Source organism: Shewanella subflava (assembly GCF_025971955.1).
Classification (GTDB): domain Bacteria; phylum Pseudomonadota; class Gammaproteobacteria; order Enterobacterales; family Shewanellaceae; genus Shewanella; species Shewanella subflava.
The window spans coordinates 57,672-115,342 of sequence record NZ_JAPDMX010000001.1 but is presented as its reverse complement, the minus strand read 5'-3'; the positions used below and the strand labels follow the sequence as shown (position 1 = coordinate 115,342).

Below are 57,671 nucleotides of genomic sequence, written 5' to 3'. Positions count from 1 at the left end.
CCGCAGATAACTTTTTCATCGCAGCACAAAACCCTAAAACAGGACTGATTACCCTGCCTTTTTTTGCCGATGAAAAAGATGCCCATCCGAGCGAGTTATACCCAGATGAAGAAATTTCTGAAATTTTAAATCGTGGTATTACCGGTTATGTGCTCAGGCAGGGGTTACCGTTGTTATGCAATGAAGATGAATTTTGCAAGCTGATTGAGCAGGGTAAAATTCAAGGATTAGGTTCTCCATGCCACCAATGGCTAGGTGTGCCAATTAAAAACGCAGAGGTGGTAAACGGTGTTTTAGTTGTCCAAAGTTATAATACTGAAATTAACTATGGCGAGCTTGAACTGGAATTAATGGGCTTTATTAGTCAACATATTTCAGGCGTAATGGAGCGATTACTGCATAATGAACAACTTGAATTAGCTATTGAAGAACGCACCAAAGAATTAAGCCAAGCATACAACAGCCTAAAGTCAGAAGTAAAAGAACGCGTAAAAGCCGAAAACCTACAAAAGTCTTTATTTCAAATCGCAGATCTTTCCTCCTCTAAACTTGCTCAAAAAGATTTCTATACCCGTATTCATGAAATTATTAGCCAGTTACTGCCTGCACAAAACTGTTTTATCTCGTTAATTGATAACAACATGTTGTCCTTCCCTTTTTATGTGTCACAACTGGACAATGACTACCCCTCGTCACGACCAGTGCAAGACGGGTTAACTGAATATATTTTACAGCATAGACAACCTAGATTGCTCAGCAAGCAAGACATCAAAAAGCTGGTTGAGAATGGTGATATTTATGCGATGTCTCCTGAACTAAACCGCACCGAGCATATGCATCAATGGATAGGCGTGCCGTTAATCATTCATGACCACGTAGTTGGCGCGCTGACCATTTACAGCCTAGACGCCAAACAAAACTATCAAACTAAAGACCTTGAACTGCTGACATTTGTGTCGCAACACATTGCCAATGCAATTGAACGTAAAAATGCGGTTGAATCATTAAAGCGCAGTCATGAACTACTAGAAGAAAAAGTGTCGACGCGAACTCAGGCTCTGGCTCTAGTCAATCGCAACTTACAAACAGAAATTAATCAGCGCCGAAAAATTGAAGCGCAGCTTGTACATGATGCACAACATGATGGATTAACGGGACTGCCAAACCGTAATTTCCTAATGGACAGATTATCCCAAGCATTAAAGCATGTCAGGCGACATGGACTCGATCAATTTGCTCTGCTATTCATCGATTTGGATCGCTTTAAAGTAATTAACGATACCTTAGGCCACCTTGAAGGCGATCGTTTTTTGATTGAAACCGCTAAACGTCTGAAAAGCTGCATTCGTGAGAACGATACTTTGGCAAGAATGGGGGGAGATGAATTTGTCATTTTACTTGATTCCATTCGCGGCACTCAGGATGCCACAGAAGTCTGCGAGCGTATTTTGCATCAAGTTAGTCAAGCTTATTCGTTATCCAATAAAGACTTTCTCTCGGGTGCCAGCATTGGCATCGCCTTTAGTCGCAACGATAAATTAGAGACCAGTGAATCTATTTTGCGTGATGCAGACAGAGCCATGTACCAAGCAAAAGCAAATGGTAAGGGCTGTTATGTTATTTTCGACAGAGAATTAAGCTTCCAGTCTGAACAAAGAAATGATTTAAATGAGCAACTCACCCTAGCACTCAATCAACATCTTATTCAAATTAGCTATCGTCCTATTTATGATTTAACACAAGAAACCATTATCGCAATAGAGCCACAAGCACAGTGGCAGCATGAAAAACATGGTTTTTGGGATCATAATAAATTGCTACAACTGACATCAAACGCACAACTCTCTTTAATTTTTGATGACTATATTTTTCAACAATTAAACAAAGATTATCCGGCATTAAAACGGCAATATGGTGCTATGACGCAACTTTATATGTCGATATCAAGCCAGCATGTGAACCATAAATATGCCTTGCGTGGTCTTAAAAACACCTTAAAAAGTAGCAAAATAGATTTGTCGAAACTGACGGTTTTTTTCAACGAAAAATCATTAGTGAAAGACACCGAAAATCACCTTAATGCCTTTGAAATTCTCAAGCAATTAGGCACCAATATCGGCCTCGACCATTTCGGAACGGGTTATAGCTCATTAAGCAGCTTAAGTTTTTTACCCATCAGTACCTTAATGCTTGACCAAGAAATCAGTAAACATTTGCTTAATGATAATCAATTGAAATTGGTCAAAGCTTACCAATTATCAGCAGATGCATTAGAGATAAACATGGTTGCCACGGGTATTGATACCTTACAACAAAAACTCCAATTTATTGAGCTGGGTTATAAGGTTGGCAAAGGAAGAACATTGGAAAAAAAAACCGTAAACAGCACTAATATAATGAATTCCTGTGCTTAACAATGATTATTGCCATCTAGAAACTACAGCACAAAATCGCCCTTGATCATTTATCCCTTGATACGGCTTACTTGCCTTTTAGGTAACACTTTGTTTTTATGTGACATCAAAACAAATATTACTCCCCCATTGCCACATCAAAACCTATTGACTACTTTTTAAACATGTCCCTAAGATTGGCAATATTACTTTTACCAGTGGCCATTCTTTGTTGCTCAGTTTGTTGTGGTTTACGGTTTTCCCAAATTAAATCATCTTGAGGCAATTCCATCAAAAATCGACTTGGTTCACAGCGCATAGTTTCACCAAATTGACGTCGCTCGCGACAAATCACAAACCACAATTCACGTTGCGCACGGGTGATTCCCACGTATGCGAGTCGTCGCTCCTCATCAACATTATCTTCATCGATACTGGATTGATGGGGCAAAATACGTTCTTCAACGCCAACCATAAATACGAATGGAAACTCGAGTCCTTTGGAGGCATGTAAGGTCATTAACTGCACCTGATCGCCGCCCTCGTCTTCACTATTGCGCTCCATCATGTCACGTAAGGTTAATCGAGTTACCACTTCTGGTAACGTCATCGGCTCATCAAGCTCGTCACCTTCAAGCATTTCTGTGACCCAGCGATACAACTCTGAAATGTTTTTCATACGCATTTCGGCGGCTTTAGCGCTGGTACTGGTTTCGTATAGGTAGTCTTCGTAATTGATACTGCGGATCAGTTTTTTAATCGCATCAACCGACTCCCCACGCTTAGCAATTTCGCCCGTATCAACGATAAACTGCCCAAATTGGTATAGCGATTTAACGGCGGCAGGCGCCAACTCATGATTAAGCCCCGCATCAAAAATAGCTTCAAACATGGAAATGTGTTTTTGATTAGCAAAGTTGCCCAATCGCTCTAACGTTGCCGGGCCTATCCCGCGTTTAGGTAAATTAACCACTCTTAAAAAGGCATTATCATCATCAGGATTTACCACTAAACGCAGATAAGCCATGATGTCTTTAATTTCAGCGCGGGCAAAAAATGAGGTGCCACCACTGAGTTTATAGGGAATACGGTTTGTCATGAGTGCGCGTTCAAGTAAACGTGACTGATGATTTCCCCGATACAAAATAGCGTATTGTCCGAATTGAGTTCGCCCAACAAATTTATGGCGAATGATCTCTGCCACCACACGCTCAGCCTCTTGTTCTTCATTGGCGGCAATTAATACCCTTAATGGCTCACCATAGGCCAATTCACTGAACAGGGCTTTTTCATATACGTGAGGATTATTCGCAATCAGGATATTAGCTGCGCGTAAGATCCTTTGGCTGGAGCGATAATTCTGCTCCAACTTAATCAATTTCAGCTCAGGAAAATCACTACCCAGTAATACTAAATTTTGCGGCTTGGCACCGCGCCATGAGTAAATAGATTGGTCGTCATCACCTACCACGGTAAATCTTGCTCGCTCACCAACCAACAATTTAACCAACTCATATTGACTGGTGTTAGTATCTTGATATTCGTCCACCAGCAAATATTGAATCCGCGTCTGCCAGCGGGTACGCACTTCCTCATTCATGCGTAATAGCAAAGTAGGGATCAAAATTAAATCATCAAAGTCGAGGGCGTTATAGGCTTTCATATGTTGAGCATAACGTTGATACAACATAGCAAATAGCTGGCCCTGCTCATCTTTAGCCATTTTGCGTGCTTGCTGAGGGATAACTAAGCCGCCTTTCCAATTTGAAATAGCTGACGCTAATGCTTTAATTAAATCTTTATCTTCATCTAATTCGTTCTGGGTTAATTCTTTTAATAACGCAAACGTATCTTGATCATCAAATAATGAAAAACCCGCCTTAAGTCCTAAGACTTTATGCTCACGTTTAATAATTTCTAAGCCCAACGTGTGGAAGGTAGAGATCCATAATCCACGAGCTTCTTTTCTACCCATAGATTGCGCCACACGCTCTTTCATTTCACGCGCAGCTTTGTTGGTGAAGGTGACGGCGGCAATGTTGCGGGCGTTATAACCACATTTTTCAACTAGGTAAGCAATTTTATTAATGATCACTCGCGTTTTTCCACTACCCGCACCTGCTAATACCAAACAAGGGCCGGAGACATAATGCACGGCATCATTTTGTCCTGGATTGAGTTTCATTTTAATTGCATTCCCACTATTCAACACGAAGGCGGATCATAGCAGATGGCAACTTGGTAGAGTTAACAATTTTGTCGTCATATTTTGCCCCTGGGGTATCGCTGAGCTACAATGGCAGCAATATTGGTGTAGGAAGACAAATGATGATTAATCCAAAGAAAATTGAAGAAGTCGCCAAACAGCTAAGCGAAAATTTACCAAGCGGTGTCAAGCAATTTGCTGCCGAGTTTGAAGAACGCAGTAAACAAGTTTTGCAAAGTCAGCTAATGAAGTTAGATGTCGTCTCACGCGAAGAATTTGAAGTACAGCAACACGTATTATTAAAAACTCGAGAAAAACTTGAAGCACTTCAAGCTCAAGTAAACGAATTAGAAAAGCGCTTAGCTGATTAGCAATAACCGACACAAATAAAGCCTCATTTGAGGCTTTATTTTAATGCACTGTAGCAATATATTTTTGCTGAAGTTGCTGATAAACCCCATTATTGCGGATATTTTTTAACCCTTGGTTAAAGCTGTTTTTCAATTTTTCATCGTGAAAACTAGCAAAATAATCTGATGCTGGAAAAATCATGTGGTAATGTAAATTTTCGCTAACATCCACGTCTCTGGCAATCAAGGTGTTTAAATATTGAAATACGTTTTTATCCGCAATCACAACATCGACTCTTTGCAGATATAACATTTTATTTTGTTTTTGTTGTGGTGACACCTCTAAATAAGACAAATTCTTTTTGGTCATTTGATGAAACGCATCACCCAACACATTATTAGCATTTAAAAAAGCGACCACACTCAATCCAACTAAGTCATCGATATTTTTTATTCTTAGATCATCTTTTGCCAAACTAATGGCGACATTTTGATAACTGATATAATTATCTGAAAAAAAGCCACTGACACCCGAGTACTGATTAACAGTAATGATGGCATCGACTTTGTGTTGTTCAAAATGCAACATTTGTCGATTACGTGACGAAAATTGAAAATTAACTTCAATGCCCTGATCAGCAAAAGCGGAACGAATGATATCTAACTCAAGACCTGAGCGGTCTTCTGGTAAAATGTAGGGAGGACGAGAATCAGCGGAGGCGATGTTAATGACTTTTTTATACTCTGGTAAAACAGCAATCTCAGCCTGAACTCGCGGAAAAAAACCTAAAGATAGCAGCATGGCAAGCAAGCACACGACCAATAGCTGAGAATTGTACCAAGACCTTCGCATATACGATTATTTACCTTAATAGCTTTAGCTAACGTCATCATTTTATTAGGACTGAATCTTTCAATCACAGCCTAACGTGTCACCATTTAGGTATCTCGATTACTGCATACCTTACTCAACTGTCGATTTTAAGCATAGCGGTTACTAACACATCAAGCAACAAACGGTTAACATTAAAGAATCCACCTTCTGAAGAAAGTGGCTTTGATATCACTCCCTAAAAGGGCGCTTACCTACCGTGCGTGACAAGACGCCATAAATATATCCCTATAGGCTCAACTAAATCATCCCTGATTTAGAAGCTTGTACCGCACCATTAGCACAGCTCACGCATTACTTGAGTAAATCAGCTATTGAATATACTTCAGGCAGAGCCTAATTGATGATAACCACCTACAGAAGTAGGTGGTTTAGGGCCGAAAATAAAACAGGCACCATACAGGTGCCTGTTTCAAAAAGCGATGTAAGGTAATACACTAACGCATAACATCTTCCAATGCTTTAAGGCACAAGGCGACATTCTCTCTTCTTGCACCAAAGCCCATCAGACCAATACGCCATGCTTTACCCGCTAACGCACCTAAACCAGCACCAATTTCTAGATTGTATTGCTCTAATAACTGCTTACGCACCAAAGCATCATCAATACCTTCTGGAATATACACCGCATTAAGTTGCGGCAAACGGTACGCCTCATCGACAACAAACGTTAGCCCAAGCTGAGTTAAGCCATCACGTAACAACACATGCATATTATGATGACGCGCCCAGGCATTTTCTAAACCTTCATTGGCTAACACTCTCAATGATTCGTGCAATGCATAAAGCGCATTCACGGGAGCGGTATGGTGGTAACTGCGCTTACCACCAGCGGCATTACCCCAATACCCCATCACTAAGGTTTGGTCTAAAAACCAGCTTTGTACGGGTGTTTGACGCCCCTTTAATTTGGCGACGGCTTTATCTGAAAACGACACAGGTGACAAACCTGGTACGCAAGACAAACACTTTTGACTACCAGAATAAATGGCATCAATTCCCCACTCATCCACACGCAATTCAACACCACCTAAAGACGTCACAGCATCCACAATGGTCAGGCAATTATGTAATTGCGCCAAAGTACATAAGGTTTGCGCATCGGATAAAGCGCCTGTAGAGGTCTCAGCGTGCACAAACGCTAAAAATTTTGCATCAGGATGTGCAACTAAAGCTTGTTCTACATCCTGCGGACAAACAGGTTGACCCCATTCGTTATCGACCACAACAGCAACGCCACCGACACGCTCAACATTTTGGCGCATACGCTCGCCAAAAACCCCATTGCGGCAAACAATGACCTTTTCGCCCGGCTCAACCAGATTAACAAAGCAGGTTTCCATACCGGCACTGCCTGGTGCTGAAACGGCTAATGTCATCTCGTTTTTCGTTTGAAACGCATATTGAATGAGTTGCTTTAACTCATCCATCATATTGACAAAAAGCGGATCTAAATGACCAATGGTAGGCTTAGCTTGGGCCGCTAACACTTCTGGGTATACATCAGACGGCCCTGGGCCCATCAAAATACGACGTGGAGGGTTAAAAGCGGAAATTTGTGGTACGGGCAACATCAATGTCTCCTTAACTAAATATCACTATCTTTAAAATAGCGTGAGTCGAAAATTTACCCTACATAAAAAACAACAAGTTACCTACGAGTATGCTCTCGCTTTGGTAATAACATGAACCGAAGTCACTTCAAGAGAAATGAGTCAGCTAACTTAGCACACTGGCAGTCTAATTTACGCCAGTATGCGAAAATTTATTTATCCACTACCCGCAATAGCAAGCTCGCAGCAGACCCAAAAGATGAGAGAATCACCGCATCACCTAAAGCTTAGGATTTATTCGCATTTAAAAATAATTTATACGCCGGACTGTGGGTTTCTTCTTGGTAGACAAAACCTAAATCCGTTAAAAAACGCGCAAACGGAATGTCATCACTTGCAGGCACTTCAAATCCAGCCAATACACGCCCAAAAGCGGCGCCATGGTTACGATAATGAAATAAGCTAATATTCCACTGACTTTGTAATGTGGTTAAAAACTTCAACAATGCTCCGGGGTGCTCAGGAAACTCAAAGCTAAATAACCGCTCTTCTAACGCTTCAAGTGGATGACCGCCAACCATATAACGTACATGTAATTTTGCGGTTTCATCCTGCGATAAATCCTGCACTTCAAAACCTTCCGATTCGAGCTTGGCGATAATGCCCTTCAGCTCAGTTTGACCACCAGTTAAGCGAATACCGGCAAACACCACCGCCATATCTCGGCTGCTGAAGCGATAGTTAAACTCTGTCATCACCCGTTTTTCAAGTAACTCGCAAAAACGTAAAAAGCTGCCAGGCTGTTCGGGTACCTTCACAGCCAATACCGCTTCTTTCTGCTCACCTAATTCACAGCGCTCAGACACATAACGCAAGCTATGAAAGTTAACGTTAGCCCCACTTAAAATAGCTGCCACTTTTAACGGTTTGTCGGTATCGGCTTCATGCTCAAGCATGTACTTTTTAAGCCCCGCTATTGATAATGCCCCTGCAGGCTCAGCAATGGCACGGGTATCTTCAAAAATATCTTTTACTGCAGCGCAAATTTCATCTGATGTGACGGTAATGACATGATCGACATATTCTCTGGCAAGACGAAACGGCTCATTACCAATACGCTTGACGGCCACGCCATCGGCAAATAGCCCTACCTGACTTAATGTGACAGGTTCGTCAGCTTCTAATGCCGCCTTTAAACACGCCGCATCTTCAGGCTCAACACCAATGATTTTTACCTGCGGCATCACTGCTTTGTAATACGCCGCGATCCCCGCAATCAATCCGCCGCCGCCTACAGGCACAAATACCACTTCTAGCCCGCGTTGCTGCTGGAGCATTTCTTGGCCAATCGTGCCCTGTCCTGCAATCACAGCTTCATCATCAAAGGGAGCAATATACACTCTGCCTTCTTGTTCAGATAAGGCTTTGGCATAATCATTGGCTTGATCAAATGCTTGCCCGTGCAGTACCACAGTGCCTCCAAGTCGTTTTACTGCATCGATTTTAATATCCGGTGTGGTGCTTGGCATGACAATCACCGCATTGATGCCCCGACTTGCCGCTGACATGGCCACACCTTGGGCATGATTCCCTGCCGAGGCGCATACCACCCCTGCTTCGCATTGCTTAGGCGTTAACTCCGCAATGCGATTATAAGCGCCACGCAGCTTAAATGAGTGCACAGGTTGCATGTCTTCTCGCTTTAAAAACACATCGCAACCTAAGCGAGCTGACAGTTTTTTCATGCCAGATAATGGGGTGACCTTGGCAATGTCATAAACTGACGACAGCAAAATCTTCTGTAAATAATAATGGGCTAAATCTAACTGTGTTTGAGATGCCAAGGCCAACATATTACCCCTCCAACTTACTGCGATCGCGCACCGCGCCTTTATCAGCACTGGTGGCTAATAATGCATAGGCTTTCAGCGCCAGTGACACATAACGCTCACGGGCGAGTGGTTTCCACGCGAGTACCCCTTTAGCTTCCATCGCTTGGCGACGTGTCGCTAATACTTCATGACTGACATTCAGTTTGATACTGCGACTTGGAATATCGATAGCAATTTGATCGCCATTTTCAATTAACGCGATAGTGCCACCGGATGCGGCCTCTGGCGAAATATGCCCAATAGATAAACCAGATGTGCCGCCCGAGAAACGTCCATCGGTGATTAACGCACATTTGGTGCCTAAACCACGTGATTTAAGGTAAGTAGTGGGATACAACATTTCTTGCATACCAGGGCCACCTTTAGGACCTTCGTAGCGAATCACCACTACATCGCCAGCAACCACTTCCCCGCCTAAAATACCGCTTACGGCATCGTCTTGGCTTTCATAAATACGCGCGCTGCCTACAAACACTAAGTTTGACTCATCCACGCCCGCCGTTTTTACAATACAGCCATTTTCAGCCACATTGCCCGACAATACCGCTAGGCCGCCTTCTTGGCTGAAGGCAAATTCACGGCTACGAATACAGCCATTTTCACGATCATCGTCCACCGAGTCCCAGCGACAATCTTGACTAAAGGCTTTTTGGGTTGGAATACCTGCAGGACCTGCACTAAAGAAGCGTCTCACCTGTGCATCGTCGGTCTGTTTGATGTCATATTTAGCTAATACTGACTTTAGGTCACCGCCATTATCAGCAGCCACATGGGGTACATCATTATGAAGCAAACCAGCACGGTCTAACTCACCTAAAATACCCATGACGCCACCGGCGCGATGCACATCTTCCATATGGTATTTAGGGGTAGATGGCGCGACTTTGCAAAGATGCGGCACTAGGCGTGACATTCGATCAATGTCATTCATGGTAAAATCAATTTCAGCTTCTTGCGCCGCGGCCAATAAATGCAATACGGTGTTTGATGATCCACCCATGGCGATATCGAGTGCGGTGGCGTTTTCAAACGCTTTAAATGAAGCAATGTTACGTGGTAGTGCATTTTCGTCATCATGCTTGTAATAACGCTCTGCCAGTTTCATCACCCGGCGACCCGCTTCTAAAAATAGCTCACGACGATCGGCATGGGTTGCCAACATTGAGCCATTACCCGGCAATGATAAGCCTAAGGCTTCGGTTAAGCAGTTCATTGAGTTTGCGGTGAACATACCAGAACACGAACCACACGTTGGACAAGCGCTGCGCTCAATTTGTTTACTGTCTTCATCGCTCACGTTGGTGTCAGCTCCAGCCACCATTGCGTCAACTAAATCAAGCTTGATGATTTTATCTGACAGCTTAGTTTTACCCGCTTCCATTGGGCCGCCGGAGACAAATACCACGGGAATATTTAAACGTAATGCCGCCATTAACATGCCGGGGGTAATTTTATCGCAATTGGAAATACACACTAAGGCATCGGCACAATGGGCATTAACCATGTATTCCACACTGTCAGCAATCAACTCGCGCGATGGCAAACTATAAAGCATACCGCCATGCCCCATGGCAATGCCGTCATCGACCGCAATGGTATTAAATTCTTTAGCGATACCGCCGACTTCTTCAATGGCACTTGCAACCAGCGCGCCCATGTCTTTTAAGTGCACATGACCTGGTACAAATTGGGTAAATGAGTTAGCAATCGCGATAATCGGTTTACCAAAATCGGTTTCTTTAACGCCTGTTGCACGCCACAGAGCGCGGGCTCCCGCCATGTTACGGCCTTCGGTACTGGTTGCTGAACGTAATTTTGGCATTGCTTAATTCCTTGTTTAATTCATTGCGGCTTAGGATATCTTTCAACTTGTTAACTGATGCTAACTAAAACCTAAGCGTTGACTGTTTTATCTAATTGCGCGGCAGGTAATACTTTACACTGAGTCACATCAATCAGCTTATCTAATTGGTTACTTAATAATTCAATAGCGCGTTCGGCTTCAACCCACAAATTAATTGCCAAACTGTTATCACCTTGGGTATTCATGTGCATTTGCGTCACTTTAAAGCCGCGATGACGGGTTACGCGTAACACGCGCTCTAATACCTCAGGACATTGTTTAACGGTGATTTCAAGGTTATGCATCATCATGTTTGTTTCTCCATTTGGTCCATCATGTCACTGTTACTTGCCCCTGGTGGCACCAAAGGCCAAACGTTAAAGGCATCATTAATGGCCACATGTAACATAAATGGGCCAGGGGAATTGATCATTTCATCCAATGCTTGTTCCACTTCTTCTGCTCGCGTAATGGTGCGGCCAGGTATATCAAAAGCAGACGCCATTAACACAAAGTTAGGGTTATCGGATAAATCGGTTTCACTGTAGCGCTCTTCAAAAAACAATTGTTGCCACTGCTTCACCATGCCGAGCTTTTGATTATCTATCAGTAAAATTTTCACCGGTAATTTACGGCGCTTGATGGTCGTCAGTTCTTGCACATTCATCATAAAGGACCCATCACCCGAAACGGTGACCACGGTCGCATTGGGTCTAGCAACTTGCGCCCCAATTGCCGCAGGAAGGCCAAATCCCATAGTGCCTAAACCCGCACTCGACAAATGATCTTCTGGTCGTCTAAACCACATATGTTGGGCAACCCACATTTGATGCTGACCCACATCACAACTGACTACGCTATCTTCGGGTAACTTATTGGCTAGGCGGCGCAACATAGAAGGGGCAAAAATCAATTCACCTGGGTGGTTATAATCCCATTGATATTGACGTGCCATATCAGTGATGTCTTGTAACCAAGGCTGAATATGCACCGCATCGACTACCGCCGCAGATAACGCAGGCAATACATGACGAAGCTCCGCTGCGATGGCGACATCAGGTTGACGCAACTTGCCAAGCTCGGCAGCATCGATATCAAGGTGCAACACCTTCGCATTACTGGCAAAACTGGCTAAGCGTCCGGTAACTCGGTCATCAAATCTGGCACCCACCACCATTAATAAATCACATTCCTGTACCGCTAAGTTAGCCGCCTTGCCACCATGCATCCCTAACATACCAAGGTAACCTGGCGTGTCATGGGCGATGCTGCCAAGGCCTTTTAAGGTTGCAACTGATGGTATTTTTGTTTGGTGAATAAACTGACGTAAATGCGCAACAGCCCCCGCCATCCCGACACCCCCACCGACATATAGCATAGGTTTTTTGGCTGCTTTTATAAGCTCAGCGGCGGCAGCAAGATCGCCTGGCTGCGCTTGCAGTTCATCCTCAACAGATTGCAGTGGGGTTTTGTATTCAAGCTCAGCAATTTGGATATCTTTGGGGATATCCACTAACACTGGCCCCGGTCTGCCAGAGGCGGCAATTTCAAAAGCGCGATATAACGTAGGAATAAGCTCATTGATATCGGTCACCATAAAGCTGTGCTTAGTACAGGACAGAGACATTCCCAGCACATCAATTTCCTGAAAAGCATCCGTACCAATCACACTGGTCGACACCTGACCGGTAATCGCCACTAAAGGCACAGAGTCGAGCAGCGCATCGGCAAGCGAAGTGATTAAATTTGTCGCGCCGGGGCCTGATGTGGCAAAACAAACGCCCGTTTTACCACTGGCTCTTGCATAGCCGACTGCTGCAAAGGCTGCACCTTGCTCATGGCGACTTAGCAAATGCTCAACTGGACTGCCGTAAAGAGCATCATAGATCGGCATAATCGCGCCACCTGGGTAGCCAAATACAGTGGTAACACCATGTGCTGCGATAACTTTTATGACGGCATCTGCGCCTCTTATTTTTTGCCCTACTTCCATATTGTGCTCTCTACTTTTATTTACGCGGCTAGATCTCAGTGGTTACAGCGAAGTGACAAATGCTTTAAAACAAAAAACCCCCGGTCCTTTCGGAGCGGGGGTTTTTGGAATTTGTAACCGTTAGGTCAGTCTTTGTTCCAAATGCAGCCCCCGCTGTGACTTAATAATCACTACGGTAATAATTGCAATAATGAGTAGGGCTGCTTGGTTAAACATAAAAAGAACTGAATTCCTAATTTATTAACGTTGAACTTCAACTGTATTTTAAGTGATATCATAGAAACTTCACCAAACACAAGCAAAAATCAGTTTTGTAAAAAAAATTCAGCTTCCCTGCCGAGACAATGCAAACAACAAACTAAAAATATTTAGTTTGGGAGAGTTCTCTCCCATGATGCCTGTCCGACAACTCATGGTTAACTTAACAACCTAAACTGAACAGGTACTTCATCAGTACTTCTTTACAAAACAAGCCCAACAATTGAAGTGGCTACCTTGGTAGCCACTTCAAGGTTTTAGCTGACTTCAACAATGCTTTTCATATCCGTCATGTAACCACGCAATTCAGCACCGACAAATTCAACATCGGTATTGCGGATCGCATCATTCACTTCAATTAAACGCAAGTTATCAACGCCAGTGGATGCTGATTTTAAACCGCCACCTAAAAACTCTGGCGACATGGCGTTTACGTAATCACGCAATAATGGCACTGCTGCATGGTTAAATAAGTAACAACCATATTCAGCGGTATCTGAAATAACAACGTTCATTTCATACAAACGCTTACGGGCAATAGTATTGGCAATTAGCGGTGTTTCATGCAATGACTCATAGTAAGCTGATTCTTCAACGATGCCAGAGGCAACCATGGTATCAAATGCCAACTCAACGCCCGCTTTGATCATCGCCACTAAGAAGATGCCTTTATCAAAGTAGGTTTGCTCATCGATGTGTTCACTAGAAACTGGCGCATTTTCAAATGCCGTTTCGTTAGTTTCTGCACGCCAGCGGAGTAAATTAGCATCATCATTTGCCCAATCAGCCATCATAGTGCGAGAAAACTCACCGCTAATAATATCGTCCATATGCTTGGCAAATAATGGCGCTAAGATCTCTTTCAATTCTTCAGCCATATCAAAGGCTTTGATTTTAGCTGGGTTTGATAAACGGTCCATCATGTTGGTAATACCGCCATGCTTGAGCGCTTCGGTAACCGTTTCCCACCCCTGTTGGATTAACTTGGCGGCATACCCAGGCTCTACACCGTCAGCGACCATTTTTTCGTATCCTAAAATGGCACCGGTTTGTAACATGCCACATAGAATCGTTTGCTCGCCCATTAAGTCAGACTTCACTTCAGCAATAAACGATGACAACAATACGCCAGCTCTGTCACCACCCGTGGCACTTGCATAGGCTTTAGCAATATCTAAACCGTCGCCATTTGGATCATTTTCTGGGTGAACAGCAATCAAAGTGGGTACACCAAAGCCACGTTTGTATTCTTCACGCACTTCAGTACCAGGACACTTTGGTGCCACCATGATAACCGTGATGTCTGGACGCACTTGCATGCCTTCTTCAACGATATTAAAGCCATGTGAGTATGAAAGCGTTGAACCTTGCTTCATTAACGGCATAACCGTATTAACAACGTTAGTGTGTTGCTTATCGGGCGTTAGGTTTAATACCAAATCGGCAGCAGGAATAAGCTCTTCAAAGGTACCAACGGTAAAACCATTATCAGTGGCTTTTTTCCAAGACGCGCGTTTTTCAGCAATGGCTTCAGGACGTAATGCAAAAGAAATGTTAAGGCCTGAATCGCGCATGTTTAAGCCTTGATTAAGCCCTTGGGCGCCACAGCCTAAAATCACAATGTTCCAATCTTTAATATAATTGCAGCCGTCTAAGAATTCGCTGCGGTCCATAAAGCGACACTGTGCTAATTGAGATAATTGTTGACGTAAATTCAGAGAGTTAAAATAGTTAGCCATCTGACACCACCTATAAAATTCATTAATTTGAGACGCAACATTCTGACAAGTAAACTTATCGGAAGTTGTGATTGAGTTCACTATAGCGCAAGCATTTGATTGCTTAAAATGATATATTTGGCATTTGTAATTGCAATTAATGAAATGATATAGTTTGCCATATCAAACAACTGCAACACTGTGTCTGGGGCATTATGGATATTCGATCACTTAAGTTGTACCTGCATTTATGCGACAGTTTGCACTATGCCAAAACGGCCGAGCAAACCCATGTTAGTCCATCAACACTCAGCCGAGCCATGCAAAGATTAGAAGAAGAAGTGGGCTGTAAATTACTGGAGCGAGACAACCGCAGCGTCAGCCTAACCCATGCCGGAATTGAGTTTAAACGTTTTGCCGAACAAACCCTATCTGAGTGGGCGCAGCTAAGGCAGCGAATCGATCCACAACAAAATGTGTTACGTGGCCGCCTGAATATTTTCTGCTCTGTGACTGCGGCCTATAGCCATTTACCCGTTTTACTCGAACGCTTTAGGCGTGAACATCCCCATGTGGAAATCAATTTAACCACGGGTGATCCCGCCAATGCGATTAATGAAGTGCAGCAAAATAAAGCCGATATTGCCATATTGGCCATGCCTGACAGCTTAGCGCCAAGTATACACTTCAGTAAAATTGACTATGTGCCGTTATCGATTATTGCACCGACTATGCCATGTCAGGTGCAACAAATGGTGTCTCAACCCGATATTGAATGGGAGCAACTGCCGTTTATTGTACCAGACCATGGTCCGGGTCGACGTCGTATTGATAATTGGTTTAAACAGATGGGATTTAAACCCAATATCTATGCACAAGTCGCCGGACAAGAGGCGATTGCCTCTATGGTGGCATTAGGTTGCGGGGTTGGCATCAGCCCTGATGTGGTCATTCAAAATAGTCCCGTTCGAGCACGCATTCAGATGATCGCTTCACCCGTTGAGATACCAGGGTTTGAATTAGGCTGTTGCTGCAAAGATAAACGCACTGATGATCCTATCATCAATGCATTTTTACAGGTCATTTAAAGCGACTCGATTTTAGTGACCAATAGTTGGTCGACTTTGTAGGAATCAATGTCGACCACTTCAAATTTATAGCCGGCATAATTCACAAAATCGGTACGCTTGGGGATTTTCCTTAGCATATACATCATAAACCCGGCGATGGTTTCATAATTCTGGCTTTGGGGAAATGCCTCAATATTAAATGCCCGCATCACATCCGTAATTGGGGTTACACCGTCCACTAACCATGAGCTGTCATCTCGACTGACAATTTGCTCTTCACTTTCATGCAATGACCAAGCACCCATCACTGCACTTTGTAAATCATTGGTGGTCACAATACCCACCACTAACGCATATTCGTTCATCACTACGGCAAAATCTGCGCGGCTATTTTTAAAATACTCCATCGCTTCAGACAAGGTTAGCGTATCTGGAATAATCAAACAGTTGTGCACTAATGTGGCGTCTTTCAAATTGATACTTTGGCCATTAATCACCCTTAACAAAATCTCTTTGGCGTCGACATAGCCCAAAATAGAGTCCAGCTGGCCATTACATACTAAAAACTTGTTATGGGGTTCTTCTGCAATTTTGCGCTTGATGGCTTCTTCAGAATCTTGCTGTAAAAAATAAATCAGACTTTCACGTGCCGTCATTGCCGAGGTAACCGGAACGGATTGCATTTCAAATACATTTTCCATCATTTGTTGCTCGCCTTTATCTAAGACCCCCGCCTCGGTACCGGCATTCATAATGGCATAAATATCATCATGGGTGATTTGATCGTTGCGAGTCATTGAAATGCGTAACAATTTAAATAAATTATTGGCCAAACCATTAAATAACCATACAAACGGTTTTAATAACTTAATGCACAGCACCATGGCCGACACAAAATTGACCGCGACCTTTTCAGGCATCACCATCGCAATACGTTTTGGCATTAAATCGGCAAATAAAATAAAAAAAGACGTCACACAAATAAATGACAACACAAAACTACTTTGACTCACCCAAGCTGGTTCAATCCAGGGGGATAACAAGGTTTCAAAATAAGGCCTAAAAGCACCCTCGCCGACAATACCGCCCATAATGGCCACAGCATTTAAGCCTATTTGCACTACGGTAAAAAAGCTGCCTGGGTGCGCTTGCAGTTTAAGCACTTTTATTGCCCTAAAATCGCCCTCATCAGCCAGTGCTTGCAGGCGAATTTTACGTGCGGCGGCCAAGGCTATTTCTGACATTGAAAAAAAACAGCTAATCGCAATTAGCGCCATCATGATTAAAAAATTGTCTACAAAACCCATTACTACCTCCGCCAATTTATTTCAGGCTGCGTTATAGCTATTCAAAGCATTTACCGACCATTTAATCGCTTCAATATTTGGGCGTGATGAAATCATTCAAAAACGCTGCACATTTTAATCCAAATGCAGAGGCGATCGAAATCGGCGTATGGTACTTGAAGAATTATCAACAAAATAGTCTACACTTAGTGAATATTGATGTGCTGTTGAATTCTCCCCATTAATCCATGGAAATAGGATTAATCACCGCAAAGGATTTGTTTATGGCAATTGCCTGTGTCAAAACTCGCGCCAGCTGTGGCGTTGATGCCCCTATCGTCACTGTTGAAGTGCATTTAAGTAATGGCCTTCCAGCGTTTAATTTAGTCGGGCTTCCCGAAACCTCTGTTAAAGAAGCCAAAGAGCGCGTTCGCAGTGCGTTGATTAACGCAGGGTTTGAGGTCCCCCAACGCAGAATTACCGTCAATTTGGCACCTGCTGATTTACCCAAGCAAGGCGGTCGTTATGACCTGCCTATCGCAATCGGTATTTTAGCCGCATCAGGACAAATTCCCGCTACACATTTGGCGCAATATGAGTTTATTGGTGAACTAGCCTTATCCGGACAAGTAAGACCATGCAGCGGCATTTTACCCGCAATTATTGCGGCGAAAAATCAAAGCCATCATTTATTTATGCCACTGGATAATCGTTATGAAGCTGAACTAGTAGGATATGAACACTGCTTTTTTGTCGCCCATTTACAACATTTAGCCGCGTTTATGCATGGGCAATCACAACTGCCTAAACTGGATAATCTGCCACAATGGATTGAAGATGCGCCCACAGATGAAAGTTATCTTTGTATGAGTGAAGTGATTGGACAGCATCAAGCGAAACACGCATTAGAAATTGCGGCCGCAGGTGGTCATAATATGCTGATGTTAGGCCCACCTGGAACAGGAAAGTCCATGTTAGCCAATCGCATCATCCCGCTAATGCCAAAACTCACCTATGAAGAAGCGATTGAGGTTGCGGCTATTCATTCCGTTGCAGCCTTACCGATTAAACCTGCCAATTTTCTTAATCGTCCCTTTCGTGCACCGCATCATACCTGTTCATCCATCTCATTAGTGGGGGGTGGCGCTCATCCCAAGCCCGGTGAAATATCACTCGCCCATCGTGGTATCTTATTTCTTGATGAAATTGCCGAGTTTCCGCGTAAGGTACTAGATTGTTTACGCGAACCAATGGAAAGTGGTGAAGTGGTGATATCGCGTGCGGCAGCCAAAATGACATTCTCCAGCCGGTTTCAATTAATTGCGGCGATGAATCCTAGTCCCTGTGGCGATACAGAACACGCTCGAGCCACCCCCGATCAAATTCAACGATATTTATCACGATTATCCGGCCCATTTTTAGACAGATTCGACTTAACCATTGATGTGCCCAAATTACCCGCAGGCTCATTGACTCAACCCCAAACACATTCTGAAACCAGTGCCAGCATTGCTGCACGAGTAAAGCAAGCCAGACACACACAACTGAGCCGATGTGGGATCCTCAATTGTGAATTAAGCCCCAAATTACTCAATCAACATAGCGGGATTAGTCAGCAAGACTTAGCCTTTTTAGAGCAAAGCGTGGTTAAATTAGGGTTATCAGTACGCAGCTTCCATCGTATTCAGAGGGTTGCCAGAACTATTGCCGATTTGCAGGGGTGTCCAAATACTGAAAGAAGTCATATCGCTCAAGCATTAGGGTACCGAGCAATGGACCGATTATTAGCCAGTTTAAGCAGACAATAGCAAAATAAAATCGCTACTGATTGAGCTAAACCTATACAACGAGTAACATAGGCCTCCATTTGCAGGAGGGATAAATGTCGTTGTTTTCACAATTTAAAGGCTCGTTAGCATTTTTATGCTACCTATTGAATACACTATTTTGGGCTATCCCCATTTTGGTTTTTGGGCTAATAAAGCTTATCCCACTGAAAATAATAGACAAAATATGCAGTTACATTACAGATAACTGCGCCTCAGCTTGGATTTATGGCAACACGCTTACCGAAAAGCTACTTCATCCCGTGACATTTGAAATCACAGGCGACACCGATTTTGATCGTAAACAATGGTATATGGTGATTGCCAATCATCAATCATGGGTAGATATATTGGTATTGCAACGTACATTGAATGGCAAAATTCCCTTTTTGAAGTTTTTCCTAAAACAAGAATTGTTATATGTACCCGTACTAGGGTTAGTTTGGTGGGCGCTTGATTTTCCCTTTATGCGTCGTTTTAGTAATGCCCAGTTAAAAAAGAACCCAAAACTGAAGGGCAAAGATATAGAAATCACCCGTAAAGCATGTGAAAAATTCAAAACAAAGCCAGTAAGTGTGATGAATTTTGTGGAAGGAACCCGCTTTAGTAAAAGTAAACATGACAAGCAAAGCTCGCCTTTTCAACACTTATTAAAACCTAAAGCAGGCGGTATGGCCTTCGCATTATCAGCCATGGGGGAACACATTAATAAACTGGTCAACGTCACTATTTATTACCCTGACAAAGTACCTTCATTTTGGGAATATCTCTGTGGGCAAACTACCCACATTAAAGTAGACATAAAAATCAGTAACATTCCGCAAAGCATGCGCGGTGATTATATTAATGACCGCCAGTTTAAGATTGATTTTCAAGAGCAATTAAATCAATTTTGGTTTAATAAAGATCAACAGTTACAACAATATTATCCCAGTAATACGGCTAAGGAAGACCTCAGCACGATTAGCTGTAAGCCTGAATAAGAGGTATAAGTTTCAATGTTATCGTTTTTACCCGGCCCAATGTTATATTTTATTAGCCTGACATTGCTGATCATCAACACAGCACTTTGGGGCTCATTAATTATTATTGGTGGCATTATTAAGTTATTACTACCCATTAGCACGATTCGCTTAGGACTATCTAAACTAATGAATCGATTTATGTGGTGTTGGGCGGTGTGTAATGGCGGTATTCTTGCGATCATCTCAAATATTGAATGGGATGTGGAAGGGCTAGATAAACTGGATAAAAATGGTTGGTATTTACTGATAAGCAACCATTTAAGTGGTTTTGATATTGCGGCACAAACCTATTTACTGCGTAACCATATTCCAATGTTGAAGTTTTTTCTGAAACAAGAACTCATATATGTGCCAATTATGGGATTGGGCTGTTGGGCTTTGGATATGCCTTTTATGCACCGCACCAGCGCTGCAAAATTGCGTAAAAACCCTAAACTCAAAGGTAAAGATTTAGCCACTACACGTAAAGCTTGTGAGCGTTTCAAACATTTACCGACCTCGATCATTAACTATGTTGAAGGTAGTCGATTTACTCAAGAAAAACATTTGCGCCAACAATCTCCATACAAGCATTTATTGCGCGCAAAAGCTGGTGGCATTGCTTTCACACTGTCAGCAATGGGCGAACAATTTACCAATTTATTAAATATCACTTTGGTTTATCCTGACTCAAAACCCGATGAGGATATTTTATTCGGTGTCATGAATGGCCGAGTGAAAAAAGTCATCATGAAAGTGGACGTTATGCCCGTACCAGAGGTGGATGCCGATGTGTATTTCTCTCAAGCGGAATACCGCGCAGAATTTCAGCGTTGGCTAAACGATTTATGGCTTGAGAAAGACGAACAAATCGAAGCGATTATTCAGCAGTACAACAATAGTCATCGGCAAAATAAGCAATAATAACGTCCGATTATCTATTCATGAGAGTTGACTATGCTGGCGTGGTAGGGGTTGTATCTAAAAATAAAAATCAATGATGCGTGATTAATAATTGAATTCTAACCTTTACAGGGTAGTATTGTTTTTTAGCACTCTTACTATAATGATAAAAATACAATAATAAAAAGGTGTCATTTGATTTCACGCTTATTTACATTTATCTGCACAGGCTTATTCTTTGCAACATTATTGTATGCAATGCCAAGTACTGCTCAATACCAAGGTAAATATGGCAATATTTCTGAGATCAAATTTGAACACTTTAACAGTGAACAAGGCTTAAACCAGAACAGTATCACAAATCTGTTTATGGATAGCGCGGGTATGTTATGGATTGGCACCCAGGATGGCTTGCACAGCTATAACGGTGTCGACTTCCAAATGTACTTAAAACGCTCTGGCGACCCCGAAAGCATTTCAGATAACTTCATCACCGATATTATTCAGTCCCCTGATGGTGCACTTTGGATAGGTACATTAAATAGTGGTTTAAACCGTCTTGATCTTAAAACGGGTAAGTTTTCGCGCTACAGTAACGACCACGGTTTAACCGATAATCAAGTCTCTCATCTTGCCGTGATCGGCGAAACCTTATGGATAGGCACACGTTCAGGTCTGTTCATGATGTCACTTAAAACCTTCAAAATTAATCGTGTCGGTTTAGGTAATAGTCTAGAACCTAAAATTACCAGTTTGGCGAATGTTGATGATAAATTTGTCATTGTCGGTACGGATAAAGTCGGTACATATGCAATTGATACCAACACAATAAATCGCTTAGATATTCCTAGCAATGCACAAGTCAATCGCATACAAGCCAGTTCCATTTTTGCTGTGTGGCTAGCGATTGATGATAAAATTTGGCGTTATAACCTCGATACTCACCAAAAAGAACTGATCTGGCAACGACCGATTACATCAGGCAAACAAAAATTCATTAAAGATTTTGTCGTCGTTAATGCCAATGAAATATGGGCCATTGGCAATAGTTCAGGGCTTATCCAACTTAATTTTGACGGTAAGCAGTGGCACAGTCATTACCATAAAAATAATGCCAACAAGCGCGACAGTTTAACTGAAAATGATCTCCAAACCATGATGCTAGATCCAAACGGCACATTATGGTTAGGAACCAGTTTTTCCGGCATTGATAAAATCAATTTAAGCCATCAATACTTTGCTCATTTGTATGACAGCACAGCCCCGAATGCCCGCATGGCTAATATGATCCGCTCGATATATCGCGACCACAAACAACGCTTATGGATAGGCACAGATGGTGAAGGGGCTAAATATTTAAATGATAAAAATGAATATGTTTACCTCAATAGTAAATTTGCTCAGTTACTACAAGTACCTGAATCAGAGCTCAATATTCATGTAAATGATATTATAGAGGACAAGCAAAAAAATCTTTGGTTTGCGACTACCCAAGGCGTGTTTATTTTAGATCAACAAGATACATTAGCACCCATTAAGCCCCAAAATCCTGCGCTGCATAATGACTTAAATTTCCGCAGTCTTGCCATTGATGATAAAGACAGAGTGTGGTTATCCAGCACCTTAGGTTTGTATTTCATCTCTAATGATAATCATCAAATGTTGCCCTATAATTTTGGGTTTCAAAAAGATTATTCTCCATACAAACATGAAATGCTGACCTTACACTTTAGTGACGGTTATTTATGGATTGGGACTATCGGTGGCTTGGTTCGTCTCAATCCAGAAGAAAAAGACTTAGTGTTTGTCAGCCATGAACCCAATAACCCCTATAGTTTAAGTGATAACCGCGTGAGGGACTTTCTTCGTACCCAGAGTGGTGATTTATGGGTCGCAACACATGGTGGAATTGACAAATTAACCACAGATTACGGTATTTTCAAATTTGAACGTTTAGATGTAAACAACGATTCTGCGATTAATACCGTTTACAGCCTGCTGGAAGACAATGACCAAAATCTGTGGTTAAGTACCAATGTGGGTATCTCCCGCTATAATCCCAAAACGAAGAGCTTCACCTCATTTAACACCAATGAAGGTTTACAAGCGCTTGAGTTTAATGGTGGCGCTCGCTTTAAAGACGCCAATGGTGATATGTGGTTTGGCGGCGTAAATGGCATCAATTACTTTGTTCCAAGTGAGATCCCACAACAAAGACCTTCAATCAAATTAGCGTTAACTCAATATACGATTGGTGACCGCAGTTATCCGGTTTTAGATCTCAGCCACACCCCTAAAATTGAAATGCCCTATGAAAAACAACTGATCAGTTTTGAGGTGGGCGTGCTCAATTTTAGCTATCAAAACCTCAGTAAATACAGTTACTTTTTAAGAGGGTTTGACTCGGTTTGGCATAAACTCCCCACTGGCAGTAAAATCACCTATACCAATTTACCACCCGGTAATTATGAGCTTATCGTTCGTCATTCACTGGGGTTAAACGCCTATGACGAATACACCCTTACGGTTCCCATTGCGGTTATTCCACCATTTTATATGAGCCATTTAGCTTATATGCTTTATGGCATATTAAGCTTTAGTCTGTTGTCATATTTTATGTATGCAAGGCATCAAAAGCTCGAAAAACAAAGAGAATTTGAGCAAAGCATTCGCGCATCGGAAGAGCGCCTAAAACTGGCATTATGGGCTTCTGGTGACGGTATGTGGGACTGGAATATTATCGAGAATAAAGTCTATCGCACAAATATGGTGCCGCAGATGAGTTTTGGCAAGTCAGAAAAACTTCTGATAGATAATATTCATATTGAAGACCGCGATAGAGTCACTAAATTATTACAAGAGCACCTTGACGGACACAGTGAGTTTTTTGAGGCCGAATACCGTGTTGAAATGGATAATGGTAAATCCACCTGGTTGTTAGACCGAGGTCAAGTGGTTGAGCGTGATACTAAAAACAATCCTATACGCATGGCCGGCACCCATAAGGATATTACCAGCCGTAAAGAAACGGAAAATGAATTAAAACTTTCCTCTCAAGTTCTGTTCAGTATGAACGAAGCTGTGGTTGTTGGAGAGTTAGATTACAGTGTTCGCTCTGTTAATCCTGCATTCAGTCGGATCACAGGCTTTAAACCTCGTGACGTTGCAGGTAAGCATTTCTTGTTTTTAACCATGGGCAAGCAGACCCGAGAATTCTACTTAGACATTGAAGCACAATTATTGCGTCATAAGCACTGGTCAGGTGAAACTCAAATTCGAACGCGCGATCGTAAAGGCATTTTAGCCTGGCTTGAAATCAACCAAGTTATCGATAACAAAGGTGAAACCAGCCATTTTGTGGCGGTGTTTACCGATATCACCGCACGTAAAAAAGCCGAAGAAGATTTACGAGTGTTAGCTAATTTTGATCCATTAACAGGCCTACCTAACCGAACGTTGTTTCAAGACCGACTCAATCATGCCATTACCAAGGCGCATCGTGCCCAACACATTGTGGCGTTATTGTTCCTCGACCTTGACCGCTTTAAACACATTAATGACTCTATGGGTCACCATATTGGCGATCTTCTTCTCAAAGCTGTATCGAGCCGCTTACTGAATGCGGTTCGCGAAGGAGATACCGTGGCGAGATTGGGCGGTGATGAGTTCACCCTGATATTAGAAGGGGTTAAAAAATCAGAATCTGCCACTATTATTGCCGATAAAGTGCTACAAGCATTTGAAACGCCTTTCTTATTGGATGATAAAACCCTCACCATCTCACCGTCTATCGGTATCAGTCTTTATCCCAATGATGCTATCGATGCCACCTCATTGATTAAGTATGCGGATACCGCGATGTATCATGCTAAGGCATTGGGACGAAACAATTTCCAGTTTTATACCTCTGAATTAAACCAGTATGCTACCCGCCATGTGTTATTAGAGGCGGGCTTAAAGCAAGCCATTGAGTTAAAAGAGTTATCCTTGGTCTATCAACCCAAGTTTGATGTTAAAACAGAAAAGATTATTGGATTAGAAGCCTTATTACGTTGGCACAGTAAAGAGCTAGGCTTTATTTCACCGGCTGAATTTATCCCGTTAGCGGAAGAAACCGGCATGATCAATGACATTGGTCATTGGGCAATTAACCAGGCTTGCGGGCAACTTGCTATTTGGCATCAGGCAGGGTTTAACCATATTTCTGTGGCTGTAAATCTGTCAGCTAGACAATTAAAAGCCAACATTATTTCCACCATCGAGGTGGCATTAGCGGTGTCAGGCTTACCGGCAAATGCGTTAGAGTTAGAATTAACTGAATCGATGATCATGGGTAATCCAGAGGATTCCGTCGATATTTTAACTCAGCTAAAAGCCATCGGCTTAACAATCTCAATCGATGACTTTGGAACTGGTTATTCAAGCTTAAGTTATCTAAAACGCTTCCCGATTGACACCTTAAAAATTGATCGAGAGTTCGTGCGAGATATCACGGAAGACCCCGATGACGCAGCCATTACCAGCGCCATTATTACCCTCGCCCACAGCTTAGAATTAAATGTGGTTGCAGAAGGTGTGGAAACCAATGAGCAACTACAATTTTTGAAAAATGGTGGCTGCGATCAAGTGCAAGGCTTCTTACTGAGCAAGCCATTAAAGGCCGACGATTGTCTTGCGCGCCTTCGCCAAGAAACCTGAGTCGATTAAGCCTTCAAGATGGTTAACAACAAACGGTAATTGAATTTGTACCAAGTAAAGGATTACCTTAAAAAAGGCCATTAATTATTAAGGCAAATTCAATTGGTTAGCGGGCTAAAGGGCGTGCATTTGGTGATTACTTGGCATAAAAATAGCCTAGGGCATAATTTATCAACACAGATAAACACGCCCTAGGCCTTTTGCATTTTAACACCAAATCAAAACTCATCAATGACATGAAAAGCGCGATACTCATCATAGGCAAACTGATCTGTCATACCGCTGATATAATCAATAATCAGCCGAGTACGATAATAAAATTCACGGCAATCTTCATCGTCAAAATGTGTCGACCATACACCGTCAGTCATTGCCCCTTGATAGGCGGCAATGTGCTTTGAAGAGAGTTTTTTAAATAAACGTTTAGGATAAATCGGAATCGCAATCTGTTTATCCGAGTCAGTTTGCTTACCATACACCAACACATTAAATTGCTTGCGACTCAACGCAAGGATTGGCTTATAGCACTCCAGTAGTCCGCTAATCACCCTGTAACCTTGCAGCTCACGCGCTTCAACTTCTGGATGACAAAATGCTTGCTCTAGCGCAACTCGTTTAAAGGTTTCAACTATCATATGATTAACGCTGTGGTCTTCAATCAACGCATGATTAAAGCTACCATTAAATACAGCCTCAATATTATCCATAAAGCGTTTTTGCGCATGCTGCGGTAAACGGCTATTCACCCCAACCCGTAAAAACACAAAAAACATGCTGTCGCTACCCTTGGCACTGTTAGTGGCTTTATCTAACATTAAACTCATCACGTCCCGTTCGTCATCGGTTAAATGCGTGGTTAATTCGCGAAATTTTGCCACTAAAGCCTGCTTCATCTGCACTACTGTTAGCACGCCTTTTTCGACCGCATCTTCTAAATCTGCAATTCCGTACGAAATATCATCGGCCGCCTCCATAATATAGGAGAATGGAGATCGACAGTGGGGCGCTATCTCAAGCGTTTTTTGTAATTCTGCAATAAACCCACTTTCACTAAGGTAATACCCCACTTTTTTCTTTAAATAACTGTGGGGATCATTATCTGCGTTGTCGGGCTTTGGCTCGGTACCACAGCGGGTATATTTCATGATCCCTGAAGCTTGTGAATAGGTCAGATTAAGCTTGAGTAAGGTATGTATTAATCGAATGCCCTGGGCATTGCCCTCAAAATGAATCAAATCTCGGGCAATATGCTGTGGAAGCGTTTTGCCATGCACTTGGGTGTATAGCGCTTCAATATGGTTTTGCAACCAATCAATCATCGCCGCCTCACCAAAATGCCCAAAAGGTGGATTACCCACATCATGCATTAAACAAGACATTTCAACGATGGTTTCTAACTCACGCGCCAATGTCTTTAAACCAAAGTGCTGTTCTTCGGTATCGAAACGAGAAAGTCCATCACAAATAAGTTGGCTAATGTAGCGGCCAACTTGCTGCACTTCCATAGAATGCGTTAAACGACTGCGCACAGCTGCATTTCGCTCAAGCGGGAACACCTGAGTTTTTTGTTGTAATCGTCTAATGGCTGCAGAATTAATAATACGGCCGCGGTCACTTTCAAATTGTCTCAAAATTGGCCCAGTGGATGGCTTATACTGAAACGGCCTATCGGCTTTAATTTTACGGTTAAAATGCATGTCTACAACCTGACAACCTCGATATTTCATAGCATGAATTTACAGCAGGATTCTTTTATTATCAATGAATTAAATAACTAACATAATGAAATAATCAGCCAATATAGATTAATAATGGTTCATTGATTAAAACAAAAATTGGCATAAATACCTTTGACCCTGTATTCATAGGTTATGATAACCAAGACCGACTGAGGCTAATATTATCGATAAGTAGCCAAATAAAAAGCTGCAGTTCATCTACTTAACCCGTTGCAATGAACCTAGCTAGGTCAATATGAGTAAGAAGATGTTGAACCCCCTTCTTTTGAACATTCCGCCCTTAAATCGCTCGCCACCAAGGCACGGGCAAACCCCAAAAAAATTAGCACCCCCTTGAATAATTTAAACATCACTCACAATCACTGATAATAAAAATCACAAAGACTGAATTGAACAATACAAAGATGTGCCTATCGAGTTGACTCGCACAAGATTTGACCACCAAAGAGCAATCCCCCTAGTGTCGTGCAGGACTTGTGCTAGAATTAGCCTCTACTTAATTTCAACCATTAATACAGGCTAAAGTTATGAATCCAATTATTGCCATCTTAAAAGAACACGATGTCAGCGATGCAAAAATTAACGAGCTATTTCAAGCGTTGACGCAAAATCCATTAATGGCAATGAGTATTGTTGGCCAATTAGGTATCCCTGCTGAAAAGTTACAGCAATTAATGGCGTTAGTGATGCAAAACCCTGCACTGATCAAAGAAGCCGTAGTTGAATTGGGCTTAGATTTTTCTAAAGTGGAAGCTGCCAAAGCGCAATTACAACAATAATATCAGCGCGTAAAAAGAGTAAAGTATTCACATCCTTTACTCTTTTATCATTTTAGCTACCCACTGATTAACTTGTTCATACTCTGTCGAATAAACGGCACTAAATCACTGGCAAGCAAGCCGATTTTTCCTGCTATTTTTACCGCTTCATCAGCAGCTTGACTATGCAGTTGCACTCCTATTAATGCCGCATCTGCCAGCGAATAGCCCTGAGCAAGCAAACTGACAATCACCCCCGTTAATACATCCCCCATACCACCGGATGCCATTCCTGAGTTGCCCGCTAAACAAACATACACTTGCGTTCCATCACACACTAGGGTGCCTGCCCCTTTCAAAATCGTTACACCGCCAAATCGATGCTGTAACTCTCGTACAGCAGCAAAACGGTCACGCTCAATGTAGGCCACAGTGCAACCCAATAACCTCGCGGCCTCACCGGGATGAGGGGTAATTACGCGATTGGCATCATAGTTGGGGGATAATGCCAGTAGATTTAGCCCATCGGCATCAAATACTTTGGGCTTATTGAGCTGGCAAATCAGGTCAAAGATTGATTTTGCTTGGGGGCTAACACCTAAGCCGGGGCCCAATGCAATAGCCGTCGCCCATGTGATACGTGATGCATTATTTTCATTGTCGCGCCAATCATTGCACATAACCTCAGCGCAATGGGATAACAGCGCAGCATAGTTTGCTTGATGAGTTAATACTGCTGTTAAGCCCGCACCGCTGCGAGCACATGCCAATGAACTCAGGATAATGGCGCCCCCCATGCCCATATCACCACCCACTAACAGCGCCTTACCATGGTGACCTTTATTGGCAGTATTTTTACGTGTCATGGCTGCACGGGTTAATAATAACTCGCTAATTGCCAACACTTTTGCATGTTGCAGGCGTTTAAACGCCACCTCAACACCCAAACCATCAAAATGTAATTTTCCAGTGTAATCTCTTGCCCTAGCGGTCACTAACCCTTGTTTAAACCCGATAAAACTTACAGTATGGTCTGCCGCCACACACACGCCCAAAACCGCTCCTGTATCAGCACACAAACCAGAGGGTATATCAACGGCAATCACTTGAGCAGAACTTAAATTAATCAGACCAATTAATGCTGCGGTTGATTCTTTTGGCGCGCCACTAAGACCTGTACCTAGCAGCGCATCAATGATCACATCCACATCTGCTTCAATGGTATCTTGTGCTGTCTGTATGACGCCCCCCGCGGCAACATAGTCAAGGTAAGCTAGGGAGGCATCCCCCACCAGCCTATCCGGTTGATGAGTTGACCACACTGTTAGCTTAATGCCAGCTTTGAGTAATAGCCTTGCTAACACGTAGCCATCACCACCATTATTACCGCCACCACAACAGACTAAAACATGCTGAGGCACTGGATAATATTGCCTAAGAATGCCAAAAACAGCGGTTCCAGCTCGTTGCATCAATTGGTATAGATTTATACCCTCCTGCCTTGCCGCCATTATTTCACCGTCTTTGACCTGTTGCGCGGTATAGAAATCATTGGGTAACATCATATGGCTACAACCATTACTTAAAAGATGAGGTATTATCAGCATATCGCAAAAGTCACTCTAAACCTTAACGACGATCAAATATCCCGCGCTTAAGTAGGCTGAAAATAAAGTGCATCACATGATGCAGACTCGTTTACCTTACCTTTTAAGCATAGCGACGCGCCTTCGCCTTAATGGATCGCTTTGCCCTCATTTACTGGTCTATCCAATGGGGCGCCAGACCATCAAAACTATACAAATCGATCCGTTTTTTGTTAAAGTCTCGCGAAGTTTTGCTTAAGAGATGGTCATTGTGTTTAGAGAACGCTTTAAAGATGTCAATATCAAAGGCGATTTGTTTGGTGGTGTAACCACAGCAATCATTTCCTTACCCTTGGCCCTTGCCTTCGGTGTCGCTTCTGGCGCCGGCGCTGAAGCGGGTTTATGGGGCGCAATTCTTGTGGGATTTTTTGCCTCGCTGTTTGGTGGTTCATCCACGCTAATCTCTGAACCAACAGGCCCAATGACGGTGATCATGACCGCTATTTTAACCACTATGGTGGCAAAATATCCTGAATCTGGTATGGCAATTTCATTCACTGTGGTCATGATGGCGGGCGGATTTCAATTTTTAATCGGCACGTTAAAACTGGGCAAATACGTCACTTTAATGCCCTATAGTGTGATTTCAGGGTTTATGTCAGGCATTGGGGTAATTTTAATTATCTTGCAGTTATCACCTCTGCTAGGGCACGCCGCACCTGCAGGCGGTGTGATCGGAACCTTGTCTTCATTACCAAACACGTTAGCTAACATTCATTTTAGCGAGTTATTGTTAGGGTTACTTACCTTAGCGACCTTATTTTTGTTCCCTAAACACCTGCGCAAATACGTACCAGCCCAGTTAGTCGCGTTAATCGGCGTAACCTTACTTTCTATCCTCATTTTCGATACCGACAGCATTCGTCGCATCGGTGAAATTCCAGCAGGACTGCCCTCCTTAGTTATTCCGCACATTAATGCTGACATTTTCATGACGATGGTGATTGATGCTTTGGTATTAGGCACTTTAGGCTGTATCGATACATTACTGACAGCGGTAATTGGTGACTCACTTACCCGTAAAGAGCATGACTCAGACAAAGAATTACGCGGACAAGGATTAGCCAATATGATTTCAGGCTTATTTGGCGCCCTTCCGGGGGCAGGCGCAACCATGGGCACAGTGACCAACATCCAAGTTGGGGCACGTTCACCTTTATCAGGTATTACTCGCGCAGCGGTATTAGCCTTAGTGGTATTGGTTGCTGGCGGTTTAACTGAACCTATCCCTATGGCGGTGTTAGCTGGGATTGCGGTTTATGTCGGCTTTAATATTTTGGATTGGAGCTTCATTCAGCGCGCCCACAAAGTCAGTGTTCAAGGCATGGCTATTATGTACGGCGTTATGCTGCTCACGGTATTTGTTGACCTTATTGTCGCGGTTGGTCTTGGCGTGTTTATTTCTAATATCTTAATTATCGAACGCCTTAGCCGCGAACAAGCAAGGCAAGTAAAAGCCATCAGCGATGCTGATCAAAACGTGGTGCCACTCACCCAAAGTGAGCGGGGATTATTGGATCAAGCCAATGGCAAAGTGTTGTTTTTTTACTTATCTGGACCAATGATTTTCAGTGTGTCAAAAGCCATTTCAAGACAACATGCCAGCATTGCAGAATATGAAGCGATGATCCTCGATTTAACCGACGTCCCCATGATTGATGTTACGGTAGGGTTAGCACTTGAAAACGCGATAAAAGATGCACAGGATGCAGATTGTGAAGTCTTTTTACTTTGCCCTAACCAACAAACACAGGACCAATTACGTAAGTTTCATGTGATAGACTCCCTGCCCGATGAAAATGCATTCCGTTTCCGCTATGAAGCATTACAGGCAGCATTGAAACACGTACAAGCTAAAGGGTAACTAATCGACAAACATTTACGTTATTGGCTTTTATCTCTTTGTTTTACATCAAATACATGTCGGTTAATGCTGTCAAAGTGTGCGAAATCAACTTACACTGCAAACAGTATAAATAACGTGAGTGATGAAAATGCCCCCAATTCTTTGTCGCAGTGCTTTGCAGGCCATAGCGTTAATTGAAGACAATGAGACCCTATGGACTCATTCTATGGGGGCCACCCCCAAAGTATTACTCGATGCCTTAGCCGAACATGCGCTAACACGACAAAACCTCACGTTATTACAGTTACATACTGAAAATGCCGAATCGCTTAGTCATCCAAGATTAACAGGCCATCTTCGCCATCGATGTTTCTTTGGCGGCGTGCCAACGCGCTCCCTTTTACAGCAAGGTGATGCTGATTATGTGCCGATTTTTTTATCTGAAGTGCCTAAATTATTTCGCTCAGGTGAGCAAGCTATCGATACCGCCATCATTCAGGTTTCGCCACCTGATAAACACGGCATTTGCTCTTTAGGGATCTCAGTGGAGGCAACATTGGCCGCCTGCCAAATGGCAGGAAAAATCATAGCCCACATCAACCCTATGATGCCCCGCACCCATGGTGATGGATTTATCCATTACCATAAATTGGCTGCTGTGTATGAACAAAGTGTCCCGTTACCTCAACACCCACTGGCTGCCAGCGATGCAACTAGCCTAGCTATTGGGCAGCATGTCGCAAAACTGGTACGGGATGGAGACTGCCTGCAAATGGGAATTGGCGCTATTCCCGACGCGGTTTTAGCTTGTTTAACCAAGCACAAAGATCTTGGTGTGCATACGGAGCTATTTTCTGACGGTGTACTCAATCTGGTTGAGTTAGGTGTGATCAATAACAGTCGCAAAAAAGTGTACCCAGGCAAACTTGTCACAGGATTTGCTCTGGGTAGCCAAAGACTTTATGACTTTGTGGATGATAATCCCTCGGTGATATTTATGGATATTGAGCAGGTCAATGACACCTCGATTATCCGTAAAAACCCCAATGTAATGGCTATCAACTCAGCTTTACAGGTGGATATCTCAGGACAAATTTGTGCAGATTCGTTAGGCACACGAATTTACTCTGGTGTGGGAGGGCAAATGGATTTTATTCGTGGCGCCGGGTTATCTGAAGGTGGGCGATCTGTTATTGCTCTGCCAAGCACTGCAGCTAATGGCACAGTGTCGCGCATCGCTACAGTATTATCGCCAGGTGCAGGTGTCGTCACAACACGTGCCCATGTGCACTATATTGCGACAGAGTATGGCGTGGCAAATTTACGCGGAAAATCACTAAGGGAACGAGCTCGTGCCCTGATTGACATTGCCCACCCCAAATTTAGAGAGCAGCTTTGCCGCGAAACATTTGAAATGTGGCAACTGAAGGTTTAACTCAACGGTTTTGTGACTTGATATTGTTAAGTTAACTACCATAAAAACTAAGTGGCAATGCCACTTAGTTCGTGCAAGGTCAGTCATTAATAGACTTTAGAGGATTGGCGCCTTGTAAGGCATTGCCCCTAGATAATCTTTTTTACCGACTTCAACGCCATTGTGACGCAAAATGGCATACGCTGTTGTCACGTGAAAATAAAGGTTTGGTATCGCATGTTCAATGGCAAACTCATAGCCGGTCAGATACTTACCTTCCCAACGAGGCTGTGATACATGCACATTCGCCGCATCAGCAAAATCTGCTTCATTAAAACTTGCCAAATATTCAAGCACCGATGCGATGCGCGCACGCAACTCCTCAAGTGTTGTTTCACTATCATCATGCTTAGGCACGGTATCCATATTACCGGTTAATCTCGCCACACCAATTTTTGCGGTATCACAGGCTATTTGTACCTGACGAATCAGATTAAACTGATCAGGCGCTAGGCGCGCATTCAACAACACCGAAACTTCGACTCTTTTAAGGGCCGCGAAGGCTTCACCTTTATCAAGAATATGATTTAAATTATTCAACATTTTGCTGAATTGTACGACAGTCAGATCGTAAAGCATGACAGAGTCCTCATTGAGCGCTGCAAATCGACAGCGCTTAGATAGTTAGTGATAACCGCTAAGATAGCAAGCCAATTCACACCTCTAAAGCCGATAACCTTTGCGACTTATGCCATTAAGTATAAAAAATGGCTAGGTAAACCAGTCATCCCCATCCCAAAATAAAATCTCAGACAAAGATAAACACGCCCTAGAATAAACCGTTATTGATGAGGATTAGTACTAACCCGCAATAGGCTTTTGCCCTGACGAAATAGCCGCCATACTCTTGATTAACATGTAGATACACGTTGCCAATAAACACACACCTAAATAAACCACCAGTCCGTCATCGGCGGCTGTAAATGATGTCGCCATTAACGGTCCAAGTACTGAACCTACGCTGTAACACAACAACATTAACTCGGTCACTGAAACCATTTTTTCTATCGGCAGGGTATCTGATGCCAAGGTAATCGCGATTGGATACAAGGCAAAACTGCTAGCCCCTAATAACAATAAACTGATTGCCATCATTAACAAACTTGATGATTCGAGAATTCCCATCACCGCAATACAGCCTAATAAGCAAAAAATCGCCATCAATAAACTCTTACTCATGCGGGTCGAAAGTGCACTGGCAATAGGTTGCACTGCCATTCCGCCTAAAATTACACTCGCCATCAATAAGCCGGTTTGCCCCGAAAAAGCCGTTGATTGGGATAAATACAACGGCATTAGCCCGTAAATTGGCCCTAATAACAGCCCTGATACAATACACCCAATAATGGCGGGACGATTAATATGACGGATCTCTTTGCGATTTATCCGCTGCAACTCCTCACTAACAGGCTGACCAGAGCGCAGTATTAATGGTGCAAGAGTGGCTAAAAACAACAATCCTAAAACCAACATGTAGGGCTGAAGACCTTGAGTGCCAAACAATGAAATTGCCAATTGCCCAGCGGCACTGCCGCCATAAAGCGCGGCCATATACAGCCCGAGTCGCTTCACTCGCTTTTTAGGGCAATTAGCCATTAACAACCATGACTCCACCACCACAAATACCCCAGCAATGGCCATACCAGCAACAAACCTTGCAGCTAACCATGTGACGGGATTAGGCATTAACAACATAGCCACTACGGTTATCGCCACCAGACTTAAAAACAAGATAAATGCGCGTCTATGGCCAAAATATTTAATGACTCTTTGAATACATGTTGCACCTAATAACAACCCAAAATAAAACACACTCGCCAGCCAAGGTGTAAGCGACTGGCTAAGACCAAAATAGGATAACGACAATGGAATAAGGCTCATTAAAAAGCCGGATGCGATAGCAAAAAAAGTCAGGCCGATGACAGGAGCTGCTATGCTGTTTTCAACATGTTCATGAATGATTTTGGACAATTTAAGACTACTTTAACGTGAAGATGGAGCAGGTTTAAGACAATGGGTTTATTAAGGGAGGACACACCCTAGATTATCGGCGGCGAATTTAATCCTGAAGGGCAAACAAGTAAAGCAAAATATCACTTACAAAATCACATTAATGACGCTTTAGCACTAATATGTTACCAAGATCAAAATTTGTTACTTATATGGTCTATTAATTGTCATTAAAAGGTAGCAAAAACAGATACAAATAAAAAATTTCTTAGGCTTAATTTAAACATTAACTATCAAATAAATCGTTAAAAACCCAACATTAAGCAATACTAATTAAGCCATTTAATGGTTAACCAACTGAAATACACAATAATAAAAATTTCACGCCATTATCTAATATTTTCAAAAGCGAGTATGAGCAGTTATTTATTACGATTGGGATTACGATTGGGATTTGCAATAAAGCGGTTAATGATCAGCTAAGATTAAGCATCAATGAAATACCAGACATCAGCAGCAGGCATGATGCATCATGGTCTAAATAGCGATGACGCCATAAGGAGTTCATGCCACCCAATAAAATGGTAAAAATCGTTAAATTTCTCTGTTTGACAAAATATACCTACAACACTGTAGACACTTAATCTAGGTGATACTAATTATGTGTATTAACAAAAGGAGCAAACAATGAGCATCAAGCAAATAGATCATCGCCCCGTATTAGTGGTTATCGACCTACAACAAGGTATTGTCGCCTTAAACACCTGTCACCCAATAAGTAATGTTATTGATAATTGTGTTCAATTAATCGCTAAATTTCGCCAGTTATCTCTACCGATTGTGTTTGTAAATGTAGATGGTGTCGCCCCAGGGCGCACTGATACAGTCAAATCCAATGCTGAAAAATCAGCCGATTGGAGTCAATTAATTGATGAACTCCAAGCAGAAGATCACGATATTTATATTACCAAACAAACTTGGGGAGCCTTCTCTAATACGCAACTACAACAAATACTAAGCTCACTGAAAATTACTCAACTCGTCATATGTGGCATAGCTACCAGCATGGGGGTTGAGTCAACGGCTAGACAGGCATTCGAGCTGGGATATAACATCACCTTACCCACCGACGCAATGACAGATGTCAATATCGAGGCTCACAACAACAGTGTAAGTAATCTATTTCCTAAACTTGCTGAAACGGGCTCAACCGCAGCGGTATTAACACTTCTAGACCAATAGTTAACGCTCAGCAAAAACCAACCCTGTTTAACAACCCTCTGATGATTAAGCAGGATATTGAGCCAACAATCATGGCCCGGGAATGCTTTTAGCCAACGTTGAAATAACCCATCATCAGCAATCTAGCGCACCCACAGCATCAGCTCATTGGCATTAATGACGCCATACTGTCTTTTTATTAGATTACCTACAGGATCAAAAAGTAATAACTCGGTTGAATTGGCGCGATATTTAGCAATCAGTTTTTCACCATGAGGATCACCCACTCTAGCAAGCAAAAACACAACATTATCGCCAAGATGAGCACGGGCTTCATTCATCTGTTCGGTTTGACTGTTACTCACGGTCAGATTGGGATCATACACAAACACCACTGTAGGCTTACCCATGCCGATTTCTTCATGGGTAGTTTTAAACCCCTTTGGCATCACCGTCATCAGAATCGCCAATAAAGCCAGTATCGCGGCAATGACACCGAGTACCATTAACGGTTTTTTAGCGGTGTTGTTTGTTTGATGTTCATCCATTATTTGAGCTCTCTGTTACGCTTAAAATTTATCGCCATCAATACAGTGTAATAAACTAACCTGAGGCAAAGATTAAAAGCTTATCAAGCTCCACAAAGGCTCCGCTTTATTAAAACAAATCATCAAACCACTAAACTGACAGACAGACAAGTAAACAGACAACAATTAAATTGCGCGCAATTCGACTTCCATGTTATGACTTTTTATTACTCATAACAAGCCTATGTTGAATAAATTGCTTTCACTAACACAAAACACACCAAAGAAATGCCTTCAAGCTTGCTACTGTGCCTCTGCACAGTTAAAGTTCATGCGTTTATAGCTTTACCATAAGTCGCTTAGGTGATTTCTAGTAAATTTTATTTAAAGGGTCAGTTTTATATGGAAAAAATGTTTGAGAAGTTGATGTATGCATCACGCTGGATCATGGCACCTATTTACTTAGGTTTAAGCTTGGTTTTATTCGCCTTGGGCATAAAGTTCTTCCAAGAAATCTTTCACATCATCCCAATGATCTTCGAGATAAAAGAAGTTGATTTGATCCTTATTACACTTTCATTGATCGATATCACTTTAGTGGGTGGTTTGCTGGTTATGGTGATGTTTTCAGGTTACGAAAACTTCGTCTCACAGCTTGATGTAGGTGAAGACAGTGAAAAACTCGGCTGGCTTGGCAAAATGGATTCTGGCTCACTGAAAAACAAAGTGGCTGCATCTATTGTCGCCATATCGTCTATTCACTTACTTAAAGTGTTCATGAATGCCGAAAATATCGATAACGATAAAATCATGTGGTATCTACTTATTCATATCACCTTTGTGTTATCTGCATTCGCCATGGGCTATTTAGATAAAATTAGCCGTACAAAGTAGCAGTGCTATAAACCTTTAAAAGACTCAAAAAACTAAAAACCCCGATACCATGAAGTATCGGGGCTTTATTCATTTACAACCTTATACGCATAGCATTCAGCATTGTGGTGACATTAAAACGCCGCAACTAAAAATTGAATATGCCTACAAAATAATCTCAGCGAACACAAATCCGATAATCACCGAACTCACAATCGACACCACACCAGGCACCACAAAAGGATGATTAAATACCCACTGGCCAATACGGGTTGATCCTGTGTCATCCATTTCAACAGCCGCCAGCAAGGTGGGGTAAGTGGGCAATACAAATAAGGCACTGACCGCAGCAAAAGATGCAATAGCCGCCTCAGGACTCACCCCAAGCATAAAGGCCGATGGCATTAGCGCTGCAGTGGTTGCGGCTTGTGAATACAATAACATGCTCGCTAAAAACAAAATAATCGCCAGCATCCACGAGTGCTCTTCTAACAAACCACCCGATAACGCTTTAATTTCATCTATATGCCCTGCTACAAAAGTGTCGCCTAGCCAGGCTACGCCCAAGACACAAATACAGGCACTCATCCCCGACTTAAACGTGGCCGCATTAACTACCTCGGCTGAATCGACTTTGCAAAACAAGGTTATCGCCGTCGCTGCGGTTAGCATAAACACCATAATGGCTTCATTGCGTGGCAATGTTGGATTATCAATCAGACCGACAGCATCACTAATCGCGGTTGCATAAAACACCACCGCCACAATCGCCACCAAAAATACCATCACCGAGCGCTTTGCTCCCGCGGGTAACTCAGTGTTAGTGCTATCGCGCTTACTGACTAACCCGTACACTAATCGGTCTTGATAAATAGGGTCATCTTGCAACTCTTTGCCCATAAATTGGGCAACAAACGCACCCATCATACAAGCCAGAAAAGTGGAGGGGATACAAATCATCAATAAACTAATATAGCCCACGCCTTTGCTTTCAAGCATGCCGCTCATTAACACCACGGCAGCTGAAATAGGTGACGCCGTAATCGCAATTTGAGAGGCAACAACCGCAATACTTAATGGGCGTGAGGGACGAATACCCTGCTCTTTGGCTACCTCTGCAATCACAGGTAAGGTAGAAAACGCAGTGTGGCCCGTACCCGCAAATAACGTCATGGTATAAGTAACAATAGGGGCTAAAAAAGTCACCTGTTTAGGGTTTTTACGTAAAACACGCTCTGCGATATTGACCAAAAACTGCAAGCCACCAGCCACCTGCATGGCCGCAATTGCCGCGATAACGGACATGATGATCAGAATCACATCAATAGGAATGGTGCCCGGTTTCATCCCTAAGCCAAGTGTTAACACCAACACACCACAGCCGCCCGCAAAGCCAATTCCAATGCCGCCAATTCGTGCGCCGATAAAAATGGCTGCCAACACCACCACTAACTCAATTGTTACCATACATCCTCCAAGCCTTCATTGCGGCGCACTTTACTGCAAAGCCTGGATAAATAATGGATGATTAAATCAATAAAATATCAATTAACAGTACAAAAAACCGTAATTGTTAACTTGAGCAGGTAACATTGGTCACTGATTTAACATACCTCACATTAGGGGGTGTCTTTATGAAGTAATTCCACCAACCCCACTAATGCGCCAAACAGCACAGCCCCAACAGGCCAAACAATCCAAGTGGTACCCCAAGCCATTGTCCAAAAGCTCCAACCAAGATAGATAGCGGTTAACAAGGGCCAATAAAATTCAGCCAACTTCTCGGCGCGTTTAGCACGCCTACTTGTTTCTGTCTCTTTAACGGCTTCTTTTAAGACATTGCTATAGGCATCATATTTTGCTGACACAGGCAAAATAATGAATAAGCCAACGGCAATCATAAAAAGCAGCACAGCGACCATCAATAAAATAATGTCTTGCTCAAAAGAAAAAATACTCACACACATCAGCGGAAAAAAGCTCACAATAAAACAAAAAATACCCACCGATAAGCGAAGATTATAAGTCGATCTAAAATGTCGACGTTTTTCATGAAACACACTGTGAACACCATAGGCTAATTCAAATGGAGCGTCTTCAATAGCTGATATTTCATCTTGATACTGGTTTGTTTTGATAAAAAAACTGACCCCAATGGCCACAAAAATTAACACACACACAATACCCAGCACCGAAGCAATATCACCCGTCATATTAAATCGATTCGTTTCCGCCATCGCCATAAAGAAAAATAACGGCATCGTAGCGCAAACACAGCAAACCACCCCTTTAGTGACAATAGCGGCCATGGCTATTTTATGCTCAACATACTCATTTGCTTGCTCAAGGCTGATATGATTAATTCCGGGCTCTTTGGCTTCATTAACAGTCGCAAACTCTTCATGATCATCCTTTAATAAGAAGTCGGTAGACACATCAAAAATCTGTGAAAGCATAATGATTTTATTCAAATCAGGAATGCTATTGGCCCCTTCCCATTTAGAAACAGACTGACGAGAAACATTCATTTTCTCCGCTAATTCTTCTTGCGACCAGCCCAGTTTTTTCCTTAATCTAATAATCTTTTCTGCAAGTATCATTAGTGAATCCTTTTAATCAATAATTGAGCAGCAAGCATAAGAAATCAGGCAGTTGCTCACTAGCAAGCCAGCTTGTTAATCTGTCAACCAGCAGTTGCGATAGCGATTATTAAGCCATAATTTGGCTATTTTTTATATCCAACCGCTAAAATTAACACATCAATTTTGCTGATTGAGGGAAAACACCGAAGGAATAAATTTAATCAGTAACCCGATTTGATATGGTTGGAAAACGTCGAGCTTTGCCACAACATATCGTTATAGATAGCTTTATCAATAGATAACTGGTTATTATCAGCATTTAAGAGTGATGATTTTTATCAAGTTATCAATAAATACGGTTGATAAATCATGCTTATCACTCAATCAAAGTAAACCGATAATCTCGAAAAATGGTCGGTACGCAGGTAAATGTAAAAAGGAAATGGAATTCATGGAAAAAGGCACGCTCACCCGCTGGAAAGATGACAAGGGGTTTGGATTTATCAAACCCACAATGAGCAGTGATAAAACGGATGTGTTTATTCATATTTCAGAACTAAAACACATGGCAAGGAAACCTAAAGTCGGTGATGAAATTCTCTTTCTACGTGAACAGCAACCCGACGGCAAAGTGAAAGCCATCAAAGCCAGTATTGAAGGTGTTGCGATTGTTGCAAGTGCCAAACCCACTCGCACTAGTAGCAACCAAGCATATAAGAGCCGCCAGCCTCGTTCATTTCTATCAAAGCTTATCCCACTTGCGCTGGCTGTTACCGCAGTGTTTGGTTATTCAAAGTACCAGCAACTCAATGAGACGCCAGTTCTGACCAATGAAGATATTGAAAACATGCAGTGGCAACCTACAGCAAGCCCAATCAACTCGATAACCACGCCATCATTTCGCTGCGAAGCAGGAAAAACACACTGTAGCCAGATGCGCTCCTGCGAAGAAGCTACCTTTTACATTAGAAATTGCCCAAATACTGAAATGGATGGAGATGGTGATGGTGTGCCCTGTGAAAGACAGTGGTGTGATTGATTGGTATCAGCTCACCATGACATTCACTCACCGACACGCCGTAAACTCATCCATGAGGGCTCGAACATCCCGTCCATGGGATGGACGGTCGTCTCGCTAATTCCCATGGTTCACCTGTTGAGTATCAGTCTAACCCACAGCCTTTTAACACTTTCAGTAAAATACCAAAGTCAGTCAGCACAAAGCCCCTGAACAGCAAGATTATGGCTGTGTTTAAGCGTTTGATTGAGGAAGTATAGAAAGGTTATTTTGACCCAATTTTTCAAAAGAAGTAGCTTAAAGAACTTAACCAGGGTGACAGAATTCAGTTGACAAGGCTACTATTTAACTAAACAAGATCTTTCGTTGCACATGCAACATAAGCATATTGTTTTAAATGAGCTGGCAGTTTTACTGGTGCATTATGCCTCATTAAGCTAATTCCAATCCCCCCTATCATCGATGTACCCTTTAAAGCTAAACCGTATCCATTTCCAACACCTAACTCAGCAAGTATCGCTGAAGTGAAACCTAAAGCACCTTCAACAGCTAAAACATCTAAAGCGCATCGACGTACTGAAGGATATTTGGTTTCATCGATCAATTGATTCAACTCTATAATATCTTTTTCAACCTTCCTCTGCTTTCGTTGGAATGACTCAACGATATTTGACGACGCTATTACACTATCTTTAAGCTCATCCATGCTATCTCTAAACTCAAGAAGCATATCCTGACGTTTAAGCTTAAATTCAAGAATTTCAGGAAGAGGTACTTCTGGGGTAAACACTTTTAAAGTATCGATTAACTTAAAACACAATGCCTCATGTTGAACTTGTTTATCTTCACTTAGTCCTAACATTTTTATACTGGATGCCAGAGTCCATCCAACGTTTTTATCATTCGACAATTCATTAAAAGCTTGATCCTGCAAAGTTCGCCAAAAAGCTGCCCCAGTATTAGTACTTCCACTAAAATTCACTCTTAAGTACTTAGCTATACCTACATTCATCAAATATTCAAAATCATCCCCCATACCAAAATGAAAAATATTACTTTGTGGGCATACTAGATGATCCCAAAAAAGAAGATACTGCCGAAGGCTCTGTGCATCTAATCCACCATTCATCATGAACCCTGAGGAAGTCGCATCAATTTTTTGAGTAATCATTAATCCACGAGTAGTCGTCATCTGTAACCTTACTGAGTAATCATCTTCGAAAATATCTCACTTAACCAATTATTATTCCACAACAACATATAGATTTAAGTTTAACAATCCAAACACCGTTTAAGGCTTCGGCTGCAAGACAATATCTTTAAACAAATGTGCAGAATAACAAAAAGCCCCGATTCCGTAAGGTATCGGGGCTTTCAATTTTTTAGTGTCTAAGCTTTTAGGCTAGAGACCAACAGAGCATTTACGCAGGATAAATGGGCTTAGAGCAAGGCTTTCTGTCGCGACGTGTAGCGTTTTCTACACGAGCTGCAAAGTAACGCAGCGATAACCCATTTAAACCAGTAAATTACATGCCCATGCCGCCCATGCCGCCCATACCACCCATGCCGCCCATATCTGGCGCAGACTCTTGTGGTACTTCACCAATCATCGCTTCGGTGGTGATCATTAGACCTGCAATTGATGCAGCAAACTGTAATGCGCTACGGGTCACTTTAGTTGGGTCTAGGATACCCATTTCTAACATGTCACCGTAGGTGTCATTACCGGCGTTGTAACCGTAGTTACCTGTGCCGTTTTTCACAGTGTTAGCAACAACTGACGCTTCTTGACCTGCGTTAGTGGCGATTTGACGTAATGGCGCTTCCATAGCACGTAATGCGATGACCACACCGTGTTTTTGGTCTTCGTTAAGCACTTCAAGGTCTTTGATTTTGCTTGCTACGCGAACCAGTGCCACACCACCACCAGCAACAACACCTTCTTCAACCGCTGCGCGAGTCGCATGTAATGCATCTTCTACGCGGGCTTTTTTCTCTTTCATTTCAACTTCTGTTGCTGCGCCAACTTTAATTACTGCAACACCGCCAGCTAATTTAGCCATACGCTCTTGTAGTTTTTCTTTGTCGTAGTCTGAAGTTGATTCTTCAATTTGTTGTTTGATTTGGCTAACACGACCAGAGATTTGTGTTTGGTCACCGTTACCATCAATAATGGTAGTGTTATCTTTAGTGATGATAACGCGCTTGGCTGTGCCTAAATCTTCTAGAGTCGCTTTTTCAAGCTCTAGACCGATTTCTTCTGCGATAACAGTACCGCCAGTTAAGATAGCAACGTCTTGTAACATCGCTTTACGACGGTCACCAAAACCTGGTGCTTTAACCGCGGCCACTTTAACGATGCCACGCATGTTGTTAACCACTAACGTTGCTAATGCTTCGCCTTCAACGTCTTCTGCAACGATAAGCAATGGCTTACCTGTTTTTGCTAGACCTTCAAGAATTGGCAGTAATTCACGGATGTTAGAGACTTTTTTGTCAACTAATAAAACGAATGGGCTGTCTAATTCAACGCTGCCAGTTTCTGGCTTGTTGATGAAGTATGGTGATAAGTAACCACGGTCAAACTGCATACCTTCAACAACGTCTAATTCGTTTTCAAGCGCTTGGCCTTCTTCAACGGTGATCACGCCTTCTTTACCGACTTTTTCCATTGCAGTAGCAATGATTTCGCCGATTGACTCATCAGAGTTAGCAGAAATAGTACCCACTTGCGCAATCGCTTTAGTGTCGGCACATTCTTGAGAAAGTAGCTTAAGTTCAGCAACGGCTGCGATAACGGCTTTGTCGATACCGCGCTTAAGATCCATTGGGTTCATGCCCGCTGCAACGGCTTTTAGACCTTCAACAACAATAGATTGCGCTAATACGGTTGCAGTAGTGGTACCGTCACCGGCGGCATCATTGGCTTTAGAAGCAACTTCTTTCACCATTTGTGCGCCCATGTTTTCAAACTTGTCAGTCAGTTCGATTTCTTTAGCAACTGAGACACCATCTTTAGTGATTAACGGTGCGCCAAAGCTTTTGTCTAGTACAACGTTACGGCCTTTAGGGCCTAAAGTAACTTTAACTGCATTGGCTAGAATGTTAACGCCCGCAAGCATTTTTACACGTGCGTCATTACCAAATAATACTTCTTTTGCTGCCATGTCTTGATGTTCCTTTAAATTAATAGTTTAAGTGGACCGTCTAATGATACTGGAGGCTTAGCCTACAACAGCCATCAGGTCAGCTTCTGACAGGATTAATACTTCTTCACCGTCAATTTTCTCTTTTTTAACGCCATAACCTTCGTTGAAGATCACAACATCACCCACTTTTACGTCTAGTGGTTTAACTGTGCCATTTTCTAAAATGCGACCGTTGCCTACTGCAAGAATTTCGCCACGAGTTGATTTTTCAGCTGCACTGCCTGTCAGCACGATGCCACCCGCTGAAGTCGATTCAACTTCTAAACGCTTAACAATAACTCGGTCATGTAATGGACGAATATTCATCTATGAACTCTCCTAATGATTTGATGCCCAAAAATCGAGGCGGTTTTATGGAAAAGGCTTTTACCTTTGATGGAAGTTATATGGGGGTGACACATCACACTTCCAAGGGCAAACCATAAAAAAACTACAGAATTTTTATGTCTATTTTATTAAACCGAGCCAAAGCCTGATAGAATTCGCCTCCTTAATATTGCAAATCGACGCTTCCATGAAAGATAAACACGGGTTGCTTACTGCGCCAATAGGTCGTGTGCTGTTTAACATGACCCTTCCTAACCTGATTGGTATTCTCACCATTCTGGGCGGCAGCTTAGTGGATATCTATTTTATCAGCCAGTTAGGCACTGAAGCCTTAGCTGCGGTGAGCTTTACCTTTCCGATTACCTTAGTGATTACCAGTATTGGTATTGGTATTGGCGCGGGAGTGTCCACTAACTTGGGGCGATTAATCGGCTCAGGGCAGGCACAGCAGGCCAAGCTGTTTTTATTTGACACCTTAGTGCTGACATTTGCCATTATTACCCTACTGTGTGTGTTGGGTGGTGTGTTGATTGAGCCATTATTTAGTCTTTTAGGGGCGAATAAACACAGCCTACCTTACATTCATGACTATATGATGTGGTGGTATTTTGGCGCACCTGCGCTGGTGCTGTTGATGGTAGGTAATCAAGCATTACGGGCCACAGGCGATACCCGCTCTCCGGCGAAAATTATGATGCTTGCCGCGATTGTTAATTTGGTTTTAGACCCATTGCTGATTTTTGGTTTAGGCCCATTTCCACGATTAGAAGTACAAGGCGCAGCCATTGCCACCATGTTATCGTGGATAATCGCCTTAGCATTAGCGGGACGATTGCTAATTTTTAAACGCAAACTGCTGCACAGTGCCAGTTTGGTAAAAGATCGTATGGTGACCCATTGGCGCGCCTTAGCTCACATCGCCAGACCCGCCGCGTTAATGAATGTGATAAACCCAATCGCCAACGGAATTTTAATGGCCATGCTTGCCAGAATTGACCACGCGGGTGTGGCCGCTTTTGGGGCGGGCATGCGGTTAGAGTCGGTGTTGTTATTGGTTGTTATGGCGTTATCTTCGAGCTTAATGCCGTTTATTGCGCAAAATTTAGGTGCGGGTCAACATGTGCGAGCCAAGGATGCATTATTAACATCACTGAAATTTGTGATGGTGTTTCAAACCTTGCTTTATATTCCGATGTACTTTTTTGCCCACCCAATTGCCGAGCAATTTTCCAATGACCCGCTAGTGATTGATTGGCTGACATTTTATATTATTGCCTTACCTGCCGCCTATGGCCCACTCGGCATTGTAATTATTTTTGCCACCAGCTTAAATGCATACCACCGCCCAATGAGTTCATTGGTCATTAATTTATGTCGCTTAATGCTGTTAATGCTTCCCTTGGCGGCATTAGGCTCGTACATTGGTGGGGTAAAAGGCTTGATGCTGGCACTACCCATTACCAATACCATTATGGGCTTAGCTTGCTATATTTTAGCCACTAAGATAACTGAGCCCGTTAAACACAAGCACACGACAGCCGTTATGGTCGAGTAATCATCAGCAACATCACTGAATAGGCATGCTATGGCTATCCAAAACACTCCAAAATCAAATCAGCCACCATCAATCAAACGACCATTAAAAGCGGCATTAATGTCTGCCCTTATTTGCCCCGGCAGTGGCCAAATGTGGTTAGGTAAAAAATGGCAAGGTGTGGGGTTTATGGCGGTGTCTTTTGTGTGTTTGGCGGTAATGATGAACTTTGCCATTGAACGGGCGCAGGTGATTGCCGATAAAATTTTAGCCGGTGAAGTGGCATTAGAATACAGCGCCATTTACGCGCAGATTACTCAGGTGCCTGATGGCGATATGGCACAAATAAGCACTTGGGTAACCTGGCTATTTGTCGCCAATTGGCTAACCAGCATCATTACCGCTTATGTTATGGCAACAAAGACTGCTCCATAAAGGGCAACGGGCGCATCGCCCGCTGCAAAACAACAAAGCCAGCAACTAGCTGGCTTTGTTTGGTTAGCAGGATTTGTTCAGTTATTTGCGCTCATCATTTTGCTGGTTATCGATTTGATGGCTTTCAGGTCGCTTTTGGCTTGGGTCGTCTTTATGTTCAAAATCGCCTTCAAAGGTGTTGCTGTCTTGACCACGAGTCGGGTCAAACGGATTTTGTCCAAATGGCCCCTGATTAAACGGCCCTTGTGGTCCAAACCCTGGCTTAAAACCGCCATTTGCCACTACTCTTAGCTGCATGCGCTTATACATAAAGGCGGCAATGGGTGCACGGGTTAAAGGGGTCAGTAACAATAGCCCTAACGCATCAGTCACAAAACCTGGAATCAATAACAACACACCTGCAGCGGCTAACATCATACCTTCCACAATTTCTTGCCCGGGTGCTTCACCGCGTGCCAGCTTTTGTTGTACCGTCATCAATGTGTGTAATCCCTGGCTTCTTACCAGTGATACCCCAACGATAGCAGTGAAGAAGACCAGTCCGATTGTTGGCCATACGCCCAAGGCATCACCTACTTGAATTAATACCGACAGTTCCAGCGCAGGCACAATAATGAACACTAATAATAAAATCAAAAACATGTAAACCTCGGTTAAGCAGTGACTATCAGCATTAATTAACAAAATAATCGAGTATTGATGAAAACTATATGGGGATTATACGGTCTATTTTCAAGAGACTTCACGGATCTTAAACATAACAGTGAAATCTGCATCTAAAAACCGTAAAGTAGCCCAATAGTGACCATTTTAGCTTAAGCTAACGTTAAGTTTAGAAGATATACAATGACTGCAGACTTTTTACTGATTTTTTCAACCTGTCCTGATAAAAGCACTGCTGACAAAATTGCGCGTGCATTGGTGGATGCCAAATTGGCGGCTTGTGTGCAAATTAGCTCAACTGTTGAGTCAGTTTATTATTGGGATAACCAAGTGTGTCAGTCGCAAGAAGTACAATTGCAAATTAAATGTCTTAGCTTACATTACAGTGCAATTGAACAAATGGTGATCCAATTACATCCCTATGAAGTACCAGAGTTAATCGCAACACCTATTATTAATGGGCTTGCGCCTTATTTAACATGGATAAAAGAAACCACTACATTATGAAAAAAATATTCGCCTTTGTTTTAACATCTTTACTGCTAGTATCCGCTATTGCTATTGCTCCTATGGCGCAAAGTGAAGGGGTATTTAGCAAAAGTAAATTTAACTTTTTAAGCAGTGAACCTGAACTTTTACCTGTAAATGAGGCTTTCTCATTCGATTTTAAACAGCAAGGCAATCAATTAAAAATCAGCTGGGTGATTGCCGACGGTTACTACATGTACCGTGACAAATTGACCTTTGCCGCTGACGGCGCGGTGATTGGTGATATCAATCTGCCCCGAGGAAAATCCCATACCGATGAATATTTTGGTGAGCAGGAAGTCTTTTACTCATTTGTAGAGATCCCAGTTGGTATTAAAGAAGCCAGCAACGAAGCGACCTTTAAAGTGACCTTTATGGGCTGTGCTGAAGGCACACTGTGTTATCCGCCTACCACTCGCGATGTCATTTTATCGCAAGTCGCCGCCAATGATGGCAAAGTAGCCCAGGCTAAAAAAGTTATCGGCGCACCACAAGCAACCGATTCTGACGATACCGCCCCCTCAACAGCACCCATCACCCAACAAGATACCTTAAGCCAAATGCTGCAAAACGACAGTCTATTATGGACTTTAGTTATCTTTTTTGGCTTAGGTATTGGTTTGGCATTAACCCCTTGCGTGTTCCCTATGTATCCCATTTTATCCGGGATCATTGTCGGCCAAGGGCAAAAACTATCAACGGCAAAAGCTTTCACGCTATCGATGGCTTATGTGCAAGGTATGGCCATTACCTACTCGTTACTTGGCCTTGTGGTTGCCAGTGCGGGCATGAAATTTCAAGCGGCGTTACAACACCCAGCAATTTTAATCTTCCTCGCGGTGATGTTTGTACTATTAAGCTTGTCGATGTTTGGCATGTACGATTTAAAACTGCCCTCAAAGTGGCAAGAAAAAATGAACTCGCTATCGAACAACCAAAAAGGCGGCAATTTAATTGGTGTGTTTTTAATGGGGGTGATTTCGGGATTAGTGGCGTCACCGTGCACAACTGCGCCACTTTCAGGTGCACTTATTTATGTGGCGCAAAGTGGCGACCTGTTACAAGGCTTCTTAGCGCTGTACGTATTAAGTATGGGTATGGGCGTGCCGCTATTAGTATTAGGGACCTCTGGCGGTAAAATTCTGCCTCGTGCGGGTGCGTGGATGGATATTATTAAAACCATCTTCGGCTTCTTGTTAATCTCTGTTTCTATCATGATGATTGGCCGTATTTGGGTAGGGTTAGTGTCTGATGTGCTTTGGGCAATTTGGGGCGTGAGCTTGGTGGGTTACTTAATGCACCAAAATAAACTTACCCAATTCAACTGGAAACAAACAGTGCGCAGTGTCTTGTTGTTACTGGCCTTACTGGCTAGTTTCTCTTACGGTTTTCAAGCAGTCATGAGCCACTTTGGCTTCCAAACCCCGGGAATAAGCCAATCGGCCAGCAATGGCACAGCCAAAGCTGAAGCCCATCACTTTATCAAGATTAAATCATTAGCAGATTTAGAGACTGAACTTGATAAAGCCAGCATCAGTGGCAAAACTGTCATGTTAGATCTGTACGCTGACTGGTGTGTCGCCTGTAAAGAGTTTGAGGCGATTACCTTTGCCGATAGCGCGGTACTTGAACGCATGAATCAAATGGTAATACTGCAAGCTGATGTCACCAAAAGTGATGCGATTGATATCGAGTTACTTGAGCATTACGGGGTATTAGGCTTACCGACATTATTAATGTTCGATAAAAATGGCGCTATACGTGATGATTTGCGTGTAACAGGCTTTATGGGACCTAAAGACTTCGCAGAACACTTAGACTTACTCTTAAAATAGTCATTTAGCGAATACTTTACTCAATGAAAACAAGCGGCTTTTTCTACAAAGTCGCTTGTTTTGTATTTTAAGGCATCTATTTTAATCCAAGTCGTTATTTTATATTGAGATGAAAAATCCCCCTTCGGCGATTTTTCTTATACAATGTTAGCTATCTTTCATTTATCGCTAAATATGGAGTGCTATGGAACCGGCAATCTTAATTATCACCTTACTTTGCGGCCTACTTGTGAGTAAAGTCGGTTTACCGCCACTTATTGGCTACTTAGGCGCAGGATTCGTTTTATTCACATTTGGCATTGAAGACTCAAGTTTACCTTTATTAAAGCAACTTGCTGATTTAGGTGTCACTCTTTTACTGTTTTCAATTGGATTAAAACTGGATTTAAAAAGTTTATTCAAAGCCGAGGTATTGGCCACATCAAGCATTCACTTAGTCGGTTCTATCCTATTTTTTATCCCCGTTTTAAAGCTATTGGGCATGGCGGGACTAGAGCAACTGGAAGGTTATAGCCTAAATCAGTTATTGCTGATTTCTTTTGCGCTGAGTTTTTCCAGTACCGTATTCGCAGTAAAAGTGATTGAAGATAATGGTGACATGAAGTCGCTATATGGCCGCGTGGCTATTGGTATCTTAATTATGCAAGATATCTTTGCCGTGGTGTTTTTAACTATATCTAAAGGTGATATCCCATCCATTTGGGCGCTGGGATTATTATTACTGCCATTTACTCGCCCCCTTATTTACAAGGTATTCGACCGCGTTGGTCACAGTGAAATGCTAGTGTTGTTTGGCCTAGTGATGGCATTAGTGGTTGGCGCTTGGTTATTTGAGGCGGTAGGCTTAAAGCCAGATTTAGGGGCATTGATTATTGGTATTTTACTTGCCGGACACGCAAAATCGTCTGAGTTAGCAAAGTCGATGTATTACTTTAAAGAACTCTTCCTTGTCGCCTTCTTCCTCACTATTGGTCTCAATGGTTTACCGACTTGGTCAGACATAGGTTTAGCGGGCATTTTAGTCTTGTTAGTGCCGGTAAAAATTGTCATGTTTATCTACTTGCTAACACGCTTTAAGTTACGTTCACGTACCTCACTGCTAGCCTCGTTCAACTTAGGTAACTACAGTGAGTTTGGTTTGATTGTTGCGGCCGTTGCTGCACATAAAGGTTGGTTACCCGCATCATGGTTAATTATTATTGCGGTCGCATTAAGTATTAGCTTTTTGTTTGCAGCGCCACTTAACACCAGCGTGAATAAGATTTATCAACGCTTTCAACGCCATTTAGTCAAAATGGAAAAACACCCACTGCACCCTGAAGATCGTCAAATTAAAATAGGTAATCCTCGCTTTTTGATCTTCGGTATGGGGCGTATTGGTAGTGGTGCATATGACGAACTTCGTTTGCGTTTTGATGGCGAGATTTTAGGGATTGAACATAAACAAGAGTTAGTCGATTTTCATCGCGCCCAAGGCCGTAATGTGGTGCAAGGCGATGCGGGCGACACTGACTTTTGGGAAAAACTAGAACGTGCGCCCAATCTGGAGCTAGTCCTACTGGCGATTCCACATCATGTGGGTAACTTATTTGCCGTAGAGCAACTTAAGAAGCTGAACTACGAAGGTAAAATCAGTGCCATAGTGCAATACTCTGAAGATGCCGATGCATTAAAGGCCGCTGGGGTTGATACCGCTTACAACCTATACGAAGCGGCGGGTGCGGGTTTTGTTGACCATGTTATTTATGAACTGTTAGATGAAAACCAAGAGCAAGTTAATCGTGCCGATAAAGTGGCTAGCGAGACTAAAGCAGCCAGTGCCTCTGCATCGACATCATAGGTTTAATCTCAACATCACACCGAATAGCACTAAGTGATTGTTAATTAAAAACGCCTCGAAAAATATCGAGGCGTTTTTGTTTCTGTCAGCGTATTTTCAATTTGCCGTTAGTTAAAAAAATCTCAGTTACAGTTGCCACTGAGTCGTGATATAAATCAAAGTAATCACCTGAACACTTTCTGTTGGAAATTTTCGAAGTATGTCTAACCCAGCGCAACGGGCAACCAAATTATTCGTGCAAACTTTTGGCACAAAAGCGGATGATTTATACCAGGCTCCAGGCCGAGTCAATATTATTGGCGAACATACCGATTACAATGAAGGATTGGTCCTGCCTGCCGCCATTAATTTTCATACTGTGATTGCGGTTAAACACCGTGAGGACAATTTATTTCGTGCGGTAACAGATGCCTTTCCGGGGCAAATTAAACAATGGAAATTCGGCGAAGAAGGCTCAGTTTCTTCTAATGATGATTGGGCAAACTATTTAAAAGGCGTCACCGCGGCAATGCATTTGTCGGGGCTGCAAGCCAAAGGGCTCGATTTGGCGATTGTGGGTAACGTGCCATTGGGTGCAGGGTTATCTTCATCTGCCGCGTTAGAAATCGCTTTTGGCACTGCTATTAGCTATGCCAGCCAATTACATTTATCCCCTTCGGCCATTGCATTATTGGCCCAACGTGGCGAAAGCCAATATATGTGTCTTGATTGCGGCATTATGGATCAAATGATCAGCGCGTTAGCCGAAGAAGACCATGCACTATTAATTGATTGCTTAGAATTAGAAAGCGAAGCGATTTTGATCCCTGAAGATCTCAGCATGGTTGTGATTGACCCTAACATCAACCGTAAAGCCTTTATGATGCAATTTGAAGAGCGTAAAAAAGAATGTGCGCTTATTACTCAGTTGCTTGGGTTAGATTCGTTACGGGATTTATCATTAAGCTATTTAGAACAACAAAGAGACACCTTATCGGCAGAACAATTTAGACGTGCTCGGCATGTGATCACCGAAAACACCCGCACAAGCAATGCAGCCAGAGCGCTGCAGCAAAATAATATCGCCCGTTTTAGCCAGTTGATGACCCAATCACATCTGTCGTTACGTGATGATTTTGAAGTCATTGCCCCTGAAGTCGATATCCTAGTATCAATGATTGCTCAGCATATTGGCGAACGTGGCGGTGTACGCATGAGTGATGGCTGTGTTCTTGCGCTGATTGAGCATGAACTTACCGATGATGTGATTAATTTAGTTGAACAAGAATATACCCATAAAACGGGGTTAGAACCTCGTATATTATTGTGCTCAGCCAGTGCTGGCGCGGGCAGAATAAGTAAATAAAAACACAATAACATAGGTAATCCCGAACCTTAACAATACAACCAGAGAGGCCTCAATGGTACGTTTTAGTGTGCTTGAATCTTGGCAAGATCCCCGTGGTGAAGTAGTCGAACGCATACGTTTAGATAACGGCACTATCGCCATGGAAGTGTTAAGTTTAGGTGGCATCATACGGTCGTTGTGGGTGCCAACCAAGCATGGCGAACGTCAGAATGTGGTTTTAGGTTGTGACAATATCGCCGACTATTTAGCGCAGTCAGCTCACCTAGGCGCTATCGCGGGTCGTTATGCCAATCGTATCGCAAACGGTAAACTGTCTTACGATGGTGTGGATTACCAATTGAGTATTAACCAAGCCACCAATTGCTTACACGGCGGCAAAGAAGGTTTTAATCGCAAACACTGGCAATTAGGCACCACCAGCGATGGTGTGCGCTTAACGCTGCAAAGCCCTGATGGCGATATGGGATTTCCAGGCAATTGTAAAGTGCAGCTAGATTATCGTTTAGTGGGTAATAACCTGTATGTTGAAATACTCGCTACAACTGACAAAGCCTGCCCTGTCAGCTTAACTCAACACAGTTACTTCAATTTAGATGGCGGAGTGAGCAATACTACGCACCAAGTTCAAGTAGATGCAAAACATTATCTCACCATGAATGATGTCGGTGTCCCCACCGCGATGGTTGCCACCGCGGGCACTGATTTAGATTTAGCTGCTACTACGCCTATGGCTGTGCAAACACAGCGACCTGAGTTAGCCGCAACCCATGGGTTTGATCATTGTTTTGTCATGGATAACAAAGACGGTGATTTACAACGTTTTGGCGCGATTTCAAGCACTCAAAATGGCGTGAAGATGACGGTTTATACTAACCAACCTGGGGTGCAGTTATACGGTGCTAACTTTTTAGAAGGCGTAGTGGGTAAAAAACAGCAAGTGTTCGCAAACCACCAAGCTGTGTGTATCGAGCCTCAAATGCTGCCTGACTCACCTAACCAGCCTGACTTACCGGGTAATGCTTGGTTAACCCCCAATGCCATTTACCACCATATTTCACGCTATGAGTTTTCAATAGAATAAACAGTTAGCAATCAATCAAATTAAACAGGGGTAAGCATTCACTTACCCCTGTTTCATTTACATCACTTTTACTCTTAGTCGCAGAGACCAGCTAATGCTACGGTTAATTACCGGCTATTTTCATTTCACTGAGTAAAATGCCACCGGTCCGAATCGATGAGCGTAAATCACGATCTTTACCCACACCTTGAATGCCCATAAACATGTCTTTTAAGTTACCCGCGATAGTGATCTCTTCTACCGGATATAACACCTGACCATTTTCAACATAGAAACCTGCTGCCCCCCGAGAGTAATCTCCTGTCACCCCGTTTACCCCTTGGCCCATCACTTCGGTCACAATCAAGCCGGTTCCCATTGCTTTAATCAATTCATCAAAGGTTTGGTTACTGTGACTTAGCGTCCAGTTATAAATGCCGCCTGCATGGCCCGTATTGGTTAACCCTAATTTACGCGCCGAGTAGCTGGTAAGTAAGTAAGTGGCTAATGCACCATTATCAATGATTTTACGGCTTTGGGTTGCTACGCCTTCACTGTCGTAATTGGCTGAGGCTAAAGCGCCTAAAAGATGAGGTTGCTCTTCAATACTGAACCAATCAGGAAAAATCTGCGTGTTAATCGAATCCAATAAAAAACTCGATTTACGGTACAAACTACTGCCGCTAATGGCGCCAATTAAGTGACCCATTAAGCCTGTGGCGATTTCAGGGGCAAATAATACTGGCATTTTTGCCGTAGCAATTTTACGCGCATCTAAGCGGCTTAAGGTTTTATGGGCTGCTTGTTTGCCTACCGCTTCAGGGCTTAATAAGTCTTGGAATTTACGGGCAACGGTATAATCATAATCACGCTGCATATTACCATCAGACTCTTCACCTATCGCCACACAACTTAAGCTGTAGCGTGAGCTGCAATAACCATTTAAAAAACCATGACTATTACCGTAAACTTTCGCGCTGGTGTGCGCATTCGCTGTTGCACCATCAGAGCTTTTAATACGGCTATCACTTTGCAAACAAGCATCTTCCGAACGAATCGCAATTTCAGCTAATTCTTCGGCGGTTAATATTTGCGGGTGATACAAGTCTAAATCACGAATATCTTTTGCCATCAATGCTTTATCGGCAAGTCCGCTGAATGGGTCTTCAGAGGTATATTTGGCAATATCATCAGCGGCTTTCACAGCTTGTCGAATGGCTTCAGGGCTTAAATCTGATGTCGATGAATTGCCTTTACGACCATCACGGTACACCGTAATACCCAGTGCACCATCTTTATTAAACTCCACCGTTTCCACTTCTTTATTTCGGGTAGAAACCGAAAGTCCCTGCTGCTTACTGATTGCTACTTCGGCGGCGCTAGAACCTAGCTGTTTTGCATATTCAAGTGCAACGCTGACCGCGTGTTTTAATGCCGGTAATTCACTGTCGATAGTGGCTGAAGGTGCTTGATGAGAAGTCACAAATAATCTCTTAAATGGCCTAAATTAGCATTAGCATAGCAAATTCATTTCCCGATTGATAACAACACGTTTTCAATGTCTTTTTTACCAGATACATCCGCAAAATAAATGCTATCATTAGCAGATATTTATTTGAGGTTTAACATTATGAAAATTGTTGGTGATTCTGAGCACTTTCAGCAACCCTATGACAACGATGACGAATACGTCAGCCGTACTGGATTTAAAAAAGAAAGCGAAGAAGCGCAGGCTTTAGGTATGCGTTTAGTGGCGTTAAGTAAAAGCCAACTCGACAAAATGGAACTTGATGAGTTTTTGTACGACGCCGTTTTAAAAAGCAAATTGATTAAGCAAAAAACGGAAGCGTATCGCCGTCATTTGCAGTATATCGGTAAATTAATGCGTGGTTTTGATCATGCACCGATTGAAGCTGCACTTGATAAGGTTCTGAATAAAAACAACAATGAAGCGGCTCAACTGCAAAAATTTGAAAAAATGCGGGATCGCTTATTAGCGAATGGCGACACTGAGATCCAATCGTTGCTGGATGAAAATCCACAGCTTGATCGTCAAAAGCTACGCCAATTAATTCGTCAAGCAAACAAAGAACTGACTAAAGGCCCTGAGTCAAAATCAGCCAAAGAGTTGTTTAAATATTTACGCAGCGAGATCACTGGGTAAAACACAGGCTGAAAACGTAAGCAGACAATAAGCCTTACGATTTACATTACAATAAAAACTAGGATGTTACCCATGCAAATAATGACATTGAATCGTAGTATTTCATTAGTGTTTGCTTCAGCTTTACTACTCAGTGGTTGCAATGGCGCCGCTGATGGAACTGAACCAGAAACACCCGATGCTAATTACACTATCAGCTTAAGCTTTCAAGCCATAGTAGACGGACAATGTACTCAGGCCACTAGCCAACAATCCTTTTATTTAAATGAACAGTTTTGTGCAGTGGCCACATTAAAAAATGGTAACACCTTAGTGACAGGGCAAGTGGTGGACTTTGTATTGCCCTTTGGCGATGCAGCTCCCGCCTCAAAATTAACCGACAGCAACGGTCTAGCCACTGCTGTTATTAGCTCATCCGTTGCCAATGCGGGAGAGTTAACCGTTCAATATAATCCGGTCAATAGCGACCCCGTCAGTGCCAGTCGTAACTTCGAGTTTCTGGCACTTGATCCTGCTACCCCAATCGAGTCCGCAACCATTACCGCTAGCATTCATAATGCAACCGGAACGGTAACCCGATTTAAAGTCGATGAAGCAGTACAACTTCAAGCCACCTTATTAGATAGTAGCAATCAAGGTATTGCCAACCAATTAGTGAGCTTTTCTGCGGGTAGCGCCAGTTTGTCTCCCGCAACGGCATTAACCAACAGTGATGGCAAAGCCATTGTTGCCTATACTCCGACCGTAACCGAATTAGGTGCCAGCACCTTAGTAGTGAGTACAAATTATCAAGGTAAAGAAGTCACTCAATCTAGCTTTTACGAAGTCTTATCAGCCGACGACATCGCCCCTGTTGGTTTGTTTAAAATGGGACGTTGGGTGTCTGAAACAGAATTTTATGAAAACGAGCTAGCCACCACCTTACCTCTGGATAATGGTGACTACAAACTCAGTGCTGGCGGTACATTTGGCGTAACAGCTACCATAGTAACCGATAATAATGACGGCACTTATACCCGCTTACAAACACCAACCAGCGTGACTTTTAGTTCAGATTGCTCCGCCAACAACAAAGCCAGTTTAGACTCGCCAGTCACGACATTGTCTGGCACAGCAGGTGCGACATTCTCAGATACCAGTTGCAGCGGTAACAGTGAACGTAGCGATCAAATTATTGCAACCGCAACGGTGGGTACCACAGCATTAACG

General features: G+C 42.8%; 44 protein-coding genes (2 of these 44 cut by a window edge). 23 read left to right on the top strand and 21 right to left on the bottom strand.

Features of this window, described 5'->3' with window-relative positions:
- Positions 1-2,414: the 3' portion of a sensor domain-containing phosphodiesterase gene (locus tag OHT75_RS00450; protein WP_264724387.1), read on the top strand. 208 nt of this gene lie to the left of the window's left edge; only the last 2,414 of its 2,622 coding nucleotides appear in the window; the start codon falls outside the window, past its left edge; it ends in the stop codon at positions 2,412-2,414.
- Positions 2,415-2,565: 151 nt separating this feature from the next.
- On the opposite strand, the gene rep is transcribed toward OHT75_RS00450, so the two are convergent.
- Positions 2,566-4,578 carry a DNA helicase Rep gene (rep, locus tag OHT75_RS00445; protein WP_264724386.1) on the bottom strand — a complete coding sequence of 671 codons (2,013 nt, stop codon included), beginning with the start codon at positions 4,576-4,578 and terminating at the stop codon, positions 2,566-2,568.
- Positions 4,579-4,721: 143 nt separating this feature from the next.
- Here rep and ubiK point away from each other — a divergent pair, with 143 nt between their 5' ends.
- Entirely contained in the window at positions 4,722-4,970 is a 249-nt protein-coding gene (ubiK, locus tag OHT75_RS00440; RefSeq protein WP_261299028.1) for a ubiquinone biosynthesis accessory factor UbiK, read from the top strand.
- Between the two features lie 40 nt (positions 4,971-5,010).
- Here ubiK and OHT75_RS00435 read toward each other — a convergent pair whose 3' ends face one another.
- Both OHT75_RS00435 and OHT75_RS00430 read right to left on the bottom strand, forming a co-directional pair.
- Positions 5,011-5,802 (bottom strand): substrate-binding periplasmic protein, encoded by a 792-nt coding sequence (locus OHT75_RS00435; RefSeq protein ID WP_264724384.1) that lies wholly within the window; start codon positions 5,800-5,802, stop codon positions 5,011-5,013.
- Between the two features lie 476 nt (positions 5,803-6,278).
- The gene (locus OHT75_RS00430) at positions 6,279-7,415 is read right to left on the bottom strand and encodes a pyridoxal-phosphate-dependent aminotransferase family protein (RefSeq protein WP_264724383.1); all 1,137 of its coding nucleotides are present in this window, start codon (positions 7,413-7,415) and stop codon (positions 6,279-6,281) included.
- Positions 7,416-7,526: 111 nt separating this feature from the next.
- Here OHT75_RS00430 and OHT75_RS00425 point away from each other — a divergent pair, with 111 nt between their 5' ends.
- Positions 7,527-7,685: a hypothetical protein gene (locus tag OHT75_RS00425; protein ID WP_264724382.1), complete on the top strand. Its 159-nt coding sequence runs from the start codon at positions 7,527-7,529 to the stop codon at positions 7,683-7,685.
- Here OHT75_RS00425 and ilvA read toward each other — a convergent pair.
- The 5 genes from ilvA to ilvC form a co-directional block, all read right to left on the bottom strand.
- A complete protein-coding gene (gene ilvA, locus OHT75_RS00420; RefSeq protein WP_264724381.1) occupies positions 7,682-9,247 on the bottom strand; it encodes a threonine ammonia-lyase, biosynthetic in 1,566 nt (521 codons plus the stop codon). The two genes, OHT75_RS00425 and ilvA, sit on opposite strands and share 4 nt — an antisense overlap.
- Before the next feature lies 1 nt (position 9,248).
- Complete coding sequence (gene ilvD, locus OHT75_RS00415; protein WP_264724380.1) at positions 9,249-11,108, bottom strand: dihydroxy-acid dehydratase; 1,860 nt, start codon at positions 11,106-11,108, stop codon at positions 9,249-9,251.
- 71 nt (positions 11,109-11,179) lie between these two features.
- Positions 11,180-11,437 (bottom strand): acetolactate synthase 2 small subunit, encoded by a 258-nt coding sequence (gene ilvM / locus OHT75_RS00410; RefSeq protein WP_264724425.1) that lies wholly within the window; start codon positions 11,435-11,437, stop codon positions 11,180-11,182.
- On the bottom strand, positions 11,437-13,122 hold the full coding sequence (gene ilvG / locus OHT75_RS00405; protein WP_264724379.1) for an acetolactate synthase 2 catalytic subunit: 1,686 nt from the start codon (positions 13,120-13,122) through the stop codon (positions 11,437-11,439). The genes ilvM and ilvG overlap by 1 nt, the downstream gene beginning before the upstream one ends.
- Before the next feature lie 515 nt (positions 13,123-13,637).
- On the bottom strand, positions 13,638-15,119 hold the full coding sequence (gene ilvC, locus OHT75_RS00400; protein ID WP_264724378.1) for a ketol-acid reductoisomerase: 1,482 nt from the start codon (positions 15,117-15,119) through the stop codon (positions 13,638-13,640).
- Positions 15,120-15,313: 194 nt separating this feature from the next.
- On the opposite strand from ilvC, the gene ilvY reads away from it, so the two are divergent.
- On the top strand, positions 15,314-16,186 hold the full coding sequence (gene ilvY, locus OHT75_RS00395) for an HTH-type transcriptional activator IlvY (RefSeq protein ID WP_264724377.1): 873 nt from the start codon (positions 15,314-15,316) through the stop codon (positions 16,184-16,186).
- On the opposite strand, the gene OHT75_RS00390 is transcribed toward ilvY, so the two are convergent.
- A complete protein-coding gene (locus OHT75_RS00390; RefSeq protein WP_264724376.1) occupies positions 16,183-17,475 on the bottom strand; it encodes a hemolysin family protein in 1,293 nt (430 codons plus the stop codon). The genes ilvY and OHT75_RS00390 overlap by 4 nt on opposite strands.
- A gap of 263 nt (positions 17,476-17,738) precedes the next feature.
- On the opposite strand from OHT75_RS00390, the gene OHT75_RS00385 reads away from it, so the two are divergent.
- The 4 genes from OHT75_RS00385 (at position 17,739) to OHT75_RS00370 (ending at position 25,885) form a co-directional block, all read left to right on the top strand.
- The gene (locus tag OHT75_RS00385; protein ID WP_264724374.1) at positions 17,739-19,262 is read left to right on the top strand and encodes a YifB family Mg chelatase-like AAA ATPase; all 1,524 of its coding nucleotides are present in this window, start codon (positions 17,739-17,741) and stop codon (positions 19,260-19,262) included.
- Positions 19,263-19,336: 74 nt separating this feature from the next.
- Complete coding sequence (locus tag OHT75_RS00380; protein ID WP_264724373.1) at positions 19,337-20,263, top strand: acyltransferase; 927 nt, start codon at positions 19,337-19,339, stop codon at positions 20,261-20,263.
- 15 nt (positions 20,264-20,278) lie between these two features.
- A complete protein-coding gene (locus OHT75_RS00375) occupies positions 20,279-21,208 on the top strand; it encodes an acyltransferase (RefSeq protein WP_264724372.1) in 930 nt (309 codons plus the stop codon).
- Between the two features lie 237 nt (positions 21,209-21,445).
- On the top strand, positions 21,446-25,885 hold the full coding sequence (locus OHT75_RS00370; protein ID WP_406681931.1) for an EAL domain-containing protein: 4,440 nt from the start codon (positions 21,446-21,448) through the stop codon (positions 25,883-25,885).
- A 218-nt stretch (positions 25,886-26,103) separates the two neighbouring features.
- Here OHT75_RS00370 and dgt read toward each other — a convergent pair whose 3' ends face one another.
- Positions 26,104-27,582 carry a dGTPase gene (gene dgt, locus OHT75_RS00365; RefSeq protein WP_264724368.1) on the bottom strand — a complete coding sequence of 493 codons (1,479 nt, stop codon included), beginning with the start codon at positions 27,580-27,582 and terminating at the stop codon, positions 26,104-26,106.
- A 569-nt stretch (positions 27,583-28,151) separates the two neighbouring features.
- On the opposite strand from dgt, the gene OHT75_RS00360 reads away from it, so the two are divergent.
- Positions 28,152-28,403, top strand: a complete 252-nt coding sequence (locus OHT75_RS00360; RefSeq protein ID WP_261298972.1) for a DUF2999 domain-containing protein — start codon at positions 28,152-28,154, stop codon at positions 28,401-28,403.
- Between the two features lie 56 nt (positions 28,404-28,459).
- Here OHT75_RS00360 and OHT75_RS00355 read toward each other — a convergent pair whose 3' ends face one another.
- Positions 28,460-29,947, bottom strand: coding sequence for an NAD(P)H-hydrate dehydratase (locus tag OHT75_RS00355; RefSeq protein ID WP_264724367.1), 1,488 nt, complete (start codon positions 29,945-29,947; stop codon positions 28,460-28,462).
- A 292-nt stretch (positions 29,948-30,239) separates the two neighbouring features.
- On the opposite strand from OHT75_RS00355, the gene OHT75_RS00350 reads away from it, so the two are divergent.
- On the top strand, positions 30,240-31,892 hold the full coding sequence (locus tag OHT75_RS00350; protein WP_406681925.1) for a SulP family inorganic anion transporter: 1,653 nt from the start codon (positions 30,240-30,242) through the stop codon (positions 31,890-31,892).
- Between the two features lie 130 nt (positions 31,893-32,022).
- A complete protein-coding gene (locus OHT75_RS00345) occupies positions 32,023-33,309 on the top strand; it encodes an acetyl-CoA hydrolase/transferase family protein (RefSeq protein WP_264724424.1) in 1,287 nt (428 codons plus the stop codon).
- A gap of 96 nt (positions 33,310-33,405) precedes the next feature.
- Here the strand turns inward: OHT75_RS00345 and OHT75_RS00340 are convergent, their stop codons facing one another.
- Both OHT75_RS00340 and OHT75_RS00335 read right to left on the bottom strand, forming a co-directional pair.
- On the bottom strand, positions 33,406-33,927 hold the full coding sequence (locus OHT75_RS00340) for a DUF1993 domain-containing protein (protein WP_264724365.1): 522 nt from the start codon (positions 33,925-33,927) through the stop codon (positions 33,406-33,408).
- A 222-nt stretch (positions 33,928-34,149) separates the two neighbouring features.
- The gene (locus OHT75_RS00335; RefSeq protein ID WP_264724364.1) at positions 34,150-35,319 is read right to left on the bottom strand and encodes an MFS transporter; all 1,170 of its coding nucleotides are present in this window, start codon (positions 35,317-35,319) and stop codon (positions 34,150-34,152) included.
- A 666-nt stretch (positions 35,320-35,985) separates the two neighbouring features.
- Between OHT75_RS00335 and OHT75_RS00330 the strand changes: the two genes are divergently transcribed.
- Positions 35,986-36,540 (top strand): cysteine hydrolase family protein, encoded by a 555-nt coding sequence (locus OHT75_RS00330; protein WP_264724363.1) that lies wholly within the window; start codon positions 35,986-35,988, stop codon positions 36,538-36,540.
- Positions 36,541-36,662: 122 nt separating this feature from the next.
- Here OHT75_RS00330 and OHT75_RS00325 read toward each other — a convergent pair whose 3' ends face one another.
- On the bottom strand, positions 36,663-37,067 hold the full coding sequence (locus OHT75_RS00325) for a hypothetical protein (RefSeq protein WP_264724362.1): 405 nt from the start codon (positions 37,065-37,067) through the stop codon (positions 36,663-36,665).
- Between the two features lie 381 nt (positions 37,068-37,448).
- Between OHT75_RS00325 and OHT75_RS00320 the strand changes: the two genes are divergently transcribed.
- Positions 37,449-37,940, top strand: coding sequence for a TIGR00645 family protein (locus OHT75_RS00320; RefSeq protein WP_264724360.1), 492 nt, complete (start codon positions 37,449-37,451; stop codon positions 37,938-37,940).
- A gap of 144 nt (positions 37,941-38,084) precedes the next feature.
- On the opposite strand, the gene OHT75_RS00315 is transcribed toward OHT75_RS00320, so the two are convergent.
- On the bottom strand, positions 38,085-39,386 hold the full coding sequence (locus OHT75_RS00315) for an anaerobic C4-dicarboxylate transporter (protein WP_264724359.1): 1,302 nt from the start codon (positions 39,384-39,386) through the stop codon (positions 38,085-38,087).
- Between the two features lie 152 nt (positions 39,387-39,538).
- Positions 39,539-40,519, bottom strand: coding sequence for a helix-turn-helix domain-containing protein (locus tag OHT75_RS00310; protein ID WP_264724358.1), 981 nt, complete (start codon positions 40,517-40,519; stop codon positions 39,539-39,541).
- 433 nt (positions 40,520-40,952) lie between these two features.
- Here OHT75_RS00310 and OHT75_RS00305 point away from each other — a divergent pair, with 433 nt between their 5' ends.
- Complete coding sequence (locus OHT75_RS00305) at positions 40,953-41,540, top strand: excalibur calcium-binding domain-containing protein (RefSeq protein WP_264724357.1); 588 nt, start codon at positions 40,953-40,955, stop codon at positions 41,538-41,540.
- A gap of 328 nt (positions 41,541-41,868) precedes the next feature.
- Here OHT75_RS00305 and OHT75_RS00300 read toward each other — a convergent pair whose 3' ends face one another.
- The 3 genes from OHT75_RS00300 to OHT75_RS00290 form a co-directional block, all read right to left on the bottom strand.
- Complete coding sequence (locus tag OHT75_RS00300; protein ID WP_264724356.1) at positions 41,869-42,711, bottom strand: DUF6236 family protein; 843 nt, start codon at positions 42,709-42,711, stop codon at positions 41,869-41,871.
- Positions 42,712-43,045: 334 nt separating this feature from the next.
- Positions 43,046-44,686 (bottom strand): chaperonin GroEL, encoded by a 1,641-nt coding sequence (gene groL, locus OHT75_RS00295; RefSeq protein ID WP_264724355.1) that lies wholly within the window; start codon positions 44,684-44,686, stop codon positions 43,046-43,048.
- A gap of 57 nt (positions 44,687-44,743) precedes the next feature.
- Entirely contained in the window at positions 44,744-45,034 is a 291-nt protein-coding gene (locus tag OHT75_RS00290; protein ID WP_188842565.1) for a co-chaperone GroES, read from the bottom strand.
- A 208-nt stretch (positions 45,035-45,242) separates the two neighbouring features.
- Between OHT75_RS00290 and OHT75_RS00285 the strand changes: the two genes are divergently transcribed.
- A complete protein-coding gene (locus tag OHT75_RS00285) occupies positions 45,243-46,610 on the top strand; it encodes an MATE family efflux transporter (RefSeq protein ID WP_264724354.1) in 1,368 nt (455 codons plus the stop codon).
- A gap of 30 nt (positions 46,611-46,640) precedes the next feature.
- Positions 46,641-47,024, top strand: coding sequence for a hypothetical protein (locus tag OHT75_RS00280; protein WP_264724353.1), 384 nt, complete (start codon positions 46,641-46,643; stop codon positions 47,022-47,024).
- Positions 47,025-47,105: 81 nt separating this feature from the next.
- On the opposite strand, the gene OHT75_RS00275 is transcribed toward OHT75_RS00280, so the two are convergent.
- The gene (locus OHT75_RS00275) at positions 47,106-47,666 is read right to left on the bottom strand and encodes an FxsA family protein (RefSeq protein ID WP_264724352.1); all 561 of its coding nucleotides are present in this window, start codon (positions 47,664-47,666) and stop codon (positions 47,106-47,108) included.
- A 204-nt stretch (positions 47,667-47,870) separates the two neighbouring features.
- Here OHT75_RS00275 and cutA point away from each other — a divergent pair, with 204 nt between their 5' ends.
- The 5 genes from cutA (at position 47,871) to OHT75_RS00250 (ending at position 54,319) form a co-directional block, all read left to right on the top strand.
- Positions 47,871-48,194 (top strand): divalent-cation tolerance protein CutA, encoded by a 324-nt coding sequence (gene cutA / locus OHT75_RS00270; protein WP_264724351.1) that lies wholly within the window; start codon positions 47,871-47,873, stop codon positions 48,192-48,194.
- Positions 48,191-50,050, top strand: a complete 1,860-nt coding sequence (locus OHT75_RS00265) for a protein-disulfide reductase DsbD (RefSeq protein WP_264724350.1) — start codon at positions 48,191-48,193, stop codon at positions 50,048-50,050. Before cutA ends, OHT75_RS00265 begins: the two co-directional genes overlap by 4 nt.
- Positions 50,051-50,234: 184 nt before the next feature.
- Complete coding sequence (locus OHT75_RS00260) at positions 50,235-51,890, top strand: cation:proton antiporter family protein (protein WP_264724348.1); 1,656 nt, start codon at positions 50,235-50,237, stop codon at positions 51,888-51,890.
- A gap of 199 nt (positions 51,891-52,089) precedes the next feature.
- Positions 52,090-53,235 (top strand): galactokinase, encoded by a 1,146-nt coding sequence (gene galK / locus OHT75_RS00255; RefSeq protein ID WP_264724347.1) that lies wholly within the window; start codon positions 52,090-52,092, stop codon positions 53,233-53,235.
- Between the two features lie 55 nt (positions 53,236-53,290).
- The gene (locus OHT75_RS00250; protein ID WP_264724346.1) at positions 53,291-54,319 is read left to right on the top strand and encodes an aldose epimerase family protein; all 1,029 of its coding nucleotides are present in this window, start codon (positions 53,291-53,293) and stop codon (positions 54,317-54,319) included.
- A 103-nt stretch (positions 54,320-54,422) separates the two neighbouring features.
- Here the strand turns inward: OHT75_RS00250 and pmbA are convergent, their stop codons facing one another.
- Complete coding sequence (pmbA, locus tag OHT75_RS00245) at positions 54,423-55,781, bottom strand: metalloprotease PmbA (protein WP_264724345.1); 1,359 nt, start codon at positions 55,779-55,781, stop codon at positions 54,423-54,425.
- Positions 55,782-55,928: 147 nt separating this feature from the next.
- Between pmbA and yjgA the strand changes: the two genes are divergently transcribed.
- Positions 55,929-56,462 (top strand): ribosome biogenesis factor YjgA, encoded by a 534-nt coding sequence (gene yjgA, locus OHT75_RS00240; RefSeq protein WP_264724344.1) that lies wholly within the window; start codon positions 55,929-55,931, stop codon positions 56,460-56,462.
- 81 nt (positions 56,463-56,543) lie between these two features.
- A protein-coding gene (locus OHT75_RS00235; RefSeq protein ID WP_264724423.1) for an Ig-like domain-containing protein crosses the window boundary here: on the top strand, positions 56,544-57,671 show its 5' end (the start). The gene runs 1,356 nt beyond the window's last position; the window shows 1,128 of its 2,484 coding nt (coding positions 1-1,128); it begins with the start codon at positions 56,544-56,546; its stop codon lies beyond the right edge, outside the window.

What these genes read in the sequence shown, in the direction of transcription:
- rep (WP_264724386.1), bottom strand. Translation starts at nt 4,578, where the DNA reads ATGAAACTCAATCCAGGACAAAATGATGCCGTGCATTATGTCTCCGGC.
- ubiK (WP_261299028.1), top strand. Translation starts at nt 4,722, where the DNA reads ATGATTAATCCAAAGAAAATTGAAGAAGTCGCCAAACAGCTAAGCGAA.
- OHT75_RS00435 (WP_264724384.1), bottom strand. Translation starts at nt 5,802, where the DNA reads ATGCGAAGGTCTTGGTACAATTCTCAGCTATTGGTCGTGTGCTTGCTT.
- OHT75_RS00430 (WP_264724383.1), bottom strand. Translation starts at nt 7,415, where the DNA reads ATGTTGCCCGTACCACAAATTTCCGCTTTTAACCCTCCACGTCGTATT.
- OHT75_RS00425 (WP_264724382.1), top strand. Translation starts at nt 7,527, where the DNA reads ATGAACCGAAGTCACTTCAAGAGAAATGAGTCAGCTAACTTAGCACAC.
- ilvA (WP_264724381.1), bottom strand. Translation starts at nt 9,247, where the DNA reads ATGTTGGCCTTGGCATCTCAAACACAGTTAGATTTAGCCCATTATTAT.
- ilvD (WP_264724380.1), bottom strand. Translation starts at nt 11,108, where the DNA reads ATGCCAAAATTACGTTCAGCAACCAGTACCGAAGGCCGTAACATGGCG.
- ilvM (WP_264724425.1), bottom strand. Translation starts at nt 11,437, where the DNA reads ATGATGCATAACCTTGAAATCACCGTTAAACAATGTCCTGAGGTATTA.
- ilvG (WP_264724379.1), bottom strand. Translation starts at nt 13,122, where the DNA reads ATGGAAGTAGGGCAAAAAATAAGAGGCGCAGATGCCGTCATAAAAGTT.
- ilvC (WP_264724378.1), bottom strand. Translation starts at nt 15,119, where the DNA reads ATGGCTAACTATTTTAACTCTCTGAATTTACGTCAACAATTATCTCAA.
- ilvY (WP_264724377.1), top strand. Translation starts at nt 15,314, where the DNA reads ATGGATATTCGATCACTTAAGTTGTACCTGCATTTATGCGACAGTTTG.
- OHT75_RS00390 (WP_264724376.1), bottom strand. Translation starts at nt 17,475, where the DNA reads ATGGGTTTTGTAGACAATTTTTTAATCATGATGGCGCTAATTGCGATT.
- OHT75_RS00385 (WP_264724374.1), top strand. Translation starts at nt 17,739, where the DNA reads ATGGCAATTGCCTGTGTCAAAACTCGCGCCAGCTGTGGCGTTGATGCC.
- OHT75_RS00380 (WP_264724373.1), top strand. Translation starts at nt 19,337, where the DNA reads ATGTCGTTGTTTTCACAATTTAAAGGCTCGTTAGCATTTTTATGCTAC.
- OHT75_RS00375 (WP_264724372.1), top strand. Translation starts at nt 20,279, where the DNA reads ATGTTATCGTTTTTACCCGGCCCAATGTTATATTTTATTAGCCTGACA.
- OHT75_RS00370 (WP_406681931.1), top strand. Translation starts at nt 21,446, where the DNA reads ATGCCAAGTACTGCTCAATACCAAGGTAAATATGGCAATATTTCTGAG.
- dgt (WP_264724368.1), bottom strand. Translation starts at nt 27,582, where the DNA reads ATGCATTTTAACCGTAAAATTAAAGCCGATAGGCCGTTTCAGTATAAG.
- OHT75_RS00360 (WP_261298972.1), top strand. Translation starts at nt 28,152, where the DNA reads ATGAATCCAATTATTGCCATCTTAAAAGAACACGATGTCAGCGATGCA.
- OHT75_RS00355 (WP_264724367.1), bottom strand. Translation starts at nt 29,947, where the DNA reads ATGATGTTACCCAATGATTTCTATACCGCGCAACAGGTCAAAGACGGT.
- OHT75_RS00345 (WP_264724424.1), top strand. Translation starts at nt 32,023, where the DNA reads ATGCCCCCAATTCTTTGTCGCAGTGCTTTGCAGGCCATAGCGTTAATT.
- OHT75_RS00340 (WP_264724365.1), bottom strand. Translation starts at nt 33,927, where the DNA reads ATGCTTTACGATCTGACTGTCGTACAATTCAGCAAAATGTTGAATAAT.
- OHT75_RS00330 (WP_264724363.1), top strand. Translation starts at nt 35,986, where the DNA reads ATGAGCATCAAGCAAATAGATCATCGCCCCGTATTAGTGGTTATCGAC.
- OHT75_RS00325 (WP_264724362.1), bottom strand. Translation starts at nt 37,067, where the DNA reads ATGGATGAACATCAAACAAACAACACCGCTAAAAAACCGTTAATGGTA.
- OHT75_RS00320 (WP_264724360.1), top strand. Translation starts at nt 37,449, where the DNA reads ATGGAAAAAATGTTTGAGAAGTTGATGTATGCATCACGCTGGATCATG.
- OHT75_RS00315 (WP_264724359.1), bottom strand. Translation starts at nt 39,386, where the DNA reads ATGGTAACAATTGAGTTAGTGGTGGTGTTGGCAGCCATTTTTATCGGC.
- OHT75_RS00310 (WP_264724358.1), bottom strand. Translation starts at nt 40,519, where the DNA reads ATGATACTTGCAGAAAAGATTATTAGATTAAGGAAAAAACTGGGCTGG.
- OHT75_RS00305 (WP_264724357.1), top strand. Translation starts at nt 40,953, where the DNA reads ATGGAAAAAGGCACGCTCACCCGCTGGAAAGATGACAAGGGGTTTGGA.
- OHT75_RS00300 (WP_264724356.1), bottom strand. Translation starts at nt 42,711, where the DNA reads ATGACGACTACTCGTGGATTAATGATTACTCAAAAAATTGATGCGACT.
- groL (WP_264724355.1), bottom strand. Translation starts at nt 44,686, where the DNA reads ATGGCAGCAAAAGAAGTATTATTTGGTAATGACGCACGTGTAAAAATG.
- OHT75_RS00290 (WP_188842565.1), bottom strand. Translation starts at nt 45,034, where the DNA reads ATGAATATTCGTCCATTACATGACCGAGTTATTGTTAAGCGTTTAGAA.
- OHT75_RS00285 (WP_264724354.1), top strand. Translation starts at nt 45,243, where the DNA reads ATGAAAGATAAACACGGGTTGCTTACTGCGCCAATAGGTCGTGTGCTG.
- OHT75_RS00280 (WP_264724353.1), top strand. Translation starts at nt 46,641, where the DNA reads ATGGCTATCCAAAACACTCCAAAATCAAATCAGCCACCATCAATCAAA.
- OHT75_RS00275 (WP_264724352.1), bottom strand. Translation starts at nt 47,666, where the DNA reads ATGTTTTTGATTTTATTATTAGTGTTCATTATTGTGCCTGCGCTGGAA.
- cutA (WP_264724351.1), top strand. Translation starts at nt 47,871, where the DNA reads ATGACTGCAGACTTTTTACTGATTTTTTCAACCTGTCCTGATAAAAGC.
- OHT75_RS00265 (WP_264724350.1), top strand. Translation starts at nt 48,191, where the DNA reads ATGAAAAAAATATTCGCCTTTGTTTTAACATCTTTACTGCTAGTATCC.
- OHT75_RS00260 (WP_264724348.1), top strand. Translation starts at nt 50,235, where the DNA reads ATGGAACCGGCAATCTTAATTATCACCTTACTTTGCGGCCTACTTGTG.
- galK (WP_264724347.1), top strand. Translation starts at nt 52,090, where the DNA reads ATGTCTAACCCAGCGCAACGGGCAACCAAATTATTCGTGCAAACTTTT.
- OHT75_RS00250 (WP_264724346.1), top strand. Translation starts at nt 53,291, where the DNA reads ATGGTACGTTTTAGTGTGCTTGAATCTTGGCAAGATCCCCGTGGTGAA.
- yjgA (WP_264724344.1), top strand. Translation starts at nt 55,929, where the DNA reads ATGAAAATTGTTGGTGATTCTGAGCACTTTCAGCAACCCTATGACAAC.